Source organism: Actimicrobium sp. GrIS 1.19, from assembly GCF_035984655.1.
In the GTDB taxonomy this organism is placed as follows: domain Bacteria; phylum Pseudomonadota; class Gammaproteobacteria; order Burkholderiales; family Burkholderiaceae_D; genus Actimicrobium.
Map to the genome: position 1 here is coordinate 1 of NZ_JAXCHT010000007.1, position 57671 is coordinate 57671.

Consider the following 57671-nt stretch of genomic DNA (forward strand, 5'->3'; position numbering starts at 1 on the left):
GGCCCGCTTGTTACGCATTGCTACGGTCATTGTTTCTCCTTGATGGCGGCAGTCTCCTGCCAAATGACCGTTTACACAAAATTATTTACACCCTCGATCAACTGAGAGTGGCCGTGACCAACGCCGGCTACGGCATCGATGCGGCGACTCCCGCCCTCAGTACGCCAGTCAAAGGCGGGTGTTGCGGCTGCTAAGTGGTGCTGTTCCGAACCAACCAGCATGCACGCGTCAGGGCACCGGCCAACGATGCACCCTGCACGCCGACACAGCGCTACTTCAACGCCCCCGACAGCGCCCTTGGCGACCGACGCGCGCCACACTTGCCCACTGCCTGCCGACGCCGTGCGGGACGCCCCGAACAGTTGTCCGAAGTGCAGGATGACGCTGCGGCCGGTTGCGGGCGCTGGGGCAAACCAGTCAGGCAATCCCGCCCGAAAATAATGCGGCATGGCGCACAGACCCTCGACGCACCATCCTCCACGCTGCACTGGCAGGAAAAATCCCAGCCACATCATCCGCAAACCGGACTCCCACAACGAAAGAAAAACACCATGCCTAAGCAAGCTGACACCCCCCGCAACGGTCGTATCGTGCGTAACCTTACGTGCGCAATTGCCATCGCGCTATCGCTGTCCGTGTTGCCGTTTAGTGCCGGGGCACAGTCATCACCCGCGGTCCCGGCCAAGATGGGCATGGACAAGGACGCGAGCACTGATGCGCCGATGAAAATGCATCAATCTATGGGCGATATGCAAGCGAAAACATCCGCCATGAAAATGACCGGCGATGCCGATACCGATTTTGCCATGATGATGGTGGCCCACCACCAGGGTGCAATCGATATTGCGCAAGCGGAAATCGATGGCGGCAAGGATCCCGCGATGATCGGCATGGCTAAAAAAATCATCACCGCGCAAAAGAAGGAAATTGCGCAGTTCGAGGCTTGGCTGAAAAAGCATCCGCACGCAATGAAATAATATCCAAAGATCGGGCTGTTTTCTGCCCGACAAACCGCTCGGTTTCACCCAGCGCGACGCCTGCCTACATGGGCGTCCCTTTGCATCTCCGGCGGCGCCGAACCGGCGGCATTACGGCGTCCGACCATTTTCCCGCACTTGCAGCGATAATCAGGACCACCGCCCCGCCACCTGAAAATCATCCCATGACCGCTGCGCTCCACCGCCTTCTGCTCGCCGCCCTGCTGGTCTGCACCGCTCCAGTCAACGCCGCCGACCCGTCCAAAACGCTGCACGTGCTGATCCCCAACGGTGAAGCCGGCATCGATCCGGCCACCGCGTTCGAAGCCAACACCAGTGCGCTAATCGAAACCGTGTTCGACAGCCTGCTGCAGTATCAATACCTGGCGCGACCGCTCAAGCTGCAGCCGAATCTGACCACCGCAATGCCGGACATCAGCGCCGACGGCCTGACCGTCACGGTGCATCTGCAGCCCGGCATTCTGTTCAATCCCGACCCGGCCTTCAAGGGCAAGCCGCGCGAATTGGTCGCCGCCGATGTCGTCTACAGCTTCAAGCGGTTGTACGATCCGACGCTGCGCTCGCCGTGGCTGTTTCTGCTGGACGGCAAGCTGGTTGGCGACGCCGCACTGAAGAAAAAATTCAACGTCGACACCCCGATCGCCGGTTTGCAGGCGCCCGACCGCTACACGCTGGTGCTGCGCCTGAACCAGCCGGACAAGAACCTGCCCTTCGTGCTGGCGATGCCGGCGCTGTCGATGGTCGCGCGCGAAGTGATCGAGGCGTATCCGCATGACGCCGGCAGCCATCCGGTCGGCACCGGTCCGTTCCGCATCGCGTCCTGGCAACGCAGCAACCAGATCGTGCTGGAAGCCAGCCCGAGCTTTCGGCGCGTGGTGTTCGATGAAAGCCCGGGTGCGGATCCGGCCAGCCGTACCATCGCCGCCGCGCTCAAGGGAAAGACCCTGCCGCTGATCGGCCGTATCGACATCAAGGTGATCGAGGAGCACCAGACCCAGATGCTGGGCCTGCTGAACGGCGACTTCGATTATGTGCAGGACTCCCCGCCGCAGCTGAGCGACATGATCCTCGCCGACGGCAAGCTCAAGCCGGCATTGCAGGATGCGGGTGCGACGCTGACGCTGTTTCCGCTGCTGCAGATCAACTACATGTGGATGAACATGCAGGACCCGGTCATCGGCGGCTACACCCCCGAAAAAATCGCACTGCGCCGGGCCATCGATTTCGGCTACGACCGTGCCGAGGACATCCGCCTGCTCGACAAGGGACTGGCGCTGCCGGCGCAATCGCCGGTGCCGCCGAACGTGCTGGGCTACGATGCGGCGCTGCGCACCAATGCCCGTTATGACCCGGCCATGGCGCGCGCGCTGCTGGATCGCTTTGGCTACAAGGATCGCGATGGCGACGGCTTTCGCGAACTGCCGGATGGTTCGCCATTGACGCTGACGATGCATTCGACCGCCAATACCAAGGGCCGGCTGCGCGATGAACTCTGGCATCGCAGCCTGACCGCGATCGGCCTCCGGGTCGTGTTCAAGAGTGACAAGTATTCCGAAATCATCAAGGCCTCGCGCCTCGGCCAGGTGCAGATGTACGAGTTTGGCTGGGTCGCCGATTACCCCGACGGCGAGAATTTTCTGCAGTTGTTGTACGGCCCGAATATCGGCGTGAGCAACGATGCGCGCTTCGATCTGCCGGCCTATAACCGCTTGTTCGAGCAGGCCCGGAAGCTGCCCGATTCGCCCGAACGCACCCGACTGTATGACGACATGGCGCAACTGGTGGCCGGTTATGCGCCATGGGTCTTGCGCACCAATCCGCTCTCGGTCGATGTGCGCCATCGCTGGGTGCGCAATTACCTGCGCCACCCGGTGACGCTGACCACATGGCGCTATCTCGACCTGGACGGCGCGCCGCGCGCCAACGCGCAATGAAACTGCTGCGACTGGCGCTGGCGGCCGTGCTGGCGATGTCGCTGGCGCCGTGCGTTGGCGCCGATATGGCGAAGACCCTGCACGTCGTGCTGCAGGAAGGCGAAACCGTGCTCGACCCGGCGCAGGCCTCCGACAGCAGCACACTGGGCCTGATCGAAAACATCTTCGATGCGCCACTGCGCTATGACTATCTGGCGCGCCCACTAAAACTGCAAGCCAACCTGACCACCGCGCTGCCGACCCTCAGCGCCGACCGCCGCACCTACACGCTGACCCTGCGCAGCGGCGTCCGCTTCACGCCCGATGCGGCGTTCGGCGGCAAGCCGCGCGAGCTGGTGGCCGAGGATCTGGTCTACAGCATCAAGCGCCATTACGATCCGGCGCTGAAGTCGCCGTGGCTGTTCCTGTTGCACGGCAAGCTGGTCGGCGATGCGCAACTGAACGCCGGCAAGTTCGATATCGACCGGCCGATTGCCGGCGTCCGCGCGCTCGACCGCCGCACGGTGCAGATCGTATTGAATCAACCGGACAACAACTTTCTGTACATTCTGGCGATGCCGGCGCTGTCGGTGGTGGCGCGCGAAGCCATCGAAGCGCATCCGGCGCTGCCGGTCGGCACCGGTCCTTATGTGCTCCGGCAATGGCAACGCAACAGCCGCTTGCTGCTGGAAGCCAACCCGGATTTCCGGCCCACCGTATTCGACGGCAGCACCGGCGCCGATCCGGCCATCGCCGCCGCGCTGCGGGGGCGTTCGCTGCCGCTGATTGGCCGAATCGACATTCGCGTGATCGAGGAGCAGCAGGCCTGCGTGCTCGGCTTCTTGAATCGCGACATCGATTATCTGGAACCGGTACCGGCGCCGCTGGCCAATCTGGTGCTCGATGGCGAGCGCCTGAAACCGGCGCTGGCGCAGCGCGGCATCAAGATGGATCTGTTCCCGATGATGATGATGGAATACCTCTGGATGAACATGGAGGACCCGGTCATCGGCGGCACCACGCTGCCGCATATCGCGTTACGGCGCGCCATCGGACTGGCGTATTCGCGCGCCGACGATATCCGCGTCCTGTCGCAGGGCCTGGCGCTGCCGGCATACTCGCCACTGCCGCCGAATGTGTTCGGTTACGATCCGGCGTTGCGCAGCGGTGCGGAATTCAACCCGGCCCTGGCGCGCGCATTGCTTGACCGGTTTGGCTACGTGGATCGCGATGGCGACGGTTGGCGCGAACAGCCCGACGGCAGCGCGCTGACGCTGACGATGCACTCGCTGGCCTCGACCACGGGCCGTCTGCGCGACGAATTCTGGGGTCGCAGCCTGCGCGAGATCGGCATCCGGGTGGTCTTCAGCAGTGGCAAACTGACCGATCTGCTCAAGGCGGCACGGCTGGGCCAGGTGCAAATGCTGGAAGCGGAATGGATTGCGGATTATCCGGATGGCGAGAATTTCTGGCAGCTGCTGTATGGCCCCAACAGTGGCACGGCCAACCGGGCGCGCTTTCGGCTGCCGGCGTTCGACGCGCTGTACGAAGAGGCGCAACGGCTGCCAGACTCACCGCAGCGCAATGCCCTCTATGCGCAGATGAACCAGCTGCTGCAGGGCTACGCGCCGTGGGTGTTGCGCACACACCGGATCTCGATCAACGTGCAGCAACCCTGGTTGCGCAATTACAAACGGCACCCGGTGATGACGACCGCATGGCGCTACCTGGACCTCGACACCGGCCATTGACAAAGCAACAGGCAAAAAAATGCCCGCTACAGGAGCGGGCAAAATCCATATCAAAAAGAGGAGACATGGAGGAGACAAACCCACTGTAGTGGTTGCCGCCAATCAACGCCACTTTTTGTTTCACATATCAGTTATATCGAAAACGCATAACTGCCCGAAGGTCTGTTGCAACCCGCCCCGCAACGGCTATGATGATTGCAGGCGGCGCCGCTTGCCGGATGGCGGCCGTCAGCTGTTTGCCCTGGAAAGGAGCTGCCATGTCACACCCAACGGCATACCTGTCGGGCGCCCTTGCCGCGCTGTTGTTGGCCGGAATTGCGCATGCCGACGTCAATGTCACCTACATCAAGCCCGAACAAATTGCCGATGCGCGTCTGAATGATCGCGAACGCGTGCTCAAGGACATCCGCGACCACTTCATCAGCCTCGGTACGCGCCTGCCGCCCGGCCAGACGCTCAATGTCGACATTACCGACCTGAACGTCGCCGGCCATTTCGTGACCTCGCGCCGCAATCCCACCACGGTGCGGGTCCTTAACGGCAGGGCCGACTGGCCGACCATGCAGTTGCGCTATCGCCTCGAAGCCAACGGTCAGGTTGTGAGCAGCGGCGAGGATGCGCTGTCGAACATGGATTACCTGCATCGCTACAACGCCTACCGCCCCAGCGACAACCTGCGCTACGAAAAGCAGATGATCGATGAGTGGTTTGCCAGGCGTTTCGGAACCACGACCAGCACCGCCGGGCAACCTGCGCCGGGCAACGCCCAGTGATGCTTCAGCCCGGCACGCGTTGCGGGTTGACGGCGGCGGGCCGCCACTGACTGACGATCATCCCGGAAATCAATAGCGCAGCGCCGAGCAGGCCGCGCCAGGCCATGGTTTCGCCCAGCCAGAAATACGCCGCGATGGCAGCGCAGGCCGGCTCGAAGGCATAAATGACAGCGGCCTCGTTGGCGCTGCTCTGGCGTTGCCCCCAGGTTTGCAGGGCGATGATGGCGGCGGTCGCGATCAGCCCCAGGTACAGAAAATTCCACTTGTGCGCCTGCAACGCCGTCTGCATCGCCACCCAGTCGGGCGTTTGTCGCGGCAGTTCCCACAACAGCAACCAGAGCGCGGCACACAACGCCACTGCAATGATCTGCACCGTGGTCAGCACCATCAGGCTGCTGACCCGCCGGGTCATGACTTCCAGCAGCTTCACGTACAGCCCGAAAAAGAATGCGCCGATCAGCGCCAGCGTATCGCCTTCGCCCCACGCGCCGCCATCCCAGCACAACGCAAACAGGCCGAGGATCGCCAGCGCAATCGCAAACACGATGCGCCGCTCCGGCGCCTTGCCGGCGGCCAGTCCGAGCAGCGGTACCAGCAGCACGTTCAGGCCGGTGACGAAGGCGTTGCGGTTGGAACTGGTCAGCGCCAGCCCCTTCAGTTGCAGCATGTAGCAGATGAACAGGATCGCACCGAGCGCCGCGCCAAGCGCGCAGTCGCGCCACTGCGCGCGCAGCAGGAACGGTGACAGCAGCAACCCGGCCATGGTGAAGCGGATCACGATGATCCACTCGGCCGAAAAGTGCGGCGTCAGGTCTTTCATGGCCGGAAACGTGGTGCCCCACGCCAGTGTGACGATCAGCAGGGCAGCAATTCCGTAAAAGCGTGAGGGCATGACGAAGTCGGTGAATGCGAAAAGTCGCCAGTATGCACTGCGGCTGCGTTGCGACCGGCAAACGGACCGCCCTTTGCCGGTTTTTTATTTCAGCCTGTCGTTGCCGGTCGAACCGGTGCCTCGATCTCGCTGCGGTTTACGCGGCACCCTGATTCCGGCTTGCTGCCGTCATCCTGAAAATCCCCTGCGCATTGCCGGCGTCGAAACCGAGGTCAAGCATCGGCACGGCAGCATCGTCGACCATGTCGCGCGCGATGAATTCGTAGAAGCTGCCCGGCACTTCGTGCTCGATCAGGCCGCCGTCGGCATCGATAAACTGGCGCAGCACGTTGTCCGCCCGGAATGCGGTCTGGCGAATGCGGCCGTTGCCGGAGACTTCGATGGTCGGTTTCATCGGCCGGCCCAGCGCCTTCTGCTGGCGCGCCACCTGCGCCACATCGGCGACGCGGTCGGTGACATGGTTGAAGGTATTGCCCTCGGTGGCGATCCACGCCATCTCGGCCGATTCCGTCAGCAGCATGGCGTAATCGGACCAGTGCGGCGTACTGTGCTGGCGCGCAAAGCAGCCGCGCAATTGCACCAGCAGCGTGATCGCATCGGTCACCGGCAGCCAGCTGTCGCGTGCCAGCTGATCCAGCAAGGCCTGGCCGCGCGGCGACAGCGGATCGCGCGAGTCGCCAATCACGCGCGTGACGGCCGCCTGAAACTGCGGTGAAAACTGCTCGGGATGGAGTTCGCTGACAAAGAACTGCGGGATCTGGTCCGGACAATCCTGTTGCACATACGAGCGCCCGGTCATGCCGATGCGGTCGAGCGGAAAGATGCCATTGAGTCGGTAGCCGAGCGGTTCGAGCAATCGGGTGAAGGCGGTCTCGCCCGATGGCAACGCGCCGTTGTGCTGCCAGCGCACGGTGCGCAGCGCACCGTGATCGTGAAACACCCGGCCGCCCCGCGCGGCGACGTCTTCGGTATAGCTGCGCCCGGTCGGGACGCGTTCCAGCAGGTCATGAAACAGCACCATGTTGAGCGCCTGCGCAAGCTCCTTGCGCGAGGCCCGGCCACATTCCCACACCGCAAACACCGCCGGTATGGTCATCAGCCGGTTGACCCGGGTGGCGGCGTCGACGCCGATGATCTTCTCGACCAGACTGGCCAGATTGCTGTTGTTGGCTTCCATGAAACGATCCTGTGCAATGCAGCAGCGACGCCGCGTCAATTCACGCCGCCCGCGCCCGGTGACGACTTCTCCGATGGCGAGCGGGGTCATGAACATGGGTCAGAGCTCGAAGCTGATGCCCTGCGCCAGCGGCAGGGAACTGCTGTAGTTGACGGTGTTGGTGGCGCGGCGCATGTAGCCTTTCCATGCATCCGAACCGGATTCGCGACCGCCGCCGGTTTCCTTTTCGCCACCGAACGCGCCGCCGATTTCGGCGCCACTCGGGCCGATGTTGACGTTGGCGATGCCGCAGTCGCTGCCGACCACGCTGACAAAGGTTTCGGCTTCGCGCAGGTCGGTGGTGAAGATCGACGAGGACAAGCCCTGCGGCACCGCATTGTTCAGGGCAATCGCCTCGGCCAGCGTCTGATAGCGCACCACGTACAGGATCGGCGCGAAGGTTTCATGGTGCATGATCGCGCTTTGCAGCGGCATCTCGACCAGGGCCGGACGGACGTAATAGCCCTCCGCGCAATCGGCCACCGCGACCCGTTCGCCGCCATGCACCACACCCTGTTGATCGCGCGCGGCAGTGAGCGATGCCTGCATCGCATCGAAGGCCTGCTGATCGATCAACGGACCGACCAGCGTGGCCGGGTCGGCCGGATTGCCAATCGGCAGGGAGGCATAGCTTTTCTTCAGGCGCGGCAGCAGGGTGTCGTACACGCTGTCGTGCACGAACAGGCGACGCAAGGTGGTGCAACGCTGCCCGGCGGTGCCGACGGCGCTGAACACGATGCCGCGCAGGGCCATGTCGAGATCGGCGCTCGGTGCGACGATCATGGCGTTGTTGCCGCCCAGTTCGAGGATGGTGCGCGCCAGCCGTTGCGCGCAACGCTCGGCGACGGCGCGTCCCATGCGGGTGCTGCCGGTGGCGCTGACCACCGGCACGCGCCGGTCATCGACCAGCACGGCGCCGCAGCGATGATCGCCGATCACCAGTTGCGCCAGTCCGTCCGGTGCATCGGCGCCGAAGCGGGCCACGGCGCGCAGGAACAGGCTGTGCGTGGCGAGTGCCGTCAACGGCGTTTTTTCGGATGGCTTCCAGACCACGCTGTTGCCGCACACCAGTGCCAGCGCGGCATTCCAGGCCCACACCGCGACCGGAAAATTGAAGGCTGAAATCACGCCGACCACACCGACCGGATGCCAGGCTTCCATCATCCGGTGGCCGGGCCGCTCCGAGGCAATGGTCAGGCCGTACAGCTGGCGCGACAGGCCGACGGCGAAGTCGCAGATGTCGATCATCTCCTGCACCTCGCCCAAGCCTTCCTGCAGAATCTTGCCGGCTTCGGCGGTGACCACCTTGCCGAGCGCCTGCTTGTGCGTGCGCAGCTCGTCGCCGAACAGGCGGATCAATTCGCCACGGCGCGGCGCCGGCACATTGCGCCAGTGCGTGAAGGCCGTGTGCGCGGCATCAATTTTTTCGGTGACGTCGGCCGGCGTGTCGACCCGCAGCATGGCATGCACGGCGCCGTTGATCGGGGTGCGGCAAGCCAGCGCGTCGCCATGCACGGCGGCCAGGTCCACGCCCAGTTCAGCCAGCAAATGTGATATCGATTCCATCCGGTTCTCCTTATGCTGCGTGATTGGGTTCGTACCACTGGCCAAAGCGGTTGGCCAGGAAGTCGCTCAGGCTGGCTTGTTCCTGCCGCACCAGCCCGTGCTGCGGCAGCTTACCCTGAACCACCAGATCGACCATCGCGCAGATGCCCGACGCGGTGGTCAGCTGGATCGCCGACAACAATTGTCCGTTCACTTTCTGGCTGTAGATTTTCTTGGCATAGGTCTGCTGTTCCAGCCGCCCCTCGCGCATGCCGACCACGCTCACGAACACCAGCACCACATCCTGCTTGGTAATCGGGATCGACGCCTCCATCACTTCCTTGAGGATGTGGCGGCGGTCCGGCTGGCCCAGCTGCAGGTCGCGCACCAGCATCTTGATGATGTCGCGGTGGCCCGGATAGCGCACCGTCTTGTAGTTCAGGTTCTGCACCTTGCCTGCCAGGCTTTCGCACAGCGTGCCGAGGCCGCCGGAGGTGTTGAAGGCTTCGTAGTCGATGCCGTCCAGCGAAAAGCTTTCCATCTCTTCCAGCGGCGAGGTTTCGCGCAAGTGCCCGTCAACGATCGCCTCGCACGGATTGCAGTACTCGTTGATCAGGCCGTCGGTGCTCCAGGTCAGGTTGTATTTGAGCGCGTTGCTGGGATAGGTTGGCAGCGCACCAACGCGCATGTTGACGTCGCGCAGCGAATCAAAGCGCTTGGCGACATCGTTGGCGACGATCGAGATGAAGCCCGGCGCCAGTCCGCATTGCGGCACGAAGGCGCTGTCGGCGCCCTGCGCCAGTTGCTTGACGATGCGGGTGCTCTCGACATCTTCGGTCAGGTCAAAATAATGCGAGCCGGCCGACTTGGCCGCGGCGGCGATGATCGGGGTCAGGAAATACGGGCAGGCCGACAGCGTCACGTCATGGCCGCGAATCAGGTTCGCCACCGTTGCGGCATCGGTCAGGTCGGCCTCGATGGTGGTCACGTTCGGAAAACCGGCCTGCTTGACATACGCCATGCGGGCCGGATCGCGGTCGGCCACGGTCAATGTGTAGTCGCCGCTGTACGACAGCAAATTGAGGATCGCATCGCCGATTTTGCCGGCGCCGAGCAGGATGAGTTTGGTGGTCATGAAGGCTTTCGCAGAGGTGAACACGGCGCGCAAGGTCGCACCGGCTGGCAAAAGTGTAGGGCCAGATGTTGTCAGAAAATAGCCGCAAAATTGCCGTCATATCGGTATAAACTGCGACACATCGACGTTCCCATCCTGCAGATTGACCACATGAGCGCAAATCTCGACGCCATCGACAATAAAATCCTCGCGCTGCTGCTGGACGACGCGCGCATGCCGACCTCGGTCATCGCGCGCCATGTCGCGATCGCCCGCACCACCGCGATCGCCCGCATCACTGCACTGGAGAAGCGCGGCATCATCGCCGGTTATGGCGTACGCCTGAACCAGGCGCTGTACCAGCCGGCAGTGCGTGCTTACGTCGGCATCTCGCTCGATCCGCGCAGCGCGGCCGGTTTCGTGCGCACGCTGCAAAAGATGCCGGAGGTCGAAACCCTGTGCGCCGTCAGCGGCACCGTCGATTACATGCTCACGCTGCGCTGCAGTTCGACGGCGGAACTGGACCGGCTGCTCGACCAGATCGGCGCGGCCGACGGCGTCCGGCAAACCGCCACATCGATTATTCTGACCAAACGCATTGACCGCAGTCCTATCTGAGAGACCACCATGGACTTTATCGCCGAATCCAAAAAAAACCACATCTGGCGCAAAACCGTCTGGCACACCGACCCCGATGAACATCCGCTGACCCCGGCCCATTCCGCCGAGGTGTACTGCTGCGAGGAAGTCAACGGCTATGCCGTCTGGTATGTCCGCAAGCTCGGCAAGAACGACGGCCACGGCCTCGATGGCGTCGACAACGGCGATTACCTGTTGCGCTTTTTCGCCAAGGACCGGCGCGACGAGGCACTGGAATGGGCGGTGCTGTCGGCCAACCACGACGGCGGTGTCGATGACACCATCAAGGCGCTCGATCTGCTGGTGCCGGCGGGCCAGAAGGTGTAAGCAACGCCGCAGCGCGCATGCCTGCCGGCATGCCAGCGAACAACCAACCATCCGTCAATGCATCACGGCCATTGCTATTGCCTGATGAGGGGGCCAAGCTCGGCCACGCGATTGCATTCAGGCACCCAGGATTCGTCTGCCAGTGCGGCCGCGTGTGGAAAGGCATCCCATGCAAGACTGCAATTTGCAATGCCGCCGGCGACGCGCATGACGCGCTCTTTTTCAAGTCGGCTTGCGCTGGTGTTTGGCGCATTGTTTCTGATCGCCATCGTGATCCTGTTCTGCCTCTGGCATTTCGGCCTGCCGGCCCTGAAGCTGGCGGGTGCCGACGACCGGAGGCTGGCGCAGGCGGTGCACATCCTCGAAATCAAGGCCGACCTGCAGCGCCGCTGGGCCGTGCGCAATCTTGAAGAGCGCCGCGGCGACCTGCTGATGATTGCCGAAGGCGGCCTGCCGGCGCTCGCCGCAGACAGCAAGGTCGCCGGGGCGGAACCCATGCAGTCGGCGCTGACCCGGACCTTCGACCAGTTGCAACACGCCTATGTCGATCGCTACAGCGCGTTGCTGCTGGTTGATCCGCTGCAAGGACGCATTCTCGCCAGCAGCGCGGCAACGCTGGCCGGCAGCCGATATCCGCACTCCGGGCTGGTGCAACGGGCGGCGCAGCCGGGTGTAGTCGATCTGGTCGAGCAGGCCACCGATGCCGACGGCCAGCCCGCCGTCATCATCGCCCGCGCGATGCGCCGCGGCGGCGACAGGGTCGTCGGCGTCCTGATTGCAGTTGTCAATCTGAATACGTTCCTGGCGCCGGCCATGCAAGGCGAGCCTGCCACTGCCGGCGCCATCAACCTGGTCACGAGCCAGTACCTGCACGCCTTTGACGGCACCTTGATGGAGCGCGGCGACGATGGACATGCCGTCATCAGCGTGTATCGCTACCTGCCGCTCAATGCAACCCAGGGCTGGTCGCTGGTCTCCACCACCCGCAAGGACGATGCCCTGGCCGGTTTGCGCGGCAGCATGGGCACCCTGCTCATTGCAGGACTGGTGCTGACTGCGGTGGGGCTGGTGCTGATCAAGCTGATCGCGCAACGCCTGACCGCGCCGCTGCAAACGCTGTCAGCCAGCGCGCGACTGCTCGGCGGCGGCGATCTGACGGTGCGGATGCGCCGGCACGACGCAGTCCAGTGCAGCGAGATCAGTACCTTGTCCGAGGCCTTCAACGCCATGGCGGAGAACATCCAGCGCGCCAGCAACACACTGCAGTCGCGCGTCATCGAACGCACCGCGGCGCTGGCCACCGAACGCGACCGCGCCCAGGATTATCTGGATATCGCGGCGATCATGCTGATGGCGCTCGACAACCGGGGTTGCATCGAGATGATCAACCGGCGCGGCGCCCAATTGCTGGGGCAATCCGAACAAGCGCTGCGCGGCCTGAACTGGTTCGACCACTTCGTGCCGCCCGCCGACCAGTGCAGCGAACGCGTGCTGTTCGAAGATCAGATCAGCGCCGGATCACCGGCCAGCATGGATCGCGAGTGCCGCGTCATCGGTCCTGCCGGCACCGAGTTCATCATGATCTGGAGCAGCAATGTCCTGCGCGACGAGCATGGCATCGTCACCACGGTGCTGGTTTCTGCCAAGGACATCACGGCGACCAAGCGCACGGAAATGGAATTGCGCATTGCCGCCACGGCCTTCGCGTCGCAGGACGGCATGTTCGTCTCCGATGCCAGCAATGCGATCCTGCGCGTGAACCAGGCCTTTACCGACATCACCGGCTACAGCGAGTCGGAGGTAATCCATCGCAACCCCGGCATGCTCGGTTCGGGCCGGCACGACAGTACCTTTTTTGAAGCAATGTGGGCCAGCATCAACCTGACCGACTCCTGGCGCGGTGAAATCTGGAATTGCCGCAAGAATGGCGAAGCCTATCCGCAGTGGCTCAACATCTCGGCGGTCAAGGATGCCGGCATCACCACCCACTACGTCGGCATCTTCTCGGACATCACCGCGCGCAAGACTGCCGAAGATGAAATCCGCCACCTCGCCTTCAACGATGCCCTGACCAGCCTGCCGAACCGGCGCATGCTGATGAGCCGGCTGACCCAGGCGCTGCTGGCCAGTCCGTGCCGCCAGCACAACGGTGCGCTGCTGTTTGTCGATCTTGACAACTTCAAGACCCTCAATGACACGCTCGGCCATGACACCGGCGATTTGCTGTTGCGCCAGGTCGCCCTGCGCCTGCGCGCCTGTGTCTGCGACAGCGACACGGTGGCGCGTCTGGGCGGCGACGAATTCGTGGTCATGCTGGAAGGACTGCATGCAGACATGATGACGGCCGCCTTGCAGGCCGAGCAAATTGGCGAAGCGATCCTGGCCAGCCTGAACCAGCCCTATCAACTGGAGGCGCACAGTTGTCACAGCACGCCCAGCATTGGCATCACGATGTTTGGCGATCGGCCCGAAAGCATTGACGAACCCATGAAGCGCGCCGACCTGGCGATGTACCAGGCCAAGGCGGCCGGGCGCAACACACTGCGCTTCTTCGATCCGCAGATGCAGGCGCTGGTCACCGCCAGTGCGGCGCTGGAAACCGACCTGCGCGACGCGCTGAGCCGGAATCAGTTCCTGCTGTACTACCAGGCCCAGGTCAACGAGCAGCACGAGGTGATCGGCGTGGAGGTGCTGGCGCGCTGGCAGCATCCGTGTCGCGGCATGATCTCACCGGTCGAGTTCATTCCAGTGGCCGAGGAAACCGGAATGATCCTGGCGCTGGGACGCTGGGTGCTGGAAGCCGCCTGCACGCAACTGGCGCGCTGGTCGCAACGGCCGGAGATGGCGGCCCTGACGATCGCCGTCAACGTCAGCGCGCGCCAGTTCCGCCAGCCCGATTTCGTCTGGCAGGTGCTGACGGCGCTGGAGCGCAGCGGCGCCAATGCGCAGCGGCTCAAACTTGAATTGACCGAGAGCCTGCTGGTGGCGAATGTGGAAGAGGTGATTCTGAAAATGCGGGCGCTAAAAGAAAAAGGCGTGAGCTTTTCGCTCGACGACTTTGGCACCGGTTATTCATCGCTGTCGTATCTGAAGCGGCTGCCGTTGAATCAACTGAAAATCGATCAGAGCTTCGTACGCGACGTGCTGGTTGACAGCAACGATGCGGCCATCGCAAAAATGGTCATTGCGCTGGCCGACAATCTTGACTTGGAGGTCATTGCCGAAGGCGTCGAAACCGTGCCGCAAATGGAATTTCTGATGCGTCACGGTTGCCGCGCCTTCCAGGGCTTCCTGTTCAGTTGCCCCTTGCCGCTGGAGCAGTTCGAAACGCTGATGGAACGCGTTTGAACTGCGCCGCTGCAACGTGGCTCAGAAGCGGTAGCCGACGCCCACGGCGACCAGCAATGGATCGACCTGCAGGTTGCTGACCTTGACGCCGCCGAGCGTCAGATCGGTGCGCAGCCGCAGTTTCTTGACGTCCAGATTGATCGACCAGTTCTTGTCGATGTTGAAATCAATGCCGGCCTGCAGGGCATAACCGACGCTGCTGTGATCCAGCCCGGCCGTGTCATTGAGCAGATGCACGTTGGTGATGCTGGTGTAGTTGATCCCCACGCCTAGATAGGGATCAAAGCTCTTGGCAGGCATGAAGTGGTACTGCGCCAGCAGGGTTGGCGGCAAGTGCTTGAGGGTGCCGATCTTGTTGCCATCGAGGCGCACATCGTGTTTTTGCGGATAGGTCAGGATCAGCTCGGCGGCAATGTTCGGGGTGAAAAAATACGAGATGTCAAGTTCCGGGAAGGTCTTGCTGTCGACCGTGACGCGATCACGGGCGCCGACGCCGCCAACCGGATCAGACTTCTTGTCCGGGTCGAGGTTGAGGGCGCGCACACGCACCATCCATGGGCTTTGCTGTTGGGCCATGGCGGCGTTGGAGAACATTGCCGAGGCCAGTATTGCGAGCACGACTGCTGTTTTTTTCATCATCACTGCTTTCATTGGTGGTTGTTGTTGGTATTGCAGCCAAGTCTAGTAATCCGGCCCAACAAAAAGATTGATTCACATCAAAACCACAAGAAAGGCAGGGACTTTGCACAACAGTGTGGCGCGCCGGAACATCCGTCAGGGTTGCCAAAGGTGCGCGCGAAAGGTGTTACGCCCGGCGGCCTTGGCCTCGTAAAGCGCGGCGTCGGCAGCACCGATCAGATCGGCGCCGCTGTGTTTCCACGTATTGTCGAAAGCGATTCCGATGCTGGTCGAGATGTCGAGTCGCTCGCCATTGAGCAGCCACGGCTTTCTGATCTGCGTGAGGATTTTTTCGGCCACCAGATCGGCTTCGGCGGCATCGCGCAAGCCCTCCAGCAGAATCACGAATTCGTCGCCGGCCAGGCGCGCCACGGTATCGGTCATGCGCACTGCCTTGATCAGGCGGCCGGCAAATTCCTGCAGCACCAGATCGCCCTTGGCATGGCCGAGCTTGTCATTGACCGCCTTGAAGTGATCGATGTCCGGAAACAGCACCGCGATGGCGCTGCCCAGCCGACGATTGCGCGCCAGTACCAGCTCCAGCGTTTCGTACAGATGGGTGCGGTTGGGCAGGCCGGTCAACGAATCCTGCCGCGCCAGCCGGCGTAGTTCATGCTCGGTGTGCTTGAGCGCCGTAATGTCGTTGCTCAGCGTGTAAATGCCCTTGACCTGCCCGTCGGCGCCAATGTCGGGAATGTAGGTCGATTGCAGGTAGCGCTGCTGGTTATTCATCGTCGAGACCGTGACGAAGTCGACCCGTTCGCCGCTCATCGCACGTTCGAGATGGATGCGCCGATCTTCGTACAGCGCCTCCCCCATCACCTGGTGCATGGTTTTCCCCAGCACTGTCTCGGGTGTGGCGCCGGTCCAGGCGTACATGGAGGCGTTGGCAAACTCGAAGCGTTGCTGGTGGTCGAGATAGGTGATCGAGACGGGTATGTTGTCGGTGATCGTGCGCAGGCGCTTTTCGCCGGCGGCCAGCAGTTGTTCGGCCATGCGGCGCTGGGTGACATCGGTGACCATGGCATAGAAGCCGATCACCGTGCCATCGGCCTCAACATCGGGCACGTACTCGCTTTGCAGGTGCAACTCGAGCCCGCCGCTGACCAGCGCGCGCTCGAACGAGATACGCTGGCCGCTGAGCGCGGCCTCGATGCCGGTGGCCATCAGCGCGTAGGCGTCGTCGCCATACACCTCGCGTACGGTCTTGCCGATCATGGCCTGCGGATCGAAACCGAGCAGCGTGCGGTAATGAATATTGCAGAACTGGTAGCGCGTCTCGATATCGAGATAGCTGATCAATGCCGGAATGCTGTCGGTAATCAGACGCAGGCGGCGCTCATTGGCGGCCAGCGCGGCATCTGCGGCATGGCGCGTCGTGACATCATCGACCGTGCCGACATAGCTGGCCACGACACCGTCGACGCTGACCGGCGCGACCCGCACGCGGATCAACCTGAGGTGGCCATCGGCGTGGTGGAAACGATAGGTGGCGTTGTAGGGCACGTTCGCTTCGGTCAGGCCGGACCAGTTGCGCGCGACTGCGCCAAGCTCGTCCGGATGCAGCGCCATGCGCCAGCCGAAACCGAGTGCCTTGCCATCGAACAAACCGAACATCAACTCGAAGGTGCGGTTCGCGTAGGTGCAGTAGCCGCTCGGATCAAGGTGAAACAGACCCAGCGGCGAGGCGTCGCTGACCGCCTCCAGTTCGGCGTGGCGCAGCTGCATTTCGTGTTGCTGGCGACGCAGCCGGTCGGCCTGCCATTTCAGGGTCAGATGGGTGCGCACGCGGGCGCGCACGACTTTTTCGTGAAAGGGCTTGGTAATGAAATCGACCCCGCCCGCAGCCAGACCGCGCGCCTCTTCCAACGGATCATTCTGGCCGGTGACAAAAATGATCGGGATGTGGCGCGTCAGCGGATCACGCTTGAGTTCTTCGCACACCGCGTAGCCGCCCATGCCCGGCATGACGACATCGAGCAGGATCAGGTCGGGCTGGCGCAACTGGCAAAACAGCAACGCATCGGCGCCACTGGTGGCCATGCAGACTTCATGATCGTTCTTGAACAATGCATGCAGGATCTGGATATTGCCGGGCTGGTCATCCACCAGCAGCAACAGCGATCGAGCGCCGGGGGTCGCGTCGGACGACGCGGTAGTTGAAATCATATAAGTCCATTTCGCAAGTCGCGACTGGCCAGCAGCGCAGATTTGAAATCCAGCTCGGCCATGTGTCTGGCAAGAAGGGTGGTGCGTTCGCCCAATGCGACATGATAGTCGCGTTCGATGTCGGCGAACGCCTTGAGCGCGTCCATGTTGGCCTCTGCCAGCAAGGCATCGAGCCGGTCAAGCAGGGCTGGCAGCGTCATGCCGGATGCGGCGGATTGCTGCATCGGCGTCGCGCTTTGCGCCAGACGGGCGGTGATGGTCGACAGTGCCGGCAGGCCCTGTTCGACCAGGCGCGACAGTTCGTCCATCGCGCTGGCCACACTCAGTGCCGCCGGGTCGGTGCGCAACTGGACTTCCAGCGCCGCCGCGAAGCCAGCGATCCGATGCGCGCCAATGGCGCCGGCCGTGCTTTTCAAGGTGTGCAATTGATCGGCGGCGCGCTCGAACCGGGCGCCCTGCAAGGCGTCGCGCAATTCTGCGGTGCAGGCGTCGATTTCGCTGGAAAACTGCTGTGCCAGCGAAACGAACAGCGCGCCGTCGCCGCCCAGCCGCTCCAGCGCCAGATCGATCTCGATGGGCTCGTCGGTTGCCATGCCGGGCACCTGGCCCGGCGCGGCGGCGCCCGGCGCAGCGGCGCCCGGCTGAACGTGGCGCAACAGCGTCGTCACCAGCATGTTGACGCTGATCGGCTTGCCGATGTGATCGTTCATGCCGGCCGCGCGACAGGCAGCGACGTCGGCCGCCATGACATTGGCGGTCATCGCGATGATGGGCAATTGTTCCGACGACAAATGCTGCCGCAGCGCGCGCGTGGCCGCATAGCCGTCCATTTCGGGCATCTGGATATCCATCAGCACCGCGTCGAACGGCGGCGATGCCGCCAGCGCCATGGCAACCCCATCGGCGCCACCGCCGGCGACTTGCACCAGTGCCCCCTGCCTGGTCAGCAAGTCGCGCGCAACGCGCTGGTTGAGCAGGTTGTCGTCGACCACGAGAATGCGCAGGCCAGTCAGCCGGGACGGCTGTCGCAGGACAGCGTTACGGTCCTGCGGCAGCGCCTTGCCGCCAGCGGCATCGCTCACGGCCTCGCGCAGCATGGCAGCCGTTACCGGCTTGATCAGAAAGCCATTGAGCGCGTTGCGTTCGCTTTGCATGCGTTCGGCCAGCGCATTGCGCCCGTGCGCCGTCACCATCAGCACCAGCGGCACATGGGCGCCCTGCTCCAGCTGCCGAATCCGGCGCGTGACTTCCCAGCCGTCCATGTCCGGCATGCTCCAGTCAACCAGAATCACATCGAATGGCAACGCACCGGTCTGCAGCAGCGCCAGCGCCTCGGCGCCGCTGGCCGCTGCGGCGCCGTCCCAGCCGATGGCGGCGAACATCGCCAGCGTCACATCGCGCGCAGTGCGGTTGTCATCGATGACCAGCGCGCGCAAGACCTTCCCGGGCAGCGCGGGGGCGGGTTCGGCGGCGGCGACATTGGCAAACCGCACCGTGAAGGAAAACCGGCTGCCGACTCCGGGTTCGCTGCTGACCACCAGCTGCCCGCCCATCAGCGTCACCAGTCGCGCGCTAATCGCAAGACCCAGCCCGCTGCCGCCAAAGCGCCGGCTGGTCGAGGCTTCGGCCTGGCTGAAGCTGTCAAAGATGCTGGCCAGCTGGTCGGCCGCGATGCCGATGCCAGTGTCGCTGACGGCGAATTCGATGGTGGTGAAGGCGCGATTGCCGCACACCATCCGCATCGCCATGATGACCTCGCCCTGCTCCGAAAATTTGATCGCATTGCCAGCCAGATTGAGCAGGACCTGCCGCAGGCGCTGGACATCGCCCTGCAGCAGCGCCGGCAATGCCGGATCGATTGAAAACAGCACTTCGACCGCCTTGCCGCCCAGGTTGGCCGACAGGATCACCGACACATCGCGCAGCAGCCGGTCCAGCTCGAACGGCGCCGCTTCCAGTTGCATCTTGTTGGCATCGACCTTGGAGAAGTCGAGGATGTCATTGAGCAGCGCCAGCAGCGATTGCGCGGCCGATTCGGTCTTGACGGCGTAATCGCGCTGCAGCGGATCAAGCGTCGTGTACTGCAGCAGTTGCAACATGCCGAGGATGGCATTCATTGGCGTGCGAATCTCGTGACTCATGTTGGCCAGGAACTGGCCCTTGGCGAGGCTGGCGGCTTCGGCGGCGTCGCGCGCGGCGGCCAGCGACGACAACAGTGCCTTTTCTTCGCGAATATCCTTGGCAATGCCGAGAAAGCCGATGATTTCATGCTGCTCGTCACGCACAGCAGTGACCGTCAGGTTGGCCGGCAAGGTGCTGCCATCCTTGCGCACATAGGTCCATTCGCGCGACTCGGACACGCCATCGAGGGGCAACGCGGTGAACACCTGAAAGCCTTCGACCGGACGGGCCAACTGCGCCGAGAGCGCAATGCCACGGGCCACGACTTCCGGACCATCGTGCAGGATGGCCGGAGTCTGGCGCTGCACCATTTCGTCGGCACGGTAGCCCAGCATGCGTTCGGCCCCGCTGCTGAAGAGTTCGATCAGGCCATCGCGATCGGTGGCGATGATCGAAAAATCGCTGGCCGCGTCAACGATGCCCTGCAACTTTGCCAGCGCCGCGCTCTGCGCCGCCTCGGCCCGCTTGAGCTGGGTAATGTCGCTGATGAAGCCGTAGATGCCGACCACGACGCCATCGACCACGTCGGGCACATACGAAAACAGGGCAAAGCGGCTCGGCCGGTCGGCGAATTCGATGTTGCGCTCGAACAGTGTCGGCTTGCCCGCCAGGGCCTCCAGCAGAAATGGCTCCAGCAACGCAAAGCGTTCCGTGCCGATCACATCGCGGATGTGCTGGCCATGCATCCGGGCCGGAGCGATGCCAAACCAGTCGAGATAGGCGGCGTTGGCAAAACGGTTGTGCAACTGGGCATCCCAATACACCACCACTGCCGGCATGTGATCGATGATGGTCTGCAGTTCGGCTTGCGCATGCGTGAGGGCCTGGGATTGCTGCGCCAGTTTTGCATGCGAGGTTTCCAGTGCCGCCTGGGCCTGGCGCCGTTCGGCATTCTCGGTCTGTACCGTTGCATACGATGCATCGAGCTGGGCGGTCATGCGGTCGAAGGTCGCGCCCAGCACGCCCAGCTCGTTCCTGATGCGCAGGTCGAGGCGGTAGCGCAGGTCGCCGTTCATGACCTGCTCGGTGCCAGCCTGTAGCAGCGCAATCGGGGCCAGTACATGGCGCCGGTTGACCAGCCATGCCGCCGCAATCAGTCCCGCCAGCGCGAGGATACTGAAGATCATGGCCACCACGGCAGTGGCATGCGAGTTATCGAGGTCGATACGGTTCAGGCGAATCAATTCAAACGCATCGTCGGCCATGTCTGCGGTGGTCAGGAACAGCGCACTCACGGTGATGCCGGTGCGTTCCATCGAGCGGGCGTTGCCATCGGGCCCGGCCATCGCCAGGGAATCGGGGCTGACCAAACTCGCATACAGCGTCGTTAGTACAGCCAGATTAGCCTTTTCCTTATCGAGCAATATGTTCTGGCCGGCCTCGCTGTAGCGACCACCGTCGAGCAACGCGCGAAAACTGTCGACCCGCATTTGCCATTGCCGGCTCGACCGCGCTTCGCGATGCAGCGCGGTCTCCACAATCAGAAAGCGGAATTGCGAAATCGCCTTGGCAGTCTGTTCGGCCGTTTTAATTTCTGCGGTCTGTTCGCGCACGGCCCGCGCCGACAGAAACAGGATCGCCAGCACTGCCGCAACCGTGGCGGCGGCCAGCAAGGCCAGCAGATTGCTTTGGCTCTTGAGTGTCATGGGCGCCTATCGAATCAATTTGACGGCATTGGGCAGGACCGATTCCAGCGGCCCCTGGTGCACGTAATCGAGAAAGTCGGGCGTCGTCCTGGGCGGCGACAATTGGTGTCGCATGGCCCAGCGCGCCTGGTCGTCCAGCGCCATCAACAGTGACTGGCTCAGGCCGAGTGTGAATTCACCGGGATTGAATGACTTGGCCACATCGCCCGACTGGCTGCCGAGCGACGGCCCAATGATGCGCCGTGTCGGTTCCGGCTGGTCCTGGATGAACTGATTGCTGTCGCGCAGTGCTGCCAGAACCCGGGCAATCTCGCGCGGATGCTGATCCAGCCACGCCTTGGTGCCCACCAACACGAACCGATGGACAAATACGGCTTCGTTGCGCAGGACCACGGCACGCGCGCCCCACTCGCGTTCCAGTCTGGCCAGGTCAGGATTCCATATCGTCGCGGCATCCACGGTGCCGCGTTCAAGGTCCGCCACCAGTTCTTCCGGTTTCAGGTCGGTCACGTGAACCGACGCGGCCGGAATTCCCTCCGACAGCAACAGGGTATCGAGAAAGAACTCGGCATTGGTGCGCGGGATCGTCCCCACTGTCTTGCCTGCCAGGTCCCTGACCTTGTGAATCCCGCGGTCCCTGCGCGCTACCAGCGCCATCGAGGTGCGCGATTCGAACACGCTGGAGACAATCGCGATCTTTTCGTTTTGCAGCACGGCCAGCACAAATGGCGTGTCGGCCATGATGGCCAGATCGACCTTGCCGGCGAGCAGTGCCTGCAACGCCAATTTTCCGAGCAGGAAGCGCCTTGTCGTCAGATCAACGCCATTGCGGGCGAACAGTTCCTGGTTCTGGCCGACCAGCACCGCCGCACCGGCAATCTGCAACGGCAGGGCGATCGCTACGCCCAGACGCGGTGACGCGTGCACCGCCGCGCCACGCACCAGCAGCTGCCATCCGGTCAAGCCCGCGACGGCTGCCAGCACCACTGCGGCCAGCAGGATGCGACGTGATCGGTTTTGCAGCACAAGCATGACTTGCTCCGGTTGGCATCTGGGGATGAGGCAATGTTGCGATTCGCAGGAGGGGCCAATGGTCGCGCGCAAATGATGATACACGCCAACATATCGCGACAGCGATATTTTTCGGGACCTTGCGCTGGCACCGCTTCGGAATTGATCGTGCCGCTCGTCCGGCGCACACTGGGTCCGGATTGAGCGCGCATTGCAGCCGCATCAACAGACAGTGCGCCTTGTTGCACCATTCTTGCTGACGAGGCAGGCGCGACTGTGTGGAGTGCCGCACAGAAGCGCCGCTGCCAGCCGGGTAACCTCTGCCGCAACCTGACGCCCAACCACTTTCTGATGAAGGGAAATGCCATGCCTGTGTCATATGCGATGAATGACCCCGATACCTTTCACCAGCGACTGGCGCACTTCAACCTGACGCGTCTGACGCCAGCACAGCCCACACCGCTGTGGCGCGGCGCATTGCATGATGACCTGGCGTGGCTGTTGAGCGAAGGCGAATTTCTTGAGGTGTTGCGCGCACAGGTAGCGCCCCTGCTGCCCGCCCAGACCGGTGATGCCAGCAATTTTGTCGACTGGTTCAATGCGCTGGAGGTGAACGGCCCGGGCCAGCAACATGCCTTGTTCGACTGGCTCGGAGAGCACGCCACACTGGCGCAGATGCGCTGGTTCCTGACCCAGGAAGCCGCTGGCGAAGCCGGTTTTGAAGACCTGCTGGCGGCCACCCAGATCCGGTTGCCGGTGCGCGCCAAGCTCGAATGCGCGCGCAACTACTGGGACGAAATGGGACACGGCAAGGCCGCCGCGATGCACGGCCAGATGCTCGGCCGGATGGTGCAGGAGATGGAGCTGCAGCCAGCCATCGAGAGCACGGTATGGGAAGCGCTGGCGCTGAACAATACGATGGTCGGGCTGGCGATGACTCGGCGCTACGCGTATCACGCCATCGGTGCGCTCGGCGTGATCGAACTGACCGCGCCGGGCCGGGTCCGCAAGGTCTCTGCCGGGATGCGCCGGCTTGGGCTGGACGGCCGGCTGCGTGCTTATTTCGATCTGCACGGTGCGCTCGACGTGGCCCATGCCCGCGCCTGGATGAACGAAATCATCGCCCCGCTGGTCGAGGCCGATCCGTCCTGCGCGCAATCGATTGCCGAAGGCGCGCTGATGCGGCTGGCCTGCGGCGCGCGTTGCTTCGATCGCTACAGCCAGGCGTTGCTGGGCGACCCGCTCGACAGCCTGGCCAGCTGGCCGCTGCCGGCCGCCATCACTGCGGCGGGACTGGCGTGCTGACCGACACCGTCGAGCTGGCGCTGGAGTGCGACTTCGACGACCTCGCCCTGGCCGCGCTGCTGCGGGAAGTAGCGCGCACCGGTTACCGGTTCACCAGCGTGACGCCGCTGACGCACCAGCGCGTGCTGGCCCGTCCGGCCGACCGCGCAATGACCACGCTGCGTGACCTGTTCGGCTGGAACCGCCTGCTTGAACCAAGCGACATTGCCCCGGATCTGTTGGCGCTGATGCAGCGCGCTGGCATCGTCCAGCGCTGCGGCGCACTGGTGCGCAGCGCCTTGCGCATCGCCGCCATCGACGACGACCTGTTCCTGCACTCGGCCTTCCCGACGATCCAGTCCGACGCGGTTTTTTTCGGTCCCGATACGTATCGCTTCGCACGCTTTGTACGCACGGCGCAGAACGGCACTGCCGCGCCGAACCACCCGCCGCGCATCCTCGATGTCGGTTGCGGCAGTGGCGCCGGCGGAATCGTCGCGGCGCGCCACTGCGGCCACCCTGCGCCGCAGCTAGTCATGAGCGACATCAACCCGCTGGCGCTGCGGCTGTGCGCCATCAATGCCGCCCAGGCCGGGGTGGCGATGATGCCGGCGCAGGGCGATGCGCTGGCTGCCGTGGGCGGCGACTTTGACCTGATCATTTCGAATCCGCCGTATCTCAATGACGATGCCCAGCGCGCCTACCGCCACGGCGGCGGCGACCTGGGCCGCGCGCTGTCGTTGCGCATCGCCGCCGAAGCCATTACGCGCCTCGCGCCCGGTGGCCGCCTGCTGCTGTACACCGGCGTGGCGATCGTCGACGGCATCGATCCGCTGCAGGCCGAGCTGCTGCCCTTGCTGGCCGCGGCTGGCTGCGACTGGAGCTATGAAGAGATCGATCCAGACGTGTTCGGCGAAGAGCTGGAGCGCCCGGTGTACGCCCACATCGACCGGATCGCGGCGGTCGGCTTGTGCGCCACCCGTCGTCGCCAGGCGCACTGATGCAGTCTGACCTGCCGCTGCCGCTCGACACCTGCCAGCCGGCATGGGCTGCCGCGACGCGCCAATGCAGCACGCTGGAGCGCATGCCGAAGTGGCTGATCTGCGTGCCGCTCGCAGTCCAGTGGGTCTGGCTGGCACTGCGCTATCGCAGCGCCACGCTACCGTCGGCCGTCAATCCGGCGATCACCTCCGGCGGGCTGGTCGGCGAAGGCAAGCTCGAATATTTTCGCGGCATGGGTGCGCTGGCGCGCGCCGCCACTGCGCCGCACTGCGCCCTGCCGACCACCCATGAGCGCTCGGACGACGAGTTGCAACAAGTCCTGCGCGATGCCGGGCTGACCTTTCCGCTGATTGCCAAGCCGGACCTCGGACTCTGCGGGCACGGCGTGCGCCGCGTTGACGACCTGGCCGGACTGCGCAGTTACGTGGCGGCGTTCCCGCGCGATGAAGTGGTGGTGCTGCAAACCTATCTTGCGCAGGAAGGCGAAGCGGGAATTTTCTATGCACGCGATCCGGAGACAGAACAGGGCAGCCTGATTGGCCTGGCGCTGCGCTATTTTCCGCGTGTCACTGGTGATGGCATCCATAGCATCGCCGCGCTGATCGCGGCCGATCCGCGCGCGCTGCGGTTGCAGGCGGCCGCGCAGCATGACTGCAGCAGCGTCGATGCCGCACGCATACCGGCTGCGGGCGAGGTGGTGCGCCTGGCCACCATCGGGTCGACCCGGGTCGGCGGCCTGTACCGCAACGGCGCCGCCTGCATCACGCCGCAATTGCGCGCCGCAGTCGATGCGATTGCGCGCGACATGCCGCAGTTCTACGCCGGCCGCTTCGACGTGCGCTTTGACAGCCTCGCCGCGCTGGCCGAGGGCCGCGGCTTTACCATCATTGAAATCAACGGCGCCGGCGCCGAAGCCATCGAAGCCTGGGACCCGCAGATCGGCCTGGTTGCGGGCCTGCGGATGGTCTTCGCCAAGCAGCGCCGCCTGTTCGAGATAGGCGCGGCGCAACGGCGGCGCGGCGTGCGTCCGATCGGCTTGCGCGCCTTGCGCCGGCTGTACCGGCGTCAACAACAACTGATTGCGCTGTACCCGCCGTCAAATTGAATGTACCTTCGCGACTTGACGGAGGAAAACACCATGGCGGAATACCTGGCAGAAGTCAGCTGGCTGCGCGGCGAGCAGAACTTTCTCGATAATCATTACAGTCGACAACACACCATCAGCTTCGTTGGCGGCGCCGAGATCCCCGGTTCGTCATCGCCGCATGTGGTTCCGTTGCCGTGGTCCGATCCGGCCGGCGTCGACCCCGAAGAAATGTTCGTCGCCTCGCTGTCGGGTTGCCACATGCTGTGGTTCCTGTCGATCGCGGTCAAGCGCGGCTTCTGCGTCGACCGCTATGTCGACCATGCCATCGGCGTGATGGCCCGCAATGCCGAGGGCAAGATGGCGATGGCGGTGGTCACGCTGCGCCCGGAAGTACAGTTTTCGGGCGAGCGGCAACCGAACCATGAAGCGGTCGACCGGATGCATGAAGCAGCACATGCCGCCTGCTTCATCGCCAGCTCGGTGCGCACCGAGGTGCGCTGCGAACCGGTGTACCCGGCCTGACCCGGCGACTACCCTGGCGGTACCAAACTATGGCAAACTCGCCGGTCACATCAACCTGACTGGTCATCGGAGCTCGCCATGTTGCTTGGATTACGCAGTGCCATCTACCCGGTCGCTGATCTGGCCGCCGCCAGCAGCTGGTATGAAAGCGTGCTGGGTACGGCGCCGTATTTTTCCGAACCGTTCTACGTCGGCTTTGCCGTCGGCGGCTTCGAGCTCGGCCTGCTGCCCGATGGCACGCCCGGCACCGGTGGCCCGCAACCGCTGTGGGGCGTGGCCGACGCCCAGCACACCATCGAACGCCTGCTGGCACTTGGCGCAACACCCCTTGATCCGGTGACCGAGGTCGGCGGCGGCATCAAGGTCGGCGCGGTGACCGACCCGTTCGGCAACCGACTCGGGGTGATCGAAAATCCGCATTTCAATGCGGCCGACGTGCGCTGACCGCTCGCCAGCGCCTTCACCCGATCCAGGAACACACGCATGACAATCCAACGCACTCTTGAATGGCGCGCCGTGGCAAAAGGCGCTGCCACCGATATCGTCGCTACGCTGGTACTGGGCCTGATCGCCAGCGTCGCCATCGGCGTTGCCATGGCTGCAGGCTGGCTGCCGCCATCGTTCAATCTGAAAGGCACGGGCATGCTGCTGTTCCTGCTTGCGCTGGGACTGGGCTGCGTCGTCGCCGGCGCCTGGGTGGCGGCGCGCGCAGCGTCGGCAAGGCCGTATCTGCACGGACTGCTGGTCGGCGCATGGACCTTGCCATTGGGCGTGTTTGGCTGGCAATCGGTACCACTCTGGTACGCGTTGCTTAGCTGCGTCGGCAGCATTGCCGCCGGTTGGTTCGGCGGCCATCTGGGCCGTCATGCGGCCCGCCCCATCGTCTCCTTTGTCGCGCCGGTTGCATTGCCTCAATCGCAATACGCCGCGCTGCGCGCGTTATCGTCGCAGCTGCCGGCGGTGCTCGTCGAGGCGATGCGCACCCTGCTGTGGCGGCAGCCGCACTGGTCGCGGGTACACGGCTCGCCGGCACTGATTGGCCTGCTGGTCGGCATGCAGGTTCTCATGTTGATCGGCATGGAACGGCTCATGATCGTCGGCGCAGCCGACTTTTATTGGCGGGCACTGGCGTCCGGCTGGTTCGGCACCTGCTGCGTTGCATGGGCCTGTTATCTGCTGCGAGCACAACCTGACCATCAGGCCGCACCATCGACAGCGCAGGTCTTGACGCTGATCTTTGCGCAAACACTGGTATCCGGTGCAGTGTTGGGCGCACTCTTTGTGCTGGAAGTCCGGAGCGGATCAACGCTGCGCCAGAAGTTCGACAGCCAGACGGCATGGCTGGTCTGGCTGGCACCCTATCTGTGGCTGCTCAGTGCGCAGCTGCCGGTGTTGGTACGCGGTGTGCGTCTGCCGCGCGTGCGGATCGGATTGGCAATCGTCGTGGCGAGCGCCGGATTTGCCGTCAACGCCGTGACCGACCAGACTTATTTTTGGTACGCCGCGCAAACCCCAGTGAAACAGTACCCCCGCCTGGTGCTGTCACAAGAGACGATGGAAGCCCAGCAGGCGTTGCTGGCCTCCGGGCTGGCCAAGGTGCTGCCGCAACGCCCGGGGGTGATCGATTTGTATGCGATCACCTTTGCACCCTATGCCGAAGCGGCGGAGTTTCGCAACGAAAGCACCATGGTCGCGGAGGTCATGCGCAAGCGCTTCGATAGCGGCGGGCGCACCCTGCAGCTGCTTAATCACAATGAAACCGCGGCCGACATCGCCTGGGCCACGCCACTCAATCTGCAGCGCGCCATCACGCGCTTTGCGCAGGTGATGGATCGCGACGAGGATGTATTCTTTTTATACATGACATCGCACGGCGCCCGCGATGGTCAACTGGCCGCCAGCTTCTGGCCGCTGGAAGTCGCCACACTGACGCCGGCCACGCTGAAAAAATGGCTGGATGCGGCCGGCATCCGGCATCGCGTAATCGTCGTCTCAGCCTGCTATTCCGGCACCTGGGTCAATGCGCTGGCCGACGACAACACGCTGGTGATGACAGCCGCCGATGCCGACCACACGTCTTACGGATGCGGAAACAAATCCGATCTGACTTTTTTTGGCCGCGCAATGTTTGACGAACAGCTGCGCGTGCGTACCCGTTCGTTCGAGCAAGCGCACCGCGCGGCGCGAGACATCATCCGCCAGCGCGAAAGCGACGCCGGCAAGGAGGATGGCTATTCCAATCCACAAATCCGGGTTGGCAGCGCGATTCGGATTCGGCTGGCGCAGCTTGAACAAAGGCTTGCCGCACCCGCCAAATAACTGTGCCGGCAGCGCGCCCAATTCCCGCCCCGACCACTGGCGCGCCCTGCCCGACCGACACCGCGCACCCCGCGCTGGTGCATTTTTCACCATAACGCACCAGAACCGACCCGTGATCGGCCGTAACCATCGATTTACCTCGCTTTTGACGACCATTGTCCGACGGCATGTTCCTTGCTGTGTTTTTCCGATTCGTATTTCCCGTCAAGCGCGATATGATCCTCCGGCCACGTCGTTGGTGGCAGAGACTCCACAATTAAAACAATTCGGAAAGGTACAACCACGGATGAAACCTTATCAAGGAAAGCTCGCCCTGCTCGCGGCAACCATCGCCGCCATCGTTTCCAGCCCGGCGTGGGCGCAGCAAAGCGGCGCCGGCGTCAAGCGCAGTGACCAGATCGAAACCGTCACCGTGACCGCGCAAAAGCGCACCGAAGACGCCAGCAAGATTCCGTTGAGCATCTCGGTCATCAGTGGCGAAGACCTGGTCGGCCAGCACATTACCGACATGGCGGACATCACCCGCGCCATTCCGAACGTCTCGTTTTCCGGCGCCAGCGGCTCCGGCGCGGGCCTGAACAATGTCGAAATCCGCGGCGTCAGTTCGGCCGCCGGCTCCAGTACGGTCGGCATCTATCTCGATGACGTGTCGATGACCACCCGCAATCTGTACAGCCTGGGCAGCGCCGAACCGAAGCTGTTCGATCTGGACCGCATCGAAGTCCTGCGCGGTCCGCAAGGCACGCTGTACGGCGCCAGCTCGATGGGCGGCACGATCAAGTTCATCACCAACCAGCCGAATCTGAAAGATCGCGAAACCAACGTCTCGTCGGAAGTCTCGTCGACCAAGGGCGGTGGCACCAATTACACCGTCAACGGCGTGTTCAACATCCCGCTCAAGCAAGATGAAATGGCGTTGCGCATCGGCCTGCAGCAAAGCCACAACGGCGGCTACATCGACCAGGTCTCGCCATCGTCGGGCCAGGTGATCAGCTCGGGTATCAATTCCGAGAGCAGCTCGGTGGCGCGCCTGGCCCTGAAGTGGGCACTGACACGCAACCTGTCGATCACCCCGTCGATCTTTTATCAGGAAGTCAAGACCGACGACATCGACGCCTTCTACACCGATCTGCCGAAGAACCAGACCAGCAAGATCGTGCGCGAGCCGGGCAAGGACAAGCTGTTCGTGCCGAGCGTGACGCTCAACTACGACATGGGCTTCGCCGATCTGGTGGCGGTGTCGAGCTTTTTCTCGCGCGACTTCAAGCGCACCCAGGATGGCACCATCGTCAACAGCAGCTATCTGGGCAGCCTGGTTAATGACTCCGGCGCGGCCCCGGCCGGTCTTGGCGACACCGTCGCCGGCCTGCCATCGGCGGTCAACCTGGACAACCAGATTCGCCAGTTCTCGCAGGAGATCCGGCTCGCCTCGAAACCGTATGATCCGAAAGTGTCGAACTTCACCTGGCTGGGCGGCGTGTATTTTTCCAACCTGCGCACCGATGTGGCCGACAACGAGCCGGTGTTCGGCATCAATCAGGCCTTCGTCAACGCCGGCGCCAGCATCACCGATCCGGCCATTCTCGGGGCGGCTTTCCCGGGCGACAATTCGTATTTCAGCGTGCGCCACTATCACACGCGCCAGACCGCGCTGTTCGGCGAGTTCAGCTATTACTTCACGCCGGCGGTGCAGGCCACGGTGGGCGCGCGTTACCTGCGCGCCTCTGATTCGCTGTCGCGTGACGGCGACCTGTTTTTCGCCGGTGGCAGCCCGGTCCATTCCGACGCCAGTTCGAATTTCCATGCCTTCACGCCGAAATTCGCCGTGACCTGGCAAGTCGATCCGGCCAACTCGGTCTACACCAGCGCCACCCAAGGGTATCGTCTGGGCGGACAAAACCGCGCCATTCCGACCAGCGTCTGCGCCTCGGATTTCCAGAACCTGAATCTGGCCGAAGCGCCGTCCTCGTTTGACGCCGACAAGTTGTGGAGCTATGAAATCGGCAGCAAATCGCGCCTGCTGAACAACCGCGTCTCGCTCAATCTGGCAGCGTTTTACATTGACTGGACCAAGCTGCAGCAGGACATCACGTTGCCGGGCTGCGGTTTCGATTTCGAAACCAACGTCGGCAAGGCCAAGAGCAAGGGTTTTGAAATCGAAGTCAAGGCCAAGCCAAGCGCCAATGTGGTGCTGGGTTTTGCTGGCGGCTACACCAAGGCGACGCTGGCCTCGGATGTGCCATCGCTGGGCGCGATGTCGGGCGACCAGATCCAGGGGGTGCCGAAATACAATGCCACCATCACCGGCCAGTACAACTTCAGCCTGACCGACACCACGTTCGCGTTCGCCCGCGGCGCGGTGCACTGGATCGGCAGCAGCCACGGCAGCCTGATCCGCACTGATCCGGACTACGAACGGCCGGCTTACAACACGGTCGACGCCAGCGTCGGTGCGACCTTCGGTGTGTGGGAAGCCTCGCTGTTTGCCAAGAACCTGTTCAACAACGACAAGGTGATCCAGAAGCCGAACGTGCAGTCGGTCAGCGAAGGGTATCGGGTCAAGCCGCTAACCATTGGCATTACGCTGTCGGCAAAACTGTAACAGCCGCACACGCAAAAACGGCCTGCTCGCGAGATTCGCCAGCAGGCCGTTTTTCATTGCGGGTAGCACAACCCGCAGCAGGCTTACTTGCCTGGTACGACGACGACCGTGTCGCCGCCGGTTCCCTTGGCGCCGGTATTGCCGCGCGCGCCGGTGTTGCCGGTAGCGCCAGTCGCGCCCGTACCGCCGGTTGCACCCGTGTATCCGGTGGCGCCAGTGTCGCCGGTAGCGCCGGTATAACCCGTCGCGCCAGTTGCACCCGTGCCGCCAGCAGCACCGGTGCCGCCGGCTGAGCCGGTACGTCCGGTTGCGCCCGTATAACCGGTGTCACCGGTAGCGCCGGTAGCGCCTGCTGGCCCGGCCGGTCCGGCCGGCAGCGTCACACATCCACCCATCGCCATTGCTGCAAGCAAGGCACCGACCGTGATCAACTGTTTCGAATACATCATGATAAACTTCCTTTATCTGGATGACGAACGCTGCGCACGATATTGCGCGCAACCTGTCAGCGTTTCTCGGACCTGTGTCACTTCAGTAGTCGCCAAGCGGGCCGATACCGTGAAATTGGATTTGAGAGTACGCAAACATCGGCAACGGCTCCGTGCGCTGGCACACAGAACTTCGGGTATTCGCGGCAAGGACTGGGTACACTGAAAATGATTTACCCTATTTCCTGAATGCTACCTCTCACCCATTTGATGGACATGCCCATGACAAGCCACCATCCCCAACTCGTCACAGCCAAACTCAATCAACTCCACCCGACCCAGATCACGGTCGGCAAGCTGGAAGTAACGTTGAAGCGCCAGCAATGGAATGCCATGAACAGGAAGGCGCGCGCGGAGGCGCTCGACAGCCACTGGTTTCCCGCCGTAGCCGGACCGGACGGCAACTACTTCATCGTTGATCATCATCACTTCGGCCTCGCGCTGATCGAGGAAGACGTCAAGCAGGTCAGCCTGATGATCCTCAAGGATCTGTCGTGGCTGGAACACGGTGCCTTCTGGAACGCGATGGATCACCACCAGTGGGTGCATCCGTTCGATGGCAACGGTGTGCGCCAAAAATACCATGCCGTGCCGGAGCATCTGACACACTTGCAGGATGATCCGTATCGCAGCTTGGCCGGCGAGGTGCGGCGCGCTGGCGGCTACGCCAAAGACGCCACGCCATTCAGCGAATTCCTGTGGGCGGATTTCTTTCGGCCGCAGATCGCGCGCGAACTGATCGAGCAGGATTTTTCCGTCGCGCTGGCGCAAGCCAAGCAACTCGCCGCCACGCCGGCAGCGCGTTACCTGCCGGGCTGGTGCGGCCCGATCGCGCAGGTCTGAATGGCACTGCCCCAGACTGCACCACCGTCGCTGACCGCACGCCTGGCGTGGCCGGATCTGCTGGCCGGGCTATCGCTGGCCGGGCTGCTGTTGCCGGAAGCGGTGGCCTACGCCAGCATCGCCAACCTGCCGCCGCAAGCCGGGGTGATTGCGCTGTTTTCCGGCTTGCTCTGCTATGCGCTGTTTGGCACCAGTCGCTTTGCCATCGTCGCCGCGACCTCGTCGTCGGCGGCGGTGCTGGCTGCGGCGACGGCCTCGATGGCCAGCGGCAATCCGGGCCTGCGGCTGACGCTGGCCATCGGACTGGTACTGCTGACCGGCATGTTTTTCCTGCTCGCGGCGGCGGCACGCATCGGCAGCATTTCCGATTTCATCAGCAAGCCGGTGCTGCGCGGTTTTGCCTTTGGCCTGGCCATCATCATTATCCTCAAGCAGTTCGCCAGCGTGGTCGGCGCGCCGCTGCATCACACCGACGTCGTGCGAATCCTGATCGACCTGCTCGGCCAGTCCGGGACATGGAACTGGGCCGCGGCGACGGTCGCGGCAGTCGCACTGGGATTGCTGTTTCTGTTTGCGCGCATACCGCATCTGCCGGGCGGGGTGCTGGTCATCGGCCTCGGCCTTGCGGCCGGTCACTGGATCGATCTGTCGCAGTACGGCATCGGCCTGGTCGGCAACATCGACCTGCAACTGACCGCGCCGTCGGTGCCGACGCTGGCCTATGTGCAGTGGCTGCGGCTGGCGGAGCTGAGTGTGGCGATGGTCCTGATTCTGTATGCTGAGTCGTACGGCTCGATTCGCACCTTCGCCATGAAGCATGGCGATCCGGTCACGCCGAACCGTGATTTGCTGGCGCTGGGCGCGGCCAATCTGGTCTCGGGCCTGTTTGCCGGGCTGCCGGTGGGCGCCGGATTCTCGGCAACGTCGGCCAATGAATCCGCCGGCGCCGTGTCGCGCCTGGCCGGCTGTGCCGCGGCGTTGTTGTTACTGGTGATTGTGCTGACGCTGTTGCCGCTGGTTGCACGCACGCCGGCGCCGATCCTGGCGGCAGTGGTGATCCATGCGGTCAGTCACACCTTGCGGCTGGCCGCGTTCCGGCCGTATTTCGAGTGGCACCGCGATCGCCTCACCCTCATCCTGGCGGTGGTTGCGGTGCTGGCGCTGGGCGTGCTGGACGGCTTGCTGGCGGCTATCGCCGTCAGTCTGCTGATGCTGCTGCGACGCCTGTCGGAATCCTCCGTGACGGTGCTGGGCCGGCTCGGCGACAGCCATGATTTTGTCAGCCGCGCGACCTACCCGAGTGCGCATCCGGTCGAGCGCATGCTGATCCTGCGGCCGGATACGGCACTGTTTTTTGCCAATGCCGAACGCATCCTGACGCAGGCGCAAAATTACATTTCGCTGGCCGGCGCGGGCACGCAAGTGATCATTCTGAGTCTGGAAGAATCGCCCGACCTGGACGGCTCAACGGTCGAGGCACTGGCCGGATTCTATCGGGCGGTGCGGGCACAGCATCGGCAACTGCTGTTTGCGCGGTTGAAGATTCCGGCGCAGCAGGTCTTGCTGCGCGCCGGCATCGAAGGACTCAGTGCGGCCGCGTTGTCCGACCTGAGCGTCGACGATGCGGTGCTGGCAGCACAGCGGCTCTACCCGCAAAACGGCGGCAACAAATCGGCGCTCACGGCACGCGCGTAGTCATCCGGGTTATCGACATCCCATTGTTGCGGCATTTCTGCGGGTTGCACGCCGATGGCCGCCAACCGTTGACGGGATTGCGCCATCACTGACGGCGTGCTCCAGGCGATGTCGTCAAACATCGCCTGGAGCAGGCCGGGTGCTGGCGTCGCGCGCAGTCCGACCAGCACATACCCGCCATCTTCGGCCGGAGTGAAAACGACAGCGCCGTCATGATCCAGCGCGGCTGCAGCCAGTTGCAGATCGACTGCGCGCAATGCCGGGCAATCGCTGCCGATGAGCAGCACGCGGCGATGCCGTTGCAGCAGCAGGCGCAGACAATGTGCCATGCGCACACCCAGATCGCCATCGGACTGCGCATGCAACGCCGCGCCAAACTGCTCGCCGCATTGGCGCAAGAACGGATGGTCGGCGGCCCCGGCGGTCCACAGCGAAACGGATGCAACTGCCGTCGCAATCTGCAACGCATGCAGCGTCATTTGCCGATACGCAGCGGCCGCGCCCTCCGCGCCAAGCAGCGGAATCAGACGCGTCTTGACCTGCCCCGGCAGCGGCGCCTTGGCGAATACCGCGATATGTAGATCGTCATTCATTGCGGCGGCAGATACCCGTAGGCGACCGCCAGCTTGCGCGGATCGGCGCCCAGAAAATACGCCAGTCGCAGGCGCCACATCAGCCAGATGGTGCGCCACAGGCCGTGCTTGTGCCAGCGGCGTCCGGAGCTGATGACCTTCTCGCGCAGGCAGGCCGGCGCCGATATTTTTTTCAGGCGGCGGCACAACTCGATGTCTTCCATCAGTGCGATCGGGGCAAAGCCGTGCAGCCGTTCGAACACGCTGCGCTGGACGAACATGGCCTGGTCGCCGGTGGCAATGCCGGTGCTGCGCGAACGCCAGTTCATCAGCGTTGCAATGATCCGAAACATCGGGTGCCGACCGAGCAGCACGATGTCGAAGCGCCCCCACGCATGGGTCTGCAACGCCGCCGCGATCAGCTGATCGGCACATTTCGGCAAGGCCGTATCGGCATGCAGAAACAGCAGCGCGTCGCCGCTTGCCAGCGCAGCGCCGGCGTTCATCTGGCTGGCGCGACCGCGTGCCGCGACCACCACCAGATCCACCAGCGGCGTCGCCAGTGCGACGGTGTCATCGCTGCTGCCGCCATCGACCACAATGATTTGCGCGCCGGCCTGCCGCAACGCCGCCAGACGGCGCAGCCGCCAGGCGATCTGGCGCTGCTCGTTCAGTACCGGAATGATGATCGACAGTGCCATTTACCCACGCTGCCAGGCGTGATAACGCGCCACCCATGCCAGCAGTTTGACCGGCGTATGGGCCTTTTTCCAGTTGCCGGCGGCATACTTGTTGGCCTCCGCCATGGTCGGATATATGTGGATGGTGCCGAGGATCTTGTTCATGCCCAGGCCATGCTTCATCGCCATCACGTACTCCGCGATCAGGTCGCCGGCGTGTTCGCCGACGATGGTCACGCCCAGGATCTTGTCCTTGCCCGGCACCGTCAGCACTTTGACGAAACCGTGCGCTTCCTCGTCGGCGATGGCGCGATCGAGGTCGTCGAGCGGGTACATGGTCAGCTCGTACGGGACGTTAGCGGCCTTGGCATCCTGCTCGTTCAGGCCGACACGGGCGACTTCGGGTTCGGTAAACGTCGCCCACGGGATCACCGAATAGTCGGCCTTGAATTTTTTGAATCTTCCGAACAGGCCGTTGACGGCGGCATACCAGGCCTGATGCGCGGCAGTGTGGGTGAACTGGAACGGACCGGCCACGTCACCGGCGGCAAAGATGTTCGGATAGACCGTTTCCAGATAGGCGTTGGTCTCGACGGTGCGGGTTTTGGAGACGCCAATGCCAAGTTCCTCAAGGCCGTATCCGGTCAGATTGGCAACGCGGCCGACCGCGCAAATGACCAGGTCGAATTCGATCCGCACATCCTGTCCGGCGTGTTCGGCAATCAGGATCTTGCGGCCGTCTTCGAGCAGGAACTGCTTGGCCTTGTGGCCGGTCAGCAGCGCAATGCCTTCGGCGCGAAAGCGTGCCGCGACCAGCGCCGAGACATCGGCGTCTTCGCGCAGCATCACGCGCTCGGCCATTTCGACCTGGGTCACCTGCGCACCGAGCCGCGCAAACGCCTGTGCCAGTTCGCAGCCAATCGGTCCGCCGCCCAGCACCACCAGACGGCGCGGCAGTTCGCGCAGCGACCACAGCGTGTCGGAGGTCAGATAGTCCATCTGGTCCAGCCCCGGAATCGGCGGCACGAATGGTCGTGCACCAGCGGCGATGACGATGTTGCGGGTGGTCAGCGTGCGTTGCTTGCCATCCGGATCGGTCACCATCACCGCGAACGGCGAGATGATTTTGGCGTCGCCTTTCAGGCACTCGACGCCGAGGCTTTCATAGCGCTCGGCCGAATCGTGCGGTTCGATCGTGGTGATGACGCGCTGCACGCGCTCCATCACGGCGGCGAAATCGACTTGCGCAGTCGCGCCGGTCAGCCCGAACTCCTTGGCCCGGCCGATGTGCGACATCAGCTTGGCGGAACGAATCAGCGCCTTCGATGGCACGCAGCCGGTGTTCAGGCAATCGCCACCCAGTTTGTGGCGCTCGATCAGCGCCACCTTGGCTTTTACGGCAGCGCCAATATAGGCGCTGACCAGCCCGGCCGAGCCGCCGCCAATGACCACCATGTTGTAGTCATAGCGCGCCGGACGCGGCCAGATGGCATATACCTTGCGCGCCTTGATCACTTCGACCAGCTTTTTCGCGATCAGCGGGAACAGGCCGAGCAGCACGAACGAGAACAGCAGGCCGGGCGAAAGAATGCCCTTGAGCGAGGTGATGCGTGACAGCTCGGTGCCGGCATTCACGTACACGAGGGTACCCGCCAGCATGCCGAGCTGGCTGACCCAGTAATAGGTCCAGACCCGCATCTTGGTCAGCCCCATCAGCAGATTGATCAGAAAGAACGGAAACACCGGCACCAGCCGCAGCGTGAACAGGTAGAACGCGCCGTCTTTTTCGATGCCTTCATTGAAGGCCTTGAGCTTGTCGCCGAAACGACGCTCGACCGACTCGCGCAAAATGAAGCGCGCCGACAGGAAGGCCAGGGTCGCACCAACGCATGACGCGAGGGCGACGATCAGCGTGCCGAACCACAGGCCGAAGATGGCACCGGCCGCCAGGGTCAGGATTGCCGCGCCCGGGAACGACAGCGCAGTGACGAGGGTGTAGATCAGGAAAAAGACACCGGCGACCTGCAGCGGCCCGGCCTTGGCGGCGGCCTGCAACGCATCCTGATGCGACTTGAGCTGGGCCAGGCTGAGAAAGCGGCCGAGATCGAATACGAAGAAAGCGATGATCGCCGCAACAATCAGCAGCAACAGGAACAGGCGATTTTTTTTCATGGCGGTGGGAGGTTGCAATGCGTTATTCGGGATCACGCCGCCAGCGCGCCGCCGCAGCTGCTGCCGGCGCCGGCGGTGCAGCCCCAGCAATGGTCGGCCACCACGATCGGATTGTCTGCCAGCGATTCGGTCAGCAAATGCGTCAAGTGCCGGCGGCCCTTGCCGGCCTGCTTCAAGGGCAAGCCGAGCATCTGGTTGAAATCGCAGTCGTACAGGTAGCCGAGATAGTCGACCGAGATCAGCGAGCGACACATCACGTTGTCCAGATTGGCGTCGCGGTGTGCCGAGCGCAGCAGGCTCATGTAGCTGTGGAACTGGCCTTTCGAAACCAGCGTGCTGCCAAAGCGCTGGATCGGCATGTTGGCGATCGTGAACAGCTGGTTGAAGCGGATGCCGAACTGGTCGCCGAGGAAATGATCGTAATCCTGTTTCAGGCTGGTCTGCGACGGCGGCAGCACCGCGCCTTGCGGGTTATAAACCAGATCCAGCGTGAGCCTGCCGTCGGGCGCGCCATAACCGAGCGCGTTCAGGAGTTGCAGCACGCGAATGCTGATGTTGAAGACGCCGTCGCCACGCTGCTTGTCGACGTTATCGGCCAGATAGCACGGCAGCGACGCGACGATCTTGACCTGATGGTCAGCCAGGAATTGCGCCATGGTTTCATAGCCGGGTTGCTTCAGGATGGTCAGGTTGCAGCGGTCGATCACCGCCACCCCGAGCTCGCGCGCAGCGCTGACCAGCAAGCGAAAGTGCTGGTTCATTTCGGGGGCGCCGCCGGTCAGGTCGATGGTGCGAATCGCGCCCAGGCGCAGCACGTCGAGAACCTGATGCACGGTCTCCAGCGACATCTGCTCGGTGCGATTCGGCCCGGCGTTGACGTGACAGTGCAAACAGGACTGGTTGCAGGTGTAGCCCAGATTGACTTGCAGCGTGTCGGGCGTGTGACGGCGCAGCGCCGGAAAATCGGTGGCAACAAGTAAAGGCAAGGTAGCGTGCATGAATGGCGTCCAAAAAAATCGGCGAAGGAATGTCGCACTGTACCGTTGTTCTGTCGCGCGGGTGTGGCTGCGCCTTACAATCGATTCAGCGCGTGCGCGCCGCCAGCTCGACCCGCAAGCGCCGGCTGATGCGGTCGAAGCTCAGCACCAACAGCACGATGGCAATCAGCAAGGTGGCCAGCCGGCCCCACTGGAACAGCGAGACCGCCTCCGACACCAGCAGGCCGATTCCGCCGACGCCGATCATGCCCAGCACGGTCGAGTCGCGCACATTGAATTCCCAGATGTACAAATGAATCGACAGCGCCTGCGGCAACAGCGTGCGCGGCAGCGCGTACAGCACGGTTTGCAGCGGCGTCATGCCCAGCACCAGTCCGGAGGCGATCAACCGTTCGTCGATGTTTTCGATCGCTTCGGCGTACAGCTTGCCGTAGGTGCCGAACGAGTGCAAGGCAATGGCCAGGATGCCCGCCATCGGCCCCAGTCCGATGATGCCGACCAGCAGCAGCCCGAACACCAGCGCATGGATCGCGCGCGCCGCGTCCAGCAGCAGCCGCACTGGCGCGGCCAGCAGGCGCGGCACGGCCATGTTGCGCGCGGCGATCACCCCGAACGGCAACGCTGCCACGGCCGCCAGCAGCGAGCCGAGCGTGGCGACCTTGAGGGTGATCCAGATCGCATCCAGCAAACCGGCCAGATAGCGCCGCTCGACCAGACGCTGATCGTCGACCCGCAGCACGACGCCGGCGTCATTGGTGAATTCCAGATGCGGATTGCCGAACCAGGCGTCGAACAGGCTCGGGTGCGACATTTCCGCGGCGGTCTTGAACAGGTTTTCCAGCGGCTTGCGGCCGAACTGGAAGTCACCGGCCTGCACGAAGCTGATCACGCTGGCGACGATCAGGATGCCGTACAGCAGCGCAAACAGTTGCAGCCGCAGCCGGGCGGCGGTTGGTTTGCGCACGGGCTGGCTTATTTGCGCGGCTGCAGCTTGCCGGTCGCCAGACCCGCATCGCGAATCGACGTGTAGAACTTGTCATCGCTTTTGACGAAGCCGGTGTAATGCGCCGGCAGCAGCGCCGGATTGGTTTTCAGTTCATCGCCCACCTGCACCAGTGCGGCCTGCAGTTTGGCGACGAAGGCTGCGTCCTTGAACAGCTCGGCGCTGACCGCCACGGCATCGTTGGGCAGCGGCGCCGAGGTCCAGATGATCTTGCTGTCCGCGGCCTTGATCAGCCCCTGCTCGATCATGGCGTTGCGGTTGCGGTCGTAGTCGGCGCCGGCATCGAGTTCGCCGCGCGTGACCTGGGTCTCGATCGCCTGGTGTTTGGTGTAGAGCACCTTGCTGAAAAATTTCTCGGGGTCGGGAATGCCCATCTTGAGGAACTGGTGGGTCGGGATCAGATAGCCGGAGGTCGAGCCCTTGTCGCCGAACGCAAAGGTCTTGCCCTTCAAATCTTCCAGCTTGTTCAAGCCGGATTTCGGATTGGTGATGACCAGGGCGAAATACTCCGGCTTGCCGTCATACAGAATGGTCGAGACCACCTGCGCACCGGCCTGGTTGTTGGCGAGGACATAGCCCCACGGCCCCATCAGGGCGACATCGGTCTCGCCGTTGGCCAGCGATTTTGCCAGTCCTTCCCAACTGTCGACGGTGCGCAGTTCGACCGGACGGCCGAGTTTTTTGGACAGATATTCGGCCAGCGGCCGATAGGTGGCGTCGTTCTTTTCCTTGTCGGGCTGGAACAGTCCGACGCCCAGCCGCAATGGCTCGGCGGCGAAGGCGGCGCTGGCAACCAGCGCGGTGGTCAACAACAAGGCGGCAAGGCGGGAAACAAAACGGAGCATCGAAATTCCTTTGATCAAATTGAACTGGTCGGCGCTGCGCACCAATGGCTTACAGGTATTTTTCCAGTAGCGGCGCCAGTTTGTCGCGCGTCGCCTGCGGCATTGCTGCCGGCTGCGTCACCAGTGACTGGGCCAGCGCGGTGTGTGCGGCCGACACCGGCGCATTCGCACCCAGCCGCCGCAGCGCAGCGCGCAGGATTGCCTGCGCGCCGGCCGCATTGTGCGTCAGGTTGCCGATCGCCATCTCGGCGGTGACGGCCTCGTGGCCCGGATGCCAGCAATCGAAATCCGTCACCAGCGCCAGCGTCGCGTAGGCGATCTCGGCTTCCCGTGCGAGGCGCGCTTCGGGCATGTTGGTCATGCCGATGATGTCGGCGTCCCAACTGCGGTACAGCCGCGATTCGGCCAGCGTCGAGAAGGCCGGGCCTTCGATGCAGACATAGGTGCCACCGCGCTGGAGCGTGACGTCGGCCAGCGAGGCATCGGCGAAGGCGTCGGCCAGCACGTCGCTGAGCGCGGCGCAGACCGGTCGCGCCAGGCTGATGTGGGCCACCGCGCCGTCGCCAAAGAAGGTCCCGGCGCGCTGGCGCGTGAGGTCGATGAACTGGTCCGGCAGCACCATCTGGCGTGGCGCCAGATGTTCTTTCAGCGAGCCCACCGCCGAGACCGAGATCAGGTACTCGACCCCGAGGCTTTTCAGCGCCCAGATATTGGCGCGAAACGGAATCTCGCTCGGCAGCACGCTGTGGTTGCGGCCGTGGCGGGCCAGGAACGCGACCCGCACGCCATCGAGCGTGCCGATGGCGATCGCATCCGAGGGGTTGCCGAACGGCGTCGGGATCAACTGTTCGGTGACGTCCTGCAAACCTTCCATCTGGTACAGGCCGCTGCCGCCGAGAATTGCAAACCGGATTTTTTCCATGATTGGGCAGATGAGTAGTGAAGTGCGGAGCTTATCTCACGAAATCCACAATGGCGCTTCGTCCATCAAGGCAATTTGCTCGCGCAACTCCAGAATCCGGTCCTGCCAGTAGCGTTGCGTGTTAAACCAAGGGAACGCCACCGGGAAGGCCGGATCGTCCCAGCGCCGCGCCAGCCACGCCGAGTAATGCAGCAGACGCAGCGTGCGCAGCGCCTCCACCAGATGCAGCTCGCGCGGATCGAAGTCGCAAAAGTCTTCGTAGCCGGCCAGCAGGTCCGACATCTGCCGCGTCATGTCGGCGCGCTCGCCCGACAGCAGCATCCACAGATCCTGAATCGCCGGGCCGGTGCGGCTGTCATCGAAGTCGACAAAATGCGGACCGGCATCGGTCCACAAGACATTGCCGCTGTGGACATCGCCGTGCAGCCGTAGCACCGCCACATCGCCGGCGCGGTCGTAACAACGCCGCACGCCGTCCAGCGCCTGCGCGGTCACGGTGCGCCAGGCTTCAAGCAGCTCGGGCGGAATGAAACCGTGTTCCAGCAGCCAGGCGCGCGGCTCTTCGCCGAAGGTGGTGACGTCAAGACTGGGCCGTTGCAAAAACGGCCGGACCGCGCCAACCGCATGGATGCGGCCGAGAAAGCGGCCGAGCCATTCCAGCGTGGCCGGGTCTTCCAGTTCCGGCGCACGGCCGCCGTGACGCGGGAAGACGGCGAAGCGAAAGCCGTCCAGATTGTGCAGACTGCGCCCGTCCGGCAAGCGGATCGCCGGCACCACCGGGATTTCGAGCCCGACCAGCTCTTCGACAAACGCATGTTCTTCCAGGATGGCGGCGTCCGTCCAGCGACCCGGTCGATAGAATTTTGCCACCAGCGGTGGCCCGTCATCGATGCCGATCTGGTACACGCGGTTTTCGTAGCTGTTGAGGGCCAGCAAACGGCCGTCGCCATGCAGGCCGATACTGTCGAGCGCATCAAGCACCAGATCGGGACTGAGTTGGGCAAACGAAGGGTCAGGGGTCATGGCCGCATTGTACGGCGCGCGCGGCCATCGCAATGGCATTTCCTGCGCGCTGCAGCAAACAGGGGGATACACTACGCCCAACCCCATCTTGCCCGGAGCTTTTGATGCACCTCGACCAGCCTTTATCCGACAAAGAGTTCGACGAACTCGACAAATTCCTGCTATCCGACCGCTGTGCCGATGACGGCATGACCATGGATTCACTGCACGGCTACCTGACCGCGCTGGTGATCGGCCCCGAGCCGGTGCCGCTGCAGGAGTGGCTGCCCGGCGTCTGGGGCGAGTCCAGCGAGGACGGACCGAAGTTCAAGTCGCCCAAGGAGTTCGACCACATCGTCGGCCTGATCTCGCGCTTCATGAACGAGATCGCGATCACGATGGAGGTTGCACCAAAGGAATTCGAACCGCTATTTTGCGAATTCGAATGGGAAGGCCATCAGGTCCTCGACGGCGAAGCCTGGGCCTGGGGTTTCTGGGAAGGCATTCAACTGCGCGCCGAGGCGTGGGAAACGATCTGGACCTCCAACCTGGCCGACCTGATGCGACCGATCTATTTGCTCGGCGCCGAAGAGATCGAAGAAAGCGAAATGCATCTGGTCGATACGCCGCTCAAGGCGCACAAGATGACGGTCGAGCTGGAAGCGGCGATTCCGCACATCCTGAAATTCTGGGCGCCGCTGCGCAAGTCCGGCGTCGAAACCGTGCAGCGCGAGACGCCGAAGGTCGGGCGCAATGATGACTGTCCGTGCGGCAGTGGAAAGAAGTTCAAGAAGTGCTGCGGGGCTGAAGGTCAGGCATGATTTTGCATCGATTGTCGCCGTTTTGCGATCTCGACCCAGGATAGGTTTGCATGCGATTGTGATGGCACCTATGCTGTCATCATGATTTCAGTTGTGATCGACACTAACGTCTTTGTTGCAGGCATGCGCTCTGAAGGCGGCGCTTCAAGACAGATTCTTCGCGACGCTTTGCAGGGCAAGATTGAGCCATTGTTTGGCAATGTCTTGTGGCTCGAATACGAAGATTTTCTTGGGCGTCCCGTTTGGACTGACGCCACGACCAACGAGGAGAGGCTGCAAGTCCTGGCCGCCCTGGCAAAGGCCGGACGATGGGTGACGGTCTATTACGGATGGCGCCCAAATTTGCCCGATGAGGCGGACAACCACCTGATTGAACTTGCAATTGCTGGCGGGGCCTCTGCAATCATTACCCATAATGTCCGTGACGTTCGCCGTGGTGAATTGCTACTAAACGGAATGCGTGTTTACACACCGGCAGAGTACCTGGAGAAAAACCGATGAGTATCTTGACAATTCGATTGCCTGACAACACGACAGACCGGTTGAAATCCATGGCGCGAAGCCGCGGCTTGAGCGTGAATAAACTGGTGGAAGAAATGAGCGCTCAGGCGCTTGCTGCATGGGATACAGAAAATCGATTTCGCACTTTGGCATCGCAGGGTGATGCGCAAAAGGCGATGGACATTCTGGATCGACTTGGTAGCCAAACCACCGGCAATTAGACTGGTGCAGTTGATTGATCGCGGCAGGACCCATCATGCGCCGGCACTTCCTGGCGGTTACTCCAGAGCGATCACGTGGCAAGTTTGAATCGGATGGCCCAACAGTTTCTCGGCAGGGAAGCCTGGGAATGGGGTTGTTGGGAGGGCATTCAACTGCGCGGCAGCGTCAGTCAATCTGCCGCTGCCGCGCCGCAAACAACGCCCCCACCACCGCGATAGCGGCCAAAAAATAGAACCCATCGACCAGCGCCTGGAACTGGGCGTGGCGTGCCATCGCCGGCGCCAGGCTGACCAGCGCCAAGGCGTGCGCTTCCGTGACACTGTTCCCGGCCGCACTGAAATCACGTACCAGCGCCTGCAGGGCGGGCGCGAACAGCGGGTTGCGCAAGCTCTCCTGCGCCACCGCCAGCGACTGGTGCAGTGCCAGCCGGTGCTGTTCGAGGATCAGGATCGAGGCCGTGGCCAGCGACATCGCCATTTGCCGAACGATGTTCTTCAAGCGATAGCCGTGCGCAAACTCGTCATCGGTAAAGATATTGAAAGCGAGGTTGGCCACCGGCAGGATGATGAAGATGACCAGCAAGCCACGCAGCAACATCGGTCCGAGCAGGGCTGCGACGCCGGCATCCGGCGGCATCATGGCGATCCAGACCGCCGCGACCAGCGCCAGTAAAAAGCCCGGCACGATGACGAATTTCTTGCGTTTGACCCGTCGCGAAAAACGGAACCAGACGAACAGCGTGACGGCCGCCAGCAGCGACGGCAAGCCGATCAGGTAGCCAGTCTTTTCGATGCTGTAGCCATGGCCATCCTCCAGCATGCGCGGCAGCAGATAACTGAACCCGGTCGACAGGAAATAGTAGAACAGGAACAGCACCAGCCCGATCAGGAAACGTCGCTCACGCAGCGCGTGCAAGCTGATCAGAGGGGCCGGATGATGCCACTGGTGATAGCCGAACCAGACCAATGCTGCAATCCCCAGCAGCGCCAGCATCAGGACAGTAGGCGATCCGGTCAATTGCTCGGAGCGCGCCTTCATCAAGACAATTTGCAGGGCGGCCTGGCCGAACGCAAACAGCATGTAAGGCCACAAGTGCGCCGCGCCACGCTGCTCGGGTTGGCGGTTACCTGTGTTGGGCAACACGAACAGGGTCGCCGCGACCAGCATCAAGGCGACCGGAACGGTGCAGGCAAACAGGCCGCGCCAGCCGAACTGCGTCACCAGCCAGCCGCCCGCCAGTGGCGCGCAGGCGCCGCCCAAAAAGATCATGACCAGAAACGCCCGCAGCGCCTTTGGACGCGCGGCAGCACCAAAGTCGCGCTGGATCAGGATGCGGCACGCACCCATCATCGGACCGATGAAATAGCCTTGCAGCGAGCGTGCCAGGAATAATTCCAGCGGCGTGTGCGACAGCGCCGCCAGCACGCCACCCACTGCATACAACGCCAGGCACGCGGCGATATAGCGGCGCTGTCCGAGCCGCTCGACCCACCACTCCTGCTGCAGGATGCCCAGCACGGCGGCCACCGCATAGCCGCTCGAGACCCAGACGAATTCTGTCAGCGAGGCATGCACGCCATCGGCGATGGCGCGTACAAAGAAAGAGAAAATGGCACTGTCGAAATAGTCGAGCGCGGTCACCAGCGCGATCGCCCACGGCAGCAGCGCCGGGCGCAGGCGCTGCACCGTCAACGGCATGCCGTCATCAGACCCGCTCGATGATCAAGGCGATCCCCTGCCCGACCCCGATGCACATCGTGCACAGGGCAAACCGTCCCTGGGTCCGATGCAGTTGATTGATCGCGGTGGTGACCAGCCGGGCGCCGGAGGCGCCAAGCGGATGACCCAGCGCGATTGCGCCGCCGTTCGGATTGACGCGCGGATCATCATCGCGCAAACCGAGGTCGCGCAGCACTGCCAGTCCTTGCGCGGCAAACGCTTCGTTGAGCTCGATCACATCCATCTGCGCCATCGTCACGCCGGTTTGCACCAGCAGCTTGCGCGTGGCCGGGGCCGGACCGATGCCCATGATGCGCGGCGGCACGCCGGCGGTGGCCATGCCGATCACGCGGGCGCGCGGCGTCAGCTGGTTCTTGTGGGCGGTGCGTTCGTCGGCCAGCAACAGGGCGCAGGCGCCATCGTTGATGCCAGAGGCGTTGCCGGCAGTAACGGTGCCACCGGCATGCACGATCGGCTTGAGTTTGGCCAGCGCTTCGATGGAAGTTGCGCGCAGGTGTTCGTCGCGGGTAAAGATCAGCGGATCGCCATTGCGGTGCGACAGCGTGACCGGGGTGATTTCGTCGTCGAAGAAACCGAGTTCCTGCGCCGCCTGGGCCTTGCGTTGCGAGTTCAGCGCAAAGCGGTCCTGCGCCGCGCGGTCAACGCCGAATTCGGCGGCGACGTTCTCGGCAGTCTCGGGCATCGAATCGACGCCGTACTGGGTCTTCATGAGCTTGTTGATGAAACGCCATCCGATGGTGGTGTCGTAGAGCTGGGTGTCGCGGGCAAACGCCGTGTCGGCCTTGCCCATCACGAACGGCGCCCGGCTCATCGATTCGACGCCGCCCGCAATCATCATGCCGGCTTCGCCGGCGCGAATCGCGCGTGCCGCGGTACCGACCGCATCAAGGCCGGAACCGCACAGCCGGTTGATCGTCGCCGCCGCCACGCCGACTGGCAAGCCGGCCAGCAAGGCAGCCATGCGTGCGACGTTGCGGTTGTCTTCACCGGCCTGGTTGGCGCAGCCGTACAGGACATCGTTGACCTGCTCCCAGTCGACCGACGGATTGCGGATCATCAGCGCCGCCAGCGGAATCGCACCGAGGTCATCGGTCCGGATCGCCGCCAGGCTGCCGCCGTAGCGGCCGAATGGGGTGCGGATGGCGTCGCAAATGAAGGCTTGAGTAATCATGATGTGCTTTGCATGATTTATCGTTGGAAAAAATCCGATCCCGGCCCGGCCGAGAGCGGTTTATGCCTTGATGAAGTGTTCGCGGTAGTAGCGCAATTCTTCGATCGATTCGATGATGTCGGCCAGCGCGGTGTGCTTCTGGTGTTTCTTGAAACCGCTGGCAAGTTCCGGTTTCCAGCGCTTGCACAATTCCTTGAGTGTGGAAACGTCCAGATTGCGGTAGTGGAAAAAGGATTCCAGCTTTGGCATGCCGCGCGCCATGAAGCGGCGATCCTGGCAAATCGAATTGCCGCACATCGGCGATTTTCCGGCCGGCACGTAGTCTTTTAGAAATGCGATCAGTGCTTCTTCGGCGTCTGCTTCCGAGACTGTCGAAGCCTTGACCCGTTCGATCAGGCCGGAACGGCCGTGGGTGCCCTTGTTCCACGCATCCATCCCATCGAGCGCCGCGTCAGACTGATGAATCGCGAACACCGGGCCCTGGCCAAGGATGTTCAGTTCCGAATCGGTGACCACCACCGCGACTTCAATGATGCGATCGTTCTCCGGGTCCAGCCCGGTCATCTCCATATCCAGCCAGACCAGATTGAATTCGTTCGGGCGCGGCAGGGCGGTTTGTGGCTCGGCCAATGCGTCGGCGTGTTCGGCTGCTTGTGACATAATCGTTTTCCTTCGCGTTTTACTTCTACAGCGGCCCATTTTCTCACAGGGAAAGCATGTATTCACTCGGGTTTTCAATTTTGTTTGTCGGCTTTGTACTGGTCACTTTGGCAATGCGGTTCTGGCTCGCCAGCCGCCAGCTGCGCCATGTGGCGGCGCATCGGGCTGCGGTGCCGGCCCAGTTCGCGGAAAAAATACCGCTCGCTGCGCACCAGCGCGCCGCCGACTACACCAGCGCCAAAACCCGCTTCGGTCTGCTGCAGTTGCTGGTCAGTACCGCGGTACTTATTGGTTTTACATTGCTGGGTGGCCTGCAGGCGCTGTCGGCCCTGCTGCCGCCCTTCATCGGCACCGGGATGGTGTATCAGCTGGGCTTGCTGGTGGCGTTTGCGCTGATCTCCGGGCTGATTGATCTGCCGTTCGATTACTACAAGCAGTTCGTGCTTGAACAGCGCTTCGGCTTCAACAAGATGACGCGCGGCCTGTTCTTCGCCGACATGCTCAAGGGCGTGCTGCTCGGCGCGGCCATCGGGCTGCCGCTGATCTGGGTGATCCTGACTCTGATGGAAAAATCCGGCGCGCTGTGGTGGTTTTATGCGTGGCTGGTGTGGAGCGGTTTCCAGCTGTTGATGCTGGTGCTGTATCCGACCGTGATCGCGCCGCTGTTCAACAAGTTCACGCCGCTGGCCGACGATAGTCTGCGTGCCCGCATCGAAGGCCTGATGCAGCGTGTCGGCTTTGCGTCGAAGGGCTTGTTCGTGATGGACGGCTCGAAACGCAGCGCGCATGGCAATGCGTATTTTTCCGGCTTTGGCGCGGCCAAGCGCATCGTGTTTTTCGACACCTTGCTGGCACGCCTGGCGCCACCCGAGATCGAGGCGGTGCTGGCGCACGAACTGGGTCACTTCAAGCTCAAGCACATCATCAAGCGCATTGCGATGATGTTCGCGCTGTCGCTGGCCTTTCTGGCGCTGCTGGGCTTTCTGAAAACCCAGTTATGGTTCTACACCGGCCTGGGCGTGCAGCCGAGTGCGTTTGCCAGCAACGATGCGATGGCGCTGATCCTGTTCATGCTGGTGCTGCCGGTGTTCACGTTTCTGTTGGCACCGCTGACCTCGATCAGCTCGCGCAAGCATGAATTCGAAGCCGATGCGTTTGCCGCCACCCACACCGATGCGCGCGATCTGGTATCGGCGCTGGTGAAACTGTACGAAGACAATGCCTCGACGCTGACCCCGGACCCGCTCCACTCGGCCTTTTACGACTCCCATCCACCCGCCACCGTGCGCATCAGCAGACTGCTGGCGGCTTAAACCAAGGACAACATCCATGACACTGACCGATCTGCTCGAAAAGAAATGCCGTCCGGTAGAAACCGCGCTGACCACTGCTGGCATCGATGAGCTGCTGGCGCTGATCAAGGGGTGGGCAATGGTCGACGGCAAAGTGACCAAGGCCTTCGATTTTCACGATTACTACGAAACGCTGGCCTTCATCAACGCCATCGCCTACGTCATCCACGCGGAAGATCACCATCCGGAACTGGTGGTCACGTATAACCGCTGCATCGTCAAATTCGATACCCACTCGGTCAACCATGGCAAGGGCGGGATTTCCGAAAACGATTTCATCTGCGCGGCCAAGGTCGATGCAATTTTCCAGCAGTCGTTTACCTGACGCATGGCCAAGCCTGAACAGATCAGCGCGACGATCATTGCCGCGCATGGCCGGCATTATCTGGCGCAAACCGATTCGATCAAATTGCAATGCGTTACCCGCGGCAAGAAGAGCGATGTCGCGGTTGGCGACATCGTCAACGTCGCGCTGACCTCGCCGAACCAGGGCGTGATCGAATCGATCGCCGAGCGCGCCACGCTGCTGTATCGCTCGGATCAGTACAAATCCAAGCTGCTGGCCGCCAACGTCACGCAATTATTCATCGTGGTCGCCACCGAACCGGGCTTTTCGGATGATCTGGTGTCGCGCTCACTGGTCGCGGCCGAAGCCGCCGGGGTCAAGCCGCATCTGATTCTCAACAAGATCGACGTGACCGAATCGCTGGCCAAAACCCGTCAGCGGCTGGCGCAATATGCCGGCCTCGGCTACCCGGTGCATGAAGTCTCGGCACGCGCCGCGCCAGAGGCCGCAGTCGCGACGCTGGCGCCGCTGCTGGCTGGCAATTCGACCATCCTGATCGGCCAGTCGGGCATGGGCAAGTCGTCGCTGATCAATCTGCTGGTGCCGGACGCCGATATCGCGGTGCGCGAGATTTCCGCCGCGCTCGATACCGGCAAGCACACCACCACGTTCACGCGCCTGTACCGCACCGCGCCGGACACTGCCATCATCGATTCGCCGGGATTCCAGGAATTTGGTTTATACCATTTGTCGGAAGGCATGCTGGAACGTGCCTTCCCGGAATTCAACGCCTTGCTGGGCAAGTGCAAATACTACAATTGCCATCACCTGACCGAGCCATCCTGCGCCGTCCTGGCAGCGCTGGCAGCGGGCGAAATCCTGCCGTACCGGCACGCGCTGTACGTGCAACTGTTGCACGAGTCATCGCAAAAGCTGTATTGATCGGGTTTCTGCGGTGAATTGCCGATCCGATCCCTTATAATCAATTGTTCATCCAACCGGCGCCAGGCAGAGTCCCGCTCAGCCGATTTCATTATGTCCAGCAAACCAATAAAGCATTTCCTGCAGTTTTCCGATTTTTCGCTCGGTGAATTCGAGTACTTGATCGAACGTGCGCAGTTCATCAAACGCAAATTCAAGAACTACGAGCCGTACCACCCGTTGCTCGACCGCACGCTGGTGATGGTGTTCGAAAAGAATTCGACCCGCACCCGCCTCTCGTTCGAAGCCGGCATGCACCAGCTCGGCGGCGCGGCGATCTATCTGAATACGCGCGACAGCCAGCTTGGCCGCGGCGAGCCGGTCGAGGATGCGGCCCAGGTCATGTCACGCATGTGCGACATCATCATGGTGCGCACCTTTGGCCAGGACATCATCCAGCGCTTCGCCGACAACTCGCGCGTGCCGGTGATCAACGGCCTGACCAATGAACACCATCCGTGCCAGGTACTGGCCGATGTCTTCACCTTCATCGATCATCGCGGCTCGATTGCCGGCAAGACCGTGGCCTGGATCGGCGACGCCAACAACATGCTGTATTCGTGGTTGCAGGCGGCCGAAGTGTTCGGCTTCCATGTCAATGTCTCGACGCCGGCCGGCTACGATCTCGACCCGGCGCTGGTGGCTGCAACCAATACCCGCTACACGCTGTTTGCCAATCCCTCCGACGCCTGCGCCGGAGCGCATCTGGTGACCACCGATGTCTGGACCAGCATGGGGTATGAAGAAGAAAACGCCGCGCGCCTGAAGGCCTTCGATGGCTGGATCGTCGATGCGGCCAAGATGCAGCGCGCCGAGCCGAATGCACTGTTCATGCATTGCCTGCCCGCGCATCGCGGCGAGGAAGTCTCGGCCGACGTCATCGACGGTCCGCAGTCGGTGGTCTGGGACGAAGCCGAAAACCGCCTGCATGTGCAAAAGGCGCTGCTCGAATATCTGGTCCTGGGCATGCTGTAAAAAAATTGTTAATTGAAAGACGAAAAACATGAGCGATACCAAAAAAGTCGTGCTGGCGTATTCCGGCGGCCTCGACACCTCCGTCATCCTGAAGTGGTTGCAGGATAACTATCACTGCGAAATTGTCACCTTCACCGCCGACCTGGGCCAGGGCGAAGAACTCGAACCGGCACGCCAGAAGGCGCTGAAGTTCGGCATCAAGCCGGAGAACATCCACATCGATGACCTGCGCGAAGAATTCGTGCGCGATTTCGTGTTCCCGATGTTCCGCGCCAACACCGTGTACGAGGGCGAATATCTGCTCGGCACCTCGATCGCCCGGCCATTGATCGCCAAGCGCCTGATCGAGATCGCCCGCGAAAGCGGCGCCGACACGATCTCGCATGGCGCCACCGGCAAGGGCAATGACCAGGTCCGCTTCGAACTGGGCGCGTATGCGCTGATGCCGAACGTGAAGGTCATCGCGCCATGGCGTGAATGGGATCTGCTGTCGCGCGAAAAGCTGCTGAAGTACGCCGAAGATGCCGGCATCGCCGTCGACATGAAGCACAAGAACGGCGGCGCGCCGTATTCGATGGACGCCAACCTGCTGCACATCAGCTTCGAGGGACGGCATCTGGAAAACCCGAGTGCCGAAGCCGAGGAAGCAATGTGGCGCTGGACCGTCAGTCCGGAGGCGGCGCCAGACCAGGCCGAATACCTCGATCTGGAATACGAACGCGGCGATATCGTGGCGCTGAACGGCACCCGCATGTCGCCGGCCACGGTACTGACCGAACTCAACCGGCTGGGCGGCAAGCACGGCATTGGCCGTCTCGACCTGGTCGAAAACCGCTACGTCGGGATGAAGTCACGCGGTTGCTACGAAACCCCGGGCGGCACCATCATGCTGCGCGCCCACCGGGCGATTGAATCAATCACGCTGGATCGCGAAGTCGCGCATCTGAAAGACGACCTGATGCCGCGCTATGCCTCGATGATCTACAACGGCTACTGGTGGGCGCCGGAGCGCGTCGCACTGCAAACCCTGATCGACCATACCCAGCATTCGGTCAATGGCTGGGTGCGCCTGAAGCTGTACAAGGGCAATGTGATCGTGGTGTCGCGCGATTCAAAAACCGATTCGCTGTTCGACATGAAAATCTCGACCTTCGATGAAGACGGCGGCGCCTACAACCAGGCCGACGCCGGCGGCTTCATCAAGCTCAATGCCTTGCGCATGCGCATCGCGGCGATTGCGCGCGAAAAGCGCGGCAGTTAATTCGCACTGTCCGAAGCGGCCTCCCGGCCGCTTTTTTTTCATCCCGTTCAAAGGTGACATGATGTCCGACCAATTCGATCAAGTCGCAGTGCGCAAGCGCGCGAATGTGTATTTCGACGGCAAATGCGTTTCGCACACCGTGCTGTTTGCCGATGGCAGCAAAAAAACCTTGGGAGTGATTTTTCCCTCGCTGCTGACGTTCAACACCGGCGCCGCCGAAACCATGGAGCTGCTGTCCGGCGCATGTCGCATCCGGCTGGCCGGGCAAACCGATTGGACCAGCTTCGCGGCCGGCCAGCAATTCGATGTGCCGGCCCACTCCAGCTTCGAAATCGAGACGCTCGAGATGCTCGATTACGTCTGCCATTTCGTGTGACAACGCCGGACCGGATCAGTCGCCCAGCTTGCGCTCCGGACGCGGCATTTTGGGCAAATTCAGTCCTGCGATGTAATCCATGAACAGGCGATCCTCGATCAGGTAGCCGCTGCCCGGCTTGGCCAGCACGCCAGCCTTCTTCAATCGTTCCAGTGCAGCGCGCACCCGCGAAATCGTGACCGCGTCGCCGCTGCTGCGGCTGAGCAGCTCCAGCGTGTCGCGCGCCAGCGGCGCCAGGCCATGCGCCAGCGCCACCAGCAGCGCCTGCTCGATCGGCGCCAGCACGGCAAAGTTGGCCTCCCAGCCTGCCACCTGCCGTTCGCTGGCGGTGAACTTCCTGAGCGCGGCGGCGACATCGACATTGCCCTCGGCCGACATCTCCTTGACGATGTCCTTGATCAGCGCGGGCTTGTAGCCGATGTACGCGAAGGCCTCGCGCAGCGCCGCCAGATCCAGCGCCTTGGCCGGATGCACGCTGCGGAAATGCTTCGCCAGCAGCTTCAGATAATCGTCCCCCAGCGTCGGAAAATCGAGCAGCTGCGTGAACTGATACATCGGCGCGCCGACCGTTGACATCATCGAACTCAAGGCCGCCTGCGAGGAACCGGTGAACACGGCACTCACCTTCGCCTGCCGGTGCGAGAGCACCGCACGGATGCTGGCGATCACCGCCGCGCCGTCGGCCGATTCGGCCAGCGCCTGGATCTCGTCGAGCATCAACAGAATCGGTTTGCCGCTGGCGCGCGCCAGCTTCAGAATCAGCGCATCGAAGCGCAGCGCCGGATTGTCGGGCAAGGGGCGGCGCGCCGGTTCGGCGCCAAACTCCACGCCGGCAATGCGCTTGATCGGTGTTTTTGCAATCCGGCCGATGGCGCCGGACGGCACCGTGACGTCATCGAGCGCCTCCTCGATGGCGTAATTGATCGCCTCCAGCGGCGCGCTGCGCTGCAACCACAGGTCGGCGTACACCGCCAGATAGCCGGCGCGTTGCGCGATCGGCACCAGATCGTTCTTCAGGAACCAGGTCTTGCCAATCCGGCGCGGCGCAAACAGGGCGATGGGACGGCCGGGCTGGCCGGCCAGCAACGCCAGATAACCCTCGGCAAGCGCGGGGCGACTGACCTGAATGTCATCGAAATTCGTCATGCGTTGATTGTCGCACGACCGCAATAGGACAGCAATTGCCGTTTTATTGTCGCCCGACGACAATGACTCACTGCAGCGTCAGCATGCCGGCCATGACGTCCGCCGGCACGCCGGGGCTGAACAGGAATCCCTGCATCTGGTCGCAACCCAGCAGGCGCAACTGCTCGCGTTGCTCGATGGTTTCGACGCCTTCCGCGACCGAGCCCAGGCGCAACGATTCGGCCAGCGAAATGATGGTCGATACGATCGCCATATTCTCGGCGCTGCTGGTCATGCCGGTGATGAAGGAGCGGTCGATTTTCAGGGTGTCGATCGGCAGCCTGGCCAGATAGCTGAGCGACGAATAGCCGGTGCCGAAATCGTCGATTGCAATCGTCAGGCCGGCTTCGCGCAGCGCCGCCAGCTTGCCGCGCGATACGTTCGGATCGTTGTCATCCATGAACAGGCTCTCGGTAATCTCGATCTCCAGGTCGCTCGACTCGCCCACCGCAAGGATCGCCAGCACGCGCGGCACGAAGTCATTCTGGCGAATCTGCAGCTGCGAGACATTCACGGCGATGCGCGGCACCGCCAGTCCCATCGCGCTCCATGCCTGGTACTGCTGATGCGCATGCGCAATGACCCAGCTGCCGACCTCGACGATCAGGCCGCTTTCCTCCAGCATCGGGATGAACTGGAGCGGCGGCACCAGGCCGACACCAGGCTCATTCCAGCGAATCAACGCTTCCATGCCGACAATCCGGCCATTCTGCAGGTCGACCTTGGGCTGGTAGTGCAGCACGAACTGCTGTTCTTCCAGCGCGCGCCGCAAGCGCCCTTCCAGCGAATAGCGTTCGGCAGTGCGGGCATTCATGTCGGCGGTGTAGAACAACGAGCGCACCTTGGCGATCTTGGCATCTTTCAGCGCGGCTTCGGCGTTGCGCAGCAGGCTGTCGCTGTCGGCACCGTCAATCGGATACATGGCAATGCCGGCGCGCATGGTCAGCCGCACGCTCTTGTCGCGAATCTGCATCGGCTCGCCCACCACGCCGGCCAGATCTTTTTCGATCAGCGCGGCCACATCCACGGCGTCGCAGTTGCCACGCGCAATGAAGGCGAAGGAATCGGCATTGATGCGGGCCAGATAGCCGGCATCGGGCAGGCTGTCGCGCAGGCGACGCGCCACCACCCGCAGCAGTTCGTCGCCGGCGAGCCGGCCAAAGGTTTCGTTGATATGCCGGAAGCGCTCGACATCGATGAGCACCATCGCCAGATGATCCTGCGCCCCGCTGGCATTGGCATTGAGCAGTTGTCCGACCCGCTCGAGGAACAGCGCGCGGTTGGGCAAGCCCGTCAATGAATCAAAGTAGGCCAGATAATTGATCTGCTCTTCCTTGGCGATGAAATCGTGCGAGAACGAGATGTCGTCGGCCAGCTCCGAGAGCAGATGTTGTTCATCGTCGTTGAAGGCATCGACGTGCTCGGACAGCAGCGCAAGAATGCCGAACGGATGTTCACCGGCCATCAACGGCACCACAAACGCCGATCGATATCCCCGCTCGAGAAACTGGCTGCGCCACGGCGCCATGCGCGGGTCGCTGCCGATATCGTTGCTGATGACGCTGTGCATGTCGCGCAAGGCGAGCCCGATCAGGCCCTGCCCGGGCCGGACCGGTTCGTTCGCGATGAGTTCCAGCGCGTGCAGGAATGGCTCATCGACACCGGCCCATGCCACCGGCCGCATGACCTGCGTTTCGGCGTCCCGAACGCCGACCACGGCGCCGGCGAACTCACCCTGCTCGAAAGCGATGCGGCAGGCTTCGTCGAGCAGGGTTTGCTTGTCGCGCACGCGCAGGATGACCGAGTTGATGCTGCCGAGAATAGTGCGAATACGCGTCATCCGCAGCAACCGCTCCTGCTGCGCCCAGCGCTCGGAGACATCGCGGATCACGCTGGATATCCACAAGCCATCGGCGGTTTGCAAGCGGCTCAGACTGATTTCTGCGGGAAACCGGGTGCCGTCACGACGCTGCGCGGTCAGTTCAAAGCTGACCGTGCCGCCGCTTGATGCAGCGCTGTCGGGCGGTAGCACATGCCACTGCGCCGACGCCGTCGTCACCAGCAAATTGGCGCTGGCCCCGAGCATCTCGCTGCGCGCATAACCAAACAGCAATTCGGCTTGCGCGTTGACGATGTCGATGCAGCCATGCTGGTCGATCACGACGATCGCATGCGGTGCATATTCGATCAGATCATGAAAGCGTGATTCGGCGCGCACCCGCGCAGCCTGTCCACGCGCCTCGTCGACTGCACGCCGCACCGCAATGGCAAGTCGCTGCAAATTGGTTTTCAGAAGATAGTCGACTGCGCCGCCCTTGAGCGCATTGATGGCGGTTTCTTCGCCGATGGTGCCGGAGACGAAGATAAACGGAATCTCCGGATGGGCATCGCGCGCCAGCTTGAGCGCGCTGATGCCATCGAATCCCGGCAGGGAGAAGTCCGACAGGATCACGTCCGGCCGAAACTCGGCCATCTGTGCGATGAACGCATTGCGGGTTTCCACCCGCGACACCTCGATATTCAACCCGCCCCGAATCAGTTCGCGCCTGGCCAGTTCGGCCTCGGTCGCGACGTCTTCGAGCATCAGGACCTTCAGTATTTCACTCACGGCAAAATCTCATAGTGGTACCTTGTTGACGAGCATCCAGTACAGCCCGGTTTCAGTAATGACCTTGTCGAATTCGAGGGTGTCGACCGGCTTGACGATATAACTGTTGGCGCCCAGCGCATAACTTTCGACGACATCGCGTTCCTCCGCCGATGAGGTGAGCATCACGACTGGAATCATGCGCAGGACTTCATCGCCGCGAATCCGTCGCAGCACTTCAATGCCATCGACTTTCGGCATTTTCACATCCAGCAGCACCAGCTTCGGCTTGCCATTCGTCACCCCGGCAAATTTTCCGGTCCGGTATAGGAAATCAAGCGCTTCACTGCCATCCTTGACCCAGATCAGGCTGTTGGCCAGACCGCGCCGGCGCAAGGCGCGAATGGTCATTTCGGCATCGGTGGCGGTGTCCTCCACCAACAGGATATCGACTTGCTGGAACTCGTCATTGCTCATGCGGCAACTCCTGATTGGGGATCGAGAAAAAGAACGTGGCGCCAGCGCCCAACGCCGACTCCGCCCAGATGCGTCCACGATGCTTTACCACGATGCGCTGGCTGATGGCAAGGCCAACCCCGGTGCCGGGGAATTCATCGGCCGAGTGCAGGCGCTGGAAAACGCCGAACAGCTTGTGGTAATACTGCATGTCGAAGCCGACGCCATTGTCGGCCACGGCGTAAATGGTTTCGTCGGCGGTGCGGGTGCCATTGATGCGGATGCACGGTTGCGCCATCGTGCCACTGTACTTGAGCGCATTCGACAGCAGATTCATCCACACCTGCTGCAACAGGGCATGGTCGCCATATGCCTTTGGCAGATCACCGATCTCGATCTGCGAATCCGGATAATCACCCTTGCGCCGCACCTGCGTGATGGCGTTGTCGACCAGTCCGCGCATGTCGATCTGATCAACTTGCAGCCCCTGTCGCCCGAGCCGCGAAAAGGTCAGCAGATCGTCGATCAGATTGCCCATGCGCTTGCTGTTGTCGCGAATCACATCGAGCAGGCGATGCCCCTCGGCGTCGAGCAATTGTCCGTAGTCTTCGTCGAGCATGCGCGTATAGCCTGACACCGCGCGCAACGGAATACGCAAATCATGCGAAATCGAATAGCTGAAGCTTTCCAGTTCCTTATTGGTGGCTTCGAGTTCGGTGGCACGCTGCAGCAGACTGGCATTGGCCTTGAGCAGCGCGTCGTCAGCGATGCGGCGCTTGCGGTTTTCGGCACGCACCAACAGGAACGCGCTGGCGCTGAGCAGCCCGCCCACCATCGCACCGAGCAGAATGAAGGCGCGG

The 57671-nt window shown here is 62.7% G+C and carries 50 protein-coding genes (1 of these 50 running past the window's edge); 26 read left to right on the plus strand and 24 right to left on the minus strand.

What is annotated here, in order from left to right:
• The 5 genes from RCH09_RS07040 to RCH09_RS07060 all read left to right on the plus strand — a co-directional run.
• Nucleotides 1-194 (plus strand): hypothetical protein (locus RCH09_RS07040; RefSeq protein WP_326940349.1); only part of this gene is annotated, 194 nt, incomplete at its 5' end.
• A gap of 357 nt (nucleotides 195-551) precedes the next feature.
• Nucleotides 552-977, plus strand: a complete 426-nt coding sequence (locus tag RCH09_RS07045; protein WP_326940350.1) for a DUF305 domain-containing protein — start codon at nucleotides 552-554, stop codon at nucleotides 975-977.
• 185 nt (nucleotides 978-1162) lie between these two features.
• Complete coding sequence (locus tag RCH09_RS07050; protein WP_326940351.1) at nucleotides 1163-2932, plus strand: ABC transporter substrate-binding protein; 1770 nt, start codon at nucleotides 1163-1165, stop codon at nucleotides 2930-2932.
• Nucleotides 2929-4662, plus strand: a complete 1734-nt coding sequence (locus RCH09_RS07055) for an ABC transporter substrate-binding protein (protein WP_326940352.1) — start codon at nucleotides 2929-2931, stop codon at nucleotides 4660-4662. The genes RCH09_RS07050 and RCH09_RS07055 overlap by 4 nt, the downstream gene beginning before the upstream one ends.
• Before the next feature lie 257 nt (nucleotides 4663-4919).
• A complete protein-coding gene (locus tag RCH09_RS07060; RefSeq protein WP_326940353.1) occupies nucleotides 4920-5435 on the plus strand; it encodes a DUF3016 domain-containing protein in 516 nt (171 codons plus the stop codon).
• Between the two features lie 4 nt (nucleotides 5436-5439).
• On the opposite strand, the gene RCH09_RS07065 is transcribed toward RCH09_RS07060, so the two are convergent.
• From RCH09_RS07065 to RCH09_RS07080, 4 genes are all read right to left on the minus strand, one after another.
• Nucleotides 5440-6327 (minus strand): DMT family transporter, encoded by an 888-nt coding sequence (locus tag RCH09_RS07065; RefSeq protein ID WP_326940354.1) that lies wholly within the window; start codon nucleotides 6325-6327, stop codon nucleotides 5440-5442.
• 136 nt (nucleotides 6328-6463) lie between these two features.
• Nucleotides 6464-7504 carry a DUF1338 domain-containing protein gene (locus RCH09_RS07070; RefSeq protein WP_442785015.1) on the minus strand — a complete coding sequence of 347 codons (1041 nt, stop codon included), beginning with the start codon at nucleotides 7502-7504 and terminating at the stop codon, nucleotides 6464-6466.
• Between the two features lie 99 nt (nucleotides 7505-7603).
• Nucleotides 7604-9109 (minus strand): L-piperidine-6-carboxylate dehydrogenase, encoded by a 1506-nt coding sequence (gene amaB, locus RCH09_RS07075; RefSeq protein WP_326940356.1) that lies wholly within the window; start codon nucleotides 9107-9109, stop codon nucleotides 7604-7606.
• Between the two features lie 10 nt (nucleotides 9110-9119).
• Nucleotides 9120-10223 (minus strand): saccharopine dehydrogenase family protein, encoded by a 1104-nt coding sequence (locus RCH09_RS07080; RefSeq protein WP_326940357.1) that lies wholly within the window; start codon nucleotides 10221-10223, stop codon nucleotides 9120-9122.
• A gap of 150 nt (nucleotides 10224-10373) precedes the next feature.
• Between RCH09_RS07080 and RCH09_RS07085 the strand changes: the two genes are divergently transcribed.
• The 3 genes from RCH09_RS07085 (at nucleotide 10374) to RCH09_RS07095 (ending at nucleotide 14516) form a co-directional block, all read left to right on the plus strand.
• On the plus strand, nucleotides 10374-10820 hold the full coding sequence (locus tag RCH09_RS07085) for an Lrp/AsnC family transcriptional regulator (protein ID WP_326940358.1): 447 nt from the start codon (nucleotides 10374-10376) through the stop codon (nucleotides 10818-10820).
• 9 nt (nucleotides 10821-10829) lie between these two features.
• Complete coding sequence (locus RCH09_RS07090; protein ID WP_326940359.1) at nucleotides 10830-11168, plus strand: hypothetical protein; 339 nt, start codon at nucleotides 10830-10832, stop codon at nucleotides 11166-11168.
• A 207-nt stretch (nucleotides 11169-11375) separates the two neighbouring features.
• Complete coding sequence (locus tag RCH09_RS07095) at nucleotides 11376-14516, plus strand: bifunctional diguanylate cyclase/phosphodiesterase (RefSeq protein ID WP_326940360.1); 3141 nt, start codon at nucleotides 11376-11378, stop codon at nucleotides 14514-14516.
• Nucleotides 14517-14537: 21 nt separating this feature from the next.
• On the opposite strand, the gene RCH09_RS07100 is transcribed toward RCH09_RS07095, so the two are convergent.
• From RCH09_RS07100 to RCH09_RS07115, 4 genes are all read right to left on the minus strand, one after another.
• Nucleotides 14538-15152, minus strand: a complete 615-nt coding sequence (locus RCH09_RS07100; protein WP_326940361.1) for an OmpW/AlkL family protein — start codon at nucleotides 15150-15152, stop codon at nucleotides 14538-14540.
• Nucleotides 15153-15290: 138 nt separating this feature from the next.
• Nucleotides 15291-17363, minus strand: a complete 2073-nt coding sequence (locus RCH09_RS07105; protein ID WP_326940362.1) for a PAS domain-containing protein — start codon at nucleotides 17361-17363, stop codon at nucleotides 15291-15293.
• On the minus strand, nucleotides 17360-21190 hold the full coding sequence (locus tag RCH09_RS07110; protein ID WP_326940363.1) for a response regulator: 3831 nt from the start codon (nucleotides 21188-21190) through the stop codon (nucleotides 17360-17362). The genes RCH09_RS07105 and RCH09_RS07110 overlap by 4 nt, the downstream gene beginning before the upstream one ends.
• A gap of 6 nt (nucleotides 21191-21196) precedes the next feature.
• Nucleotides 21197-22222, minus strand: a complete 1026-nt coding sequence (locus tag RCH09_RS07115; RefSeq protein ID WP_326940364.1) for an ABC transporter substrate-binding protein — start codon at nucleotides 22220-22222, stop codon at nucleotides 21197-21199.
• 345 nt (nucleotides 22223-22567) lie between these two features.
• On the opposite strand from RCH09_RS07115, the gene RCH09_RS07120 reads away from it, so the two are divergent.
• The 7 genes from RCH09_RS07120 to RCH09_RS07150 all read left to right on the plus strand — a co-directional run bounded on the left by RCH09_RS07120 (nucleotide 22568) and on the right by RCH09_RS07150 (nucleotide 31017).
• On the plus strand, nucleotides 22568-23506 hold the full coding sequence (locus tag RCH09_RS07120; RefSeq protein ID WP_326940365.1) for an iron-containing redox enzyme family protein: 939 nt from the start codon (nucleotides 22568-22570) through the stop codon (nucleotides 23504-23506).
• Entirely contained in the window at nucleotides 23500-24486 is a 987-nt protein-coding gene (locus tag RCH09_RS07125) for a class I SAM-dependent methyltransferase (protein ID WP_326940366.1), read from the plus strand. The genes RCH09_RS07120 and RCH09_RS07125 overlap by 7 nt, the downstream gene beginning before the upstream one ends.
• Nucleotides 24486-25592 (plus strand): hypothetical protein, encoded by a 1107-nt coding sequence (locus RCH09_RS07130; RefSeq protein WP_326940367.1) that lies wholly within the window; start codon nucleotides 24486-24488, stop codon nucleotides 25590-25592. Before RCH09_RS07125 ends, RCH09_RS07130 begins: the two co-directional genes overlap by 1 nt.
• Before the next feature lie 33 nt (nucleotides 25593-25625).
• Nucleotides 25626-26096, plus strand: coding sequence for an OsmC family protein (locus RCH09_RS07135; protein WP_326940368.1), 471 nt, complete (start codon nucleotides 25626-25628; stop codon nucleotides 26094-26096).
• Between the two features lie 78 nt (nucleotides 26097-26174).
• Nucleotides 26175-26540, plus strand: a complete 366-nt coding sequence (locus RCH09_RS07140; RefSeq protein ID WP_326940369.1) for a VOC family protein — start codon at nucleotides 26175-26177, stop codon at nucleotides 26538-26540.
• Between the two features lie 39 nt (nucleotides 26541-26579).
• The gene (locus RCH09_RS07145) at nucleotides 26580-28415 is read left to right on the plus strand and encodes a C13 family peptidase (protein ID WP_326940370.1); all 1836 of its coding nucleotides are present in this window, start codon (nucleotides 26580-26582) and stop codon (nucleotides 28413-28415) included.
• Between the two features lie 286 nt (nucleotides 28416-28701).
• Nucleotides 28702-31017, plus strand: coding sequence for a TonB-dependent receptor (locus RCH09_RS07150; RefSeq protein ID WP_326940371.1), 2316 nt, complete (start codon nucleotides 28702-28704; stop codon nucleotides 31015-31017).
• Between the two features lie 83 nt (nucleotides 31018-31100).
• Here the strand turns inward: RCH09_RS07150 and RCH09_RS07155 are convergent, their stop codons facing one another.
• Nucleotides 31101-31466, minus strand: a complete 366-nt coding sequence (locus RCH09_RS07155) for a hypothetical protein (RefSeq protein ID WP_326940372.1) — start codon at nucleotides 31464-31466, stop codon at nucleotides 31101-31103.
• Nucleotides 31467-31727: 261 nt separating this feature from the next.
• Between RCH09_RS07155 and RCH09_RS07160 the strand changes: the two genes are divergently transcribed.
• Both RCH09_RS07160 and RCH09_RS07165 read left to right on the plus strand, forming a co-directional pair.
• Complete coding sequence (locus tag RCH09_RS07160; RefSeq protein ID WP_326940373.1) at nucleotides 31728-32348, plus strand: ParB-like protein; 621 nt, start codon at nucleotides 31728-31730, stop codon at nucleotides 32346-32348.
• Nucleotides 32349-34043 carry a SulP family inorganic anion transporter gene (locus RCH09_RS07165; protein ID WP_326940374.1) on the plus strand — a complete coding sequence of 565 codons (1695 nt, stop codon included), beginning with the start codon at nucleotides 32349-32351 and terminating at the stop codon, nucleotides 34041-34043.
• Here the strand turns inward: RCH09_RS07165 and RCH09_RS07170 are convergent.
• The 8 genes from RCH09_RS07170 to RCH09_RS07205 all read right to left on the minus strand — a co-directional run bounded on the left by RCH09_RS07170 (nucleotide 33995) and on the right by RCH09_RS07205 (nucleotide 42258).
• A complete protein-coding gene (locus tag RCH09_RS07170; protein ID WP_326940375.1) occupies nucleotides 33995-34636 on the minus strand; it encodes a TIGR04282 family arsenosugar biosynthesis glycosyltransferase in 642 nt (213 codons plus the stop codon). The genes RCH09_RS07165 and RCH09_RS07170 overlap by 49 nt on opposite strands.
• Nucleotides 34633-35316: a TIGR04283 family arsenosugar biosynthesis glycosyltransferase gene (locus tag RCH09_RS07175; protein WP_326940376.1), complete on the minus strand. Its 684-nt coding sequence runs from the start codon at nucleotides 35314-35316 to the stop codon at nucleotides 34633-34635. Before RCH09_RS07175 ends, RCH09_RS07170 begins: the two co-directional genes overlap by 4 nt.
• Nucleotides 35317-37467: an FAD-dependent oxidoreductase gene (locus RCH09_RS07180; protein ID WP_326940377.1), complete on the minus strand. Its 2151-nt coding sequence runs from the start codon at nucleotides 37465-37467 to the stop codon at nucleotides 35317-35319.
• Nucleotides 37468-37499: 32 nt separating this feature from the next.
• Nucleotides 37500-38465 (minus strand): arsenosugar biosynthesis radical SAM (seleno)protein ArsS, encoded by a 966-nt coding sequence (arsS, locus tag RCH09_RS07185; RefSeq protein ID WP_326940378.1) that lies wholly within the window; start codon nucleotides 38463-38465, stop codon nucleotides 37500-37502.
• An 85-nt stretch (nucleotides 38466-38550) separates the two neighbouring features.
• Nucleotides 38551-39429, minus strand: a complete 879-nt coding sequence (locus RCH09_RS07190) for a PhnE/PtxC family ABC transporter permease (protein ID WP_326940379.1) — start codon at nucleotides 39427-39429, stop codon at nucleotides 38551-38553.
• 8 nt (nucleotides 39430-39437) lie between these two features.
• Nucleotides 39438-40313, minus strand: a complete 876-nt coding sequence (locus tag RCH09_RS07195) for a phosphate/phosphite/phosphonate ABC transporter substrate-binding protein (protein WP_326940380.1) — start codon at nucleotides 40311-40313, stop codon at nucleotides 39438-39440.
• Between the two features lie 49 nt (nucleotides 40314-40362).
• Nucleotides 40363-41235 (minus strand): S-methyl-5'-thioadenosine phosphorylase, encoded by an 873-nt coding sequence (locus RCH09_RS07200; RefSeq protein ID WP_326940381.1) that lies wholly within the window; start codon nucleotides 41233-41235, stop codon nucleotides 40363-40365.
• 36 nt (nucleotides 41236-41271) lie between these two features.
• Nucleotides 41272-42258, minus strand: a complete 987-nt coding sequence (locus tag RCH09_RS07205; RefSeq protein ID WP_326940382.1) for a serine/threonine protein kinase — start codon at nucleotides 42256-42258, stop codon at nucleotides 41272-41274.
• 104 nt (nucleotides 42259-42362) lie between these two features.
• On the opposite strand from RCH09_RS07205, the gene RCH09_RS07210 reads away from it, so the two are divergent.
• The 3 genes from RCH09_RS07210 to RCH09_RS07220 all read left to right on the plus strand — a co-directional run bounded on the left by RCH09_RS07210 (nucleotide 42363) and on the right by RCH09_RS07220 (nucleotide 43780).
• Nucleotides 42363-43058 (plus strand): UPF0149 family protein, encoded by a 696-nt coding sequence (locus RCH09_RS07210; protein WP_326940383.1) that lies wholly within the window; start codon nucleotides 42363-42365, stop codon nucleotides 43056-43058.
• An 81-nt stretch (nucleotides 43059-43139) separates the two neighbouring features.
• Entirely contained in the window at nucleotides 43140-43559 is a 420-nt protein-coding gene (locus RCH09_RS07215; protein ID WP_326940384.1) for a putative toxin-antitoxin system toxin component, PIN family, read from the plus strand.
• Nucleotides 43556-43780 (plus strand): CopG family transcriptional regulator, encoded by a 225-nt coding sequence (locus tag RCH09_RS07220; RefSeq protein WP_326940385.1) that lies wholly within the window; start codon nucleotides 43556-43558, stop codon nucleotides 43778-43780. The genes RCH09_RS07215 and RCH09_RS07220 overlap by 4 nt, the downstream gene beginning before the upstream one ends.
• 166 nt (nucleotides 43781-43946) lie before the next feature.
• Here RCH09_RS07220 and RCH09_RS07225 read toward each other — a convergent pair whose 3' ends face one another.
• Genes RCH09_RS07225 through orn form a run of 3 tightly spaced genes read right to left on the minus strand, consistent with a single transcriptional unit; the run spans nucleotide 43947 to nucleotide 47352 of the window.
• Entirely contained in the window at nucleotides 43947-45479 is a 1533-nt protein-coding gene (locus RCH09_RS07225) for an MFS transporter (RefSeq protein WP_326940386.1), read from the minus strand.
• Nucleotides 45480-45486: 7 nt separating this feature from the next.
• Complete coding sequence (gene pcaF / locus RCH09_RS07230; protein WP_326940387.1) at nucleotides 45487-46692, minus strand: 3-oxoadipyl-CoA thiolase; 1206 nt, start codon at nucleotides 46690-46692, stop codon at nucleotides 45487-45489.
• A gap of 60 nt (nucleotides 46693-46752) precedes the next feature.
• Complete coding sequence (gene orn / locus RCH09_RS07235; protein ID WP_326940388.1) at nucleotides 46753-47352, minus strand: oligoribonuclease; 600 nt, start codon at nucleotides 47350-47352, stop codon at nucleotides 46753-46755.
• 56 nt (nucleotides 47353-47408) lie between these two features.
• On the opposite strand from orn, the gene RCH09_RS07240 reads away from it, so the two are divergent.
• The 6 genes from RCH09_RS07240 (at nucleotide 47409) to ppnP (ending at nucleotide 52583) form a co-directional block, all read left to right on the plus strand.
• Entirely contained in the window at nucleotides 47409-48665 is a 1257-nt protein-coding gene (locus tag RCH09_RS07240; protein WP_326940389.1) for a M48 family metallopeptidase, read from the plus strand.
• A 16-nt stretch (nucleotides 48666-48681) separates the two neighbouring features.
• Nucleotides 48682-49029 (plus strand): 4a-hydroxytetrahydrobiopterin dehydratase, encoded by a 348-nt coding sequence (locus RCH09_RS07245; RefSeq protein WP_326940390.1) that lies wholly within the window; start codon nucleotides 48682-48684, stop codon nucleotides 49027-49029.
• Between the two features lie 3 nt (nucleotides 49030-49032).
• Nucleotides 49033-49932 (plus strand): ribosome small subunit-dependent GTPase A, encoded by a 900-nt coding sequence (gene rsgA, locus RCH09_RS07250; RefSeq protein WP_326940391.1) that lies wholly within the window; start codon nucleotides 49033-49035, stop codon nucleotides 49930-49932.
• Nucleotides 49933-50025: 93 nt separating this feature from the next.
• A complete protein-coding gene (argF, locus tag RCH09_RS07255) occupies nucleotides 50026-50946 on the plus strand; it encodes an ornithine carbamoyltransferase (protein WP_326940392.1) in 921 nt (306 codons plus the stop codon).
• Nucleotides 50947-50974: 28 nt separating this feature from the next.
• Complete coding sequence (locus RCH09_RS07260; RefSeq protein WP_326940393.1) at nucleotides 50975-52207, plus strand: argininosuccinate synthase; 1233 nt, start codon at nucleotides 50975-50977, stop codon at nucleotides 52205-52207.
• 61 nt (nucleotides 52208-52268) lie between these two features.
• The gene (ppnP, locus tag RCH09_RS07265) at nucleotides 52269-52583 is read left to right on the plus strand and encodes a pyrimidine/purine nucleoside phosphorylase (protein WP_326940394.1); all 315 of its coding nucleotides are present in this window, start codon (nucleotides 52269-52271) and stop codon (nucleotides 52581-52583) included.
• Between the two features lie 15 nt (nucleotides 52584-52598).
• Here the strand turns inward: ppnP and RCH09_RS07270 are convergent, their stop codons facing one another.
• From RCH09_RS07270 to RCH09_RS07285, 4 genes are all read right to left on the minus strand, one after another.
• Complete coding sequence (locus tag RCH09_RS07270) at nucleotides 52599-53729, minus strand: hypothetical protein (protein ID WP_326940395.1); 1131 nt, start codon at nucleotides 53727-53729, stop codon at nucleotides 52599-52601.
• Nucleotides 53730-53796: 67 nt separating this feature from the next.
• Complete coding sequence (locus tag RCH09_RS07275) at nucleotides 53797-56376, minus strand: EAL domain-containing protein (RefSeq protein ID WP_326940396.1); 2580 nt, start codon at nucleotides 56374-56376, stop codon at nucleotides 53797-53799.
• 9 nt (nucleotides 56377-56385) lie between these two features.
• The gene (locus tag RCH09_RS07280; protein WP_326940397.1) at nucleotides 56386-56832 is read right to left on the minus strand and encodes a response regulator; all 447 of its coding nucleotides are present in this window, start codon (nucleotides 56830-56832) and stop codon (nucleotides 56386-56388) included.
• On the minus strand, nucleotides 56822-57671 hold the 3' portion of the coding sequence (locus RCH09_RS07285; protein ID WP_326940398.1) for a sensor histidine kinase. It continues 560 nt past the right edge of the window; the window shows 850 of its 1410 coding nt (coding positions 561-1410); the start codon falls outside the window, past its right edge; it ends in the stop codon at nucleotides 56822-56824. The genes RCH09_RS07280 and RCH09_RS07285 overlap by 11 nt, the downstream gene beginning before the upstream one ends.

What these genes read in the sequence shown, in the direction of transcription:
- RCH09_RS07045 (WP_326940350.1), top strand. Translation starts at nt 552, where the DNA reads ATGCCTAAGCAAGCTGACACCCCCCGCAACGGTCGTATCGTGCGTAAC.
- RCH09_RS07050 (WP_326940351.1), top strand. Translation starts at nt 1,163, where the DNA reads ATGACCGCTGCGCTCCACCGCCTTCTGCTCGCCGCCCTGCTGGTCTGC.
- RCH09_RS07055 (WP_326940352.1), top strand. Translation starts at nt 2,929, where the DNA reads ATGAAACTGCTGCGACTGGCGCTGGCGGCCGTGCTGGCGATGTCGCTG.
- RCH09_RS07060 (WP_326940353.1), top strand. Translation starts at nt 4,920, where the DNA reads ATGTCACACCCAACGGCATACCTGTCGGGCGCCCTTGCCGCGCTGTTG.
- RCH09_RS07065 (WP_326940354.1), bottom strand. Translation starts at nt 6,327, where the DNA reads ATGCCCTCACGCTTTTACGGAATTGCTGCCCTGCTGATCGTCACACTG.
- RCH09_RS07070 (WP_442785015.1), bottom strand. Translation starts at nt 7,504, where the DNA reads ATGGAAGCCAACAACAGCAATCTGGCCAGTCTGGTCGAGAAGATCATC.
- amaB (WP_326940356.1), bottom strand. Translation starts at nt 9,109, where the DNA reads ATGGAATCGATATCACATTTGCTGGCTGAACTGGGCGTGGACCTGGCC.
- RCH09_RS07080 (WP_326940357.1), bottom strand. Translation starts at nt 10,223, where the DNA reads ATGACCACCAAACTCATCCTGCTCGGCGCCGGCAAAATCGGCGATGCG.
- RCH09_RS07085 (WP_326940358.1), top strand. Translation starts at nt 10,374, where the DNA reads ATGAGCGCAAATCTCGACGCCATCGACAATAAAATCCTCGCGCTGCTG.
- RCH09_RS07090 (WP_326940359.1), top strand. Translation starts at nt 10,830, where the DNA reads ATGGACTTTATCGCCGAATCCAAAAAAAACCACATCTGGCGCAAAACC.
- RCH09_RS07095 (WP_326940360.1), top strand. Translation starts at nt 11,376, where the DNA reads ATGACGCGCTCTTTTTCAAGTCGGCTTGCGCTGGTGTTTGGCGCATTG.
- RCH09_RS07100 (WP_326940361.1), bottom strand. Translation starts at nt 15,152, where the DNA reads ATGAAAAAAACAGCAGTCGTGCTCGCAATACTGGCCTCGGCAATGTTC.
- RCH09_RS07105 (WP_326940362.1), bottom strand. Translation starts at nt 17,363, where the DNA reads ATGATTTCAACTACCGCGTCGTCCGACGCGACCCCCGGCGCTCGATCG.
- RCH09_RS07110 (WP_326940363.1), bottom strand. Translation starts at nt 21,190, where the DNA reads ATGACACTCAAGAGCCAAAGCAATCTGCTGGCCTTGCTGGCCGCCGCC.
- RCH09_RS07115 (WP_326940364.1), bottom strand. Translation starts at nt 22,222, where the DNA reads ATGCTTGTGCTGCAAAACCGATCACGTCGCATCCTGCTGGCCGCAGTG.
- RCH09_RS07120 (WP_326940365.1), top strand. Translation starts at nt 22,568, where the DNA reads ATGCCTGTGTCATATGCGATGAATGACCCCGATACCTTTCACCAGCGA.
- RCH09_RS07130 (WP_326940367.1), top strand. Translation starts at nt 24,486, where the DNA reads ATGCAGTCTGACCTGCCGCTGCCGCTCGACACCTGCCAGCCGGCATGG.
- RCH09_RS07135 (WP_326940368.1), top strand. Translation starts at nt 25,626, where the DNA reads ATGGCGGAATACCTGGCAGAAGTCAGCTGGCTGCGCGGCGAGCAGAAC.
- RCH09_RS07140 (WP_326940369.1), top strand. Translation starts at nt 26,175, where the DNA reads ATGTTGCTTGGATTACGCAGTGCCATCTACCCGGTCGCTGATCTGGCC.
- RCH09_RS07145 (WP_326940370.1), top strand. Translation starts at nt 26,580, where the DNA reads ATGACAATCCAACGCACTCTTGAATGGCGCGCCGTGGCAAAAGGCGCT.
- RCH09_RS07150 (WP_326940371.1), top strand. Translation starts at nt 28,702, where the DNA reads ATGAAACCTTATCAAGGAAAGCTCGCCCTGCTCGCGGCAACCATCGCC.
- RCH09_RS07155 (WP_326940372.1), bottom strand. Translation starts at nt 31,466, where the DNA reads ATGATGTATTCGAAACAGTTGATCACGGTCGGTGCCTTGCTTGCAGCA.
- RCH09_RS07160 (WP_326940373.1), top strand. Translation starts at nt 31,728, where the DNA reads ATGACAAGCCACCATCCCCAACTCGTCACAGCCAAACTCAATCAACTC.
- RCH09_RS07165 (WP_326940374.1), top strand. Translation starts at nt 32,349, where the DNA reads ATGGCACTGCCCCAGACTGCACCACCGTCGCTGACCGCACGCCTGGCG.
- RCH09_RS07170 (WP_326940375.1), bottom strand. Translation starts at nt 34,636, where the DNA reads ATGAATGACGATCTACATATCGCGGTATTCGCCAAGGCGCCGCTGCCG.
- RCH09_RS07175 (WP_326940376.1), bottom strand. Translation starts at nt 35,316, where the DNA reads ATGGCACTGTCGATCATCATTCCGGTACTGAACGAGCAGCGCCAGATC.
- RCH09_RS07180 (WP_326940377.1), bottom strand. Translation starts at nt 37,467, where the DNA reads ATGAAAAAAAATCGCCTGTTCCTGTTGCTGCTGATTGTTGCGGCGATC.
- arsS (WP_326940378.1), bottom strand. Translation starts at nt 38,465, where the DNA reads ATGCACGCTACCTTGCCTTTACTTGTTGCCACCGATTTTCCGGCGCTG.
- RCH09_RS07195 (WP_326940380.1), bottom strand. Translation starts at nt 40,313, where the DNA reads ATGCTCCGTTTTGTTTCCCGCCTTGCCGCCTTGTTGTTGACCACCGCG.
- RCH09_RS07200 (WP_326940381.1), bottom strand. Translation starts at nt 41,235, where the DNA reads ATGGAAAAAATCCGGTTTGCAATTCTCGGCGGCAGCGGCCTGTACCAG.
- RCH09_RS07205 (WP_326940382.1), bottom strand. Translation starts at nt 42,258, where the DNA reads ATGACCCCTGACCCTTCGTTTGCCCAACTCAGTCCCGATCTGGTGCTT.
- RCH09_RS07210 (WP_326940383.1), top strand. Translation starts at nt 42,363, where the DNA reads ATGCACCTCGACCAGCCTTTATCCGACAAAGAGTTCGACGAACTCGAC.
- RCH09_RS07215 (WP_326940384.1), top strand. Translation starts at nt 43,140, where the DNA reads ATGATTTCAGTTGTGATCGACACTAACGTCTTTGTTGCAGGCATGCGC.
- RCH09_RS07220 (WP_326940385.1), top strand. Translation starts at nt 43,556, where the DNA reads ATGAGTATCTTGACAATTCGATTGCCTGACAACACGACAGACCGGTTG.
- RCH09_RS07225 (WP_326940386.1), bottom strand. Translation starts at nt 45,479, where the DNA reads ATGCCGTTGACGGTGCAGCGCCTGCGCCCGGCGCTGCTGCCGTGGGCG.
- pcaF (WP_326940387.1), bottom strand. Translation starts at nt 46,692, where the DNA reads ATGATTACTCAAGCCTTCATTTGCGACGCCATCCGCACCCCATTCGGC.
- orn (WP_326940388.1), bottom strand. Translation starts at nt 47,352, where the DNA reads ATGTCACAAGCAGCCGAACACGCCGACGCATTGGCCGAGCCACAAACC.
- RCH09_RS07240 (WP_326940389.1), top strand. Translation starts at nt 47,409, where the DNA reads ATGTATTCACTCGGGTTTTCAATTTTGTTTGTCGGCTTTGTACTGGTC.
- RCH09_RS07245 (WP_326940390.1), top strand. Translation starts at nt 48,682, where the DNA reads ATGACACTGACCGATCTGCTCGAAAAGAAATGCCGTCCGGTAGAAACC.
- rsgA (WP_326940391.1), top strand. Translation starts at nt 49,033, where the DNA reads ATGGCCAAGCCTGAACAGATCAGCGCGACGATCATTGCCGCGCATGGC.
- argF (WP_326940392.1), top strand. Translation starts at nt 50,026, where the DNA reads ATGTCCAGCAAACCAATAAAGCATTTCCTGCAGTTTTCCGATTTTTCG.
- RCH09_RS07260 (WP_326940393.1), top strand. Translation starts at nt 50,975, where the DNA reads ATGAGCGATACCAAAAAAGTCGTGCTGGCGTATTCCGGCGGCCTCGAC.
- ppnP (WP_326940394.1), top strand. Translation starts at nt 52,269, where the DNA reads ATGTCCGACCAATTCGATCAAGTCGCAGTGCGCAAGCGCGCGAATGTG.
- RCH09_RS07270 (WP_326940395.1), bottom strand. Translation starts at nt 53,729, where the DNA reads ATGACGAATTTCGATGACATTCAGGTCAGTCGCCCCGCGCTTGCCGAG.
- RCH09_RS07280 (WP_326940397.1), bottom strand. Translation starts at nt 56,832, where the DNA reads ATGAGCAATGACGAGTTCCAGCAAGTCGATATCCTGTTGGTGGAGGAC.